This window comes from Thermodesulfovibrio sp. TK110 (assembly GCF_054658355.1).
On record NZ_BAAHNB010000001.1, the window covers coordinates 283,678 to 340,852 of the forward strand.

The window sequence follows — 57,175 nt, forward strand, 5'->3', positions numbered from 1 at the left end:
TAATAATAAAATCCGCAGTAGAGCATCAGGAAAGAGTAGCTGCCATGCAGGCAAAAGCCACATTAAATATTACAAATCTCATACTTCCCCATTTAAGGCAGGGACTTAATGAAAACTCAGCAGGTAAAATAGCTGAAATTATACTTGATACATTGCCAGTAGCAGCAGTGGCGATAACTGATAGGAAAAAAATTCTTGCTCATATTGGTACAGGAAGTGATCATCACCTTGCAGGTCATCCTTTACTTACAAAAGCAACTCTGAATGCAATTAAAACAGGAGAAATTCAGATTGCCAATAAAAAAGAGGAAATTGGTTGTAGCAATCCCAAATGCAGATTAAGCTCTGCTGTAATTGTTCCTTTGAAAAGAAGACAGGAGGTAATAGGCACTCTTAAACTTTATCATGAAAGAGAAAACAGCATTACTTCTGTTAATCTTGAAGTGGCAAGAGGACTTGCTCACATCTTTTCCACGCAACTTGAAATAGTGGAACTTGAAACACTTGCAAGACTTAAGACAGAGGCAGAATTAAAATCCCTTCAAGCACAAATTCATCCCCATTTTATATTTAATGCCCTGAACACGATAATATCTCTTATAAGAATTGAACCTGCAAAAGCAAAAGATCTGCTTCTCAGCTTGGCAACATTTTTAAGATACAGTCTGAAAAAAGAAAAAGAAATACCATTAAGAGAAGAACTTTCCTATGTGGAAGCTTACCTTTCAATAGAGCAGGCTCGCTACAAAGATAAGCTGACTGTCCATTACTACATAGAGCCAACAGTAGATCTTGACATACCTGTGCCTCCATTTACAATTCAACCACTGGTGGAAAATGCTGTAAAACATGGGTTAAAGCCAAAAATTGAAGGTGGTGAGATTTTAATAAGAATTTTTGACAGTGAGGATAGCATCGTAATTTCAGTTGAAGACAATGGCGTGGGAATAAGTAATTCTTTTCAGAGACTATCAGAAAAAGGCTCTGGACTGGGTTTATATCTTGTAAATGAAAGACTAAAAAGATTTTATGGAGAAGAAAGCATTCTTAACATACAAAGTTTTCCAGGCATTGGTACAGAGGTTACATTTAAAATCCCTAAAAAATATGCTTTAAAAGATGTTGTTTTCAGCTATAGTAGTTGATGACGAACCCTATGCAAGGGAAGAATTGCTTTACATTCTTTCCCAGTTTAATTCCTGTAAAATAGTAGGACAGGCGGGAAATGCAAAGGACTGTATATTCATTTATTCAAAATTCAGACCAGATGTAGTTTTTCTTGATATTGAAATGCCTGATATGTCAGGAATTGAAGTGGCAAGACAGCTTTCAAAGTTTAGTACTCCACCTCTTATTGTTTTTGCAACTGCTTATGATGACTACGCAATTGAAGCATTTGAGCTCGGAGCAGTTGATTATATTCTTAAACCTTTTGAAGAGAAAAGAATTGCTAAGACAATTATGAGAATAGAAAATCTTAAAAGCAATCAGGCTGAATGGAATGAGGCAATAGAAAGACTTTCTCAATTTCTTGACAAGAAAAAGATTTTTAAAAAACTTCCTGTCCAGCAAAAAGCAGGTGTTATCAGTTTTGTTCCATTTATGGATATCTTATACTGCGAGGCAAGTGAAGGAGGAGTAAAGGTTATTACAACAAAAGATGAATACTATTTTGATGGTACTCTTACAGAATTGGAGACAAGACTCAAGGAAGAGGGATTCATGAGGGTTCATAAAAGTTATATTGTAAATTTAAAAAGGATTGAAGCAGTCCTGCCATGGTTTAAAGGCACTTACTGGCTTGTTATTGAAGGGAGAAAAAATCAAATACCTGTAAGTAAATCAATTGTTAAGGAACTTAAAGAAGTTCTTGGAATAAAGTGTAGCAGTTAATTTCCTTTCAACTTCCATTTTTTTACATTCATACGAGAATTTTTTCCATTGAGGAATTTTTTATTGTTCAGAAATTCATTTCCTTATAGAATTATTTCATAAAAACAAAAAAAGGAGGTGTTTTTTATGCATGCACTGGTGCTGGTAATCATAGCAGCATGCGTTTTTGTGCTTGCCTACAGGTTCTACAGTGCCTTTATTGCTGCAAAAGTTCTTGCTCTTGATCCAAATCGTCAGACTCCTGCTGTAAGGCTTAATGATGGAAGAGACTATGTCCCAACGAATAAATGGCTTATTTTCGGACATCATTTTGCAGCAATAGCTGGTGCTGGTCCTTTAATTGGACCTGTTCTGGCAGCACAGTTTGGTTATCTACCAGGATTCTTATGGATTTTGATTGGAGGAGTTCTTGCAGGTGCTGTTCATGATATGGTTGTTCTGTTTGCCTCTGTAAGGCATAATGGAAAATCTCTTGCAGAAGTTGCTAAAGCCCAAATAGGACCTGTATCTTACTGGCTTGTTCTTGTGGCAACCCTGTTTTTATTAATTATTGTTCTTGCCGGTGCTTCAATTGCTGTTGTTAATGCACTTTTTAACAGTCCATGGGGTGCTTTTACTGTAGGAGTAACAATTCCAATTGCTCTTTTCATTGGAGCTTATCTTAAGTGGCTAAGACCAGGAAAGATTGTTGAAGGAAGTATTATTGGTGTAGCACTCATTATTCTTGCCGTTGTTCTTGGTCCTGTGATAAAGGAATCTGCTCTTGCACCTTATTTTACATTCAGTAAAAAGGAGCTTTCAGTATTGATTCCAGTTTATGGATTTTTTGCTGCTGTACTACCTGTTTGGTTGCTTCTTGTTCCAAGAGATTATCTAAGCTCATACATGAAGTTTGGAACTATGTTTTTGCTTGCTATTGGCGTAATTCTTGTTAATCCATTAATTCAAATGCCTGCTGCAACGCAGTTTATTTCTGGTGGGGGACCTGTTATACCAGGTAAGGTCTGGCCCTTTATGTTCATTACAATTGCCTGTGGCGCAATTTCAGGTTTTCACTCCCTTGTATCATCTGGAACAACACCCAAGATGGTGGCAAATGAAAAGGATATAAGAGTGATTGGTTATGGTGCAATGCTCACAGAGAGCTTTGTTGCTTTAATGGCATTAATAGCAGCAACAGTGCTTCCTACAGCAGACTACTTTGCTATAAACAGTCCACCAGCAGTATTTCAGAAACTTGGCATGCAGGTTCAGGATCTTCCATTTCTCTCTGCTTTGGTAGGTGAAGAACTTGCAGGCCGTCCAGGTGGAGCAGTATCCTTAGCAGTTGGAATGGCTGATATTTTCTCAAGAATTGGTGGATTAAGACATTTAATGAGCTACTGGTATCATTTTGCAATCATGTTTGAGGCTCTGTTTATTCTTACTTTAATTGATGCTGGTACAAGAGTTGGAAGATATCTTATGCAGGAAATAGGTGGAGCAGTTTATCCAAAACTCAGGGATTATAAGTGGTGGCCCGGTGTAATTGGAACAAGTGCAATATTCACATTTTGCTGGGGATATCTTCTTTACACAGGAACAATCTCAACAATATGGCCTCTCTTTGGTGTGAATAATCAGCTTCTTGGTGGAATGGCACTGGCAATAGTGACAACTTTACTTTTAAGAATGGGTAAGGCAAAATACATATGGGTAACAATGGTTCCAATGGCATTTTTGCTTGTTACCACTATTGTTGCTGGCTATCAAAACATTGTGAATAATTATTTGCCAAAGAATAATTACTTACTTGCTGTGCTTTCTGCAGTGATGATTGTAATGGTTATACTGATTGTGGCAGACTCAGTAAGAGTATGGATAAGTATATTAAGAGGCAGGACACCGCTTATTAAAGAAACAGAAGAAACTCTTCTGAAAGAAGCACCCACAAGATTTTTATCTGAATAAAATTAAAAGATTGGGTGGTGAATGAAAAGCCACCCAATCTCAATTATTTTTATTGAAAAAAATTAGAACAATAGGTAAAATATTTAAACTATAATGAAAAAAGGGGCATAATGGAAGAATTTCTTGAGATTGTTGATAAGGACGGTAGAGTTATCTCAATAGCTCCAAGAAGTATTATTCATGGCAATCCATCAATGCTTCATAAGGTTGTTCATGTACTGGTTTTTAATTCAAAAGGCGAGTTACTCCTTCAAAAAAGAGCCTCTCATAAAGATGTGGCACCCGGTAAATGGGATACTTCTGTTGGTGGTCATATAAAGCCTGGAGAAAATATTTTAATTGCAGCAAAAAGAGAAATGCTTGAAGAACTTGGTGTTGTTTCCGAAAATCTTAAGTTTCTTTATACATATATTCATTCAAATGAGTATGAAAGTGAGCTTGTTTATACTTACTGGACACTTCATGAAGGACCTTTTGATTTCAATAAAAATGAAATTGAAGAAGTTGCCTTCTGGAATATTAATGAAATCCATAAATTTCTAAAATCTGAGTTTTTCAGCGATAATTTTAAACATGAATTCCTCAGATATGCTTCAACCTGTAGTTTTTTGCCTTTCTGGTTTAATAGTTCTTTGCGGGAGTTAACAGGGTCTCCCTATTTATCAGGAGACCCGAATTTATTAAAGAATTTCTAAAGTTGAAAAGAAATAAGGAATTTCATAAGCTGCTGACTGAGGTGAATCAGAACCATGCACAGCATTTCTTTCAATGTTTTCAGCAAACTCTCTTCTAATTGTTCCTTCCTCTGCCTGAGCCGGATTTGTTGCTCCCATAATTTTTCTTACCTTTGCTATTGCATCCTCACCTTCTAACACCATTACAACAATTGGACCTTCAGACATGAAGTCAGTGAGGGAATCATAAAATGGTCTGTCTTTGTGCACAATATAAAAACCTTTTGCCTGTTCTTTTGTCATCTTGATTTTTTTCAGCGCAGCAACCCTTAATCCCTGTTTTTCAAATCTTGAAATTATCTCTCCAATAAGATTTTTTTTGACAGCATCAGGTTTAATTATAACCAGAGTTTTCTCCATTATATTTTGCCCTCCTCTTTGAGAATTTTTATCATGCCTTTTACTTCTTCTGTAGAATTAACAAAAGCTACTTTTTCTTCCTCTGTAAGTTCAAGCTCAATTATTTTTTCAACTCCCTGTTTACCAAGTACGACTGGGACTCCATTAAATACATCCTTAGCACCATATTCTCCATCAAGATAAACTGAGCATGGTAGCAGTCTTTTTTCATCAAGAATTATTGCCTTGACCATCTCAAAGGTTGATTGAGCAGGAGCATAATAGGCAGAGCCTGTTTTAAGAAGAGATACAATTTCAGCACCACCTTCACGGGTTCTCTGCACAAGAGCTTCAATTCTGTCTTGCGTGAGCCATTTTGAAAGAGGAATACCCTTTACAGTGGTAAATCTTACAAGCGGAACCATGTAAAGACCGTGTCCACCAAGAACAAGGGTTTCTATATCCTGAGGTGAAACTCCGAGCTCCATGGAAATGAATGTTTTAAACCTTGATGAATCAAGAATCCCTCCCATGCCAAGAACCCTCTGTCTTTGTACACCTGAGACTATAAGGGTTAAATAAGCCATTACATCCATAGGATTTGTAACAACTATATAAATTGCCTCAGGGCAAATTGGTGCAAGTTTATTTACAATTCCTCCAACAATTTCAGCGTTTGCCATGAGAAGGTCTTTTCTTCTCATACCTGGTTTTCTTGCCAGTCCTGCAGTTATTACAACTATATCAGAGCCTGCAAGGTCATCAAGATTGTTTGTTCCTGTAATGGATGCCTTTATGCCTAATACAGCGGTATTCTGGAGAATATCAAGAGCTTTGCCCTGAGGCATTCCTTCAACAATATCATAAAGTACTACATCACACAAGCCACTGTTTACAGCAAATAAAGCAACAGTTGCACCCACATTTCCTGCTCCAACGATTCCAAGTTTCTTCCTCATTTTAAATCCTCCTTTTTAATACTGTTTAAATCATTCAAGTTTTCTATGTTGTAAGTTTTAACTGCAGGATCAATTCTCCTTATGAGTCCTGAAAGAACTTTTCCAGGACCAATTTCTATAAATTTATCAACTCCCCTTGAAATCATATATTTTACACAATCCTGCCATCTTACAGGACTGTACAGCTGTTTTATTAAAGCATCCTGAATAGCCTCAGCATCCTGAATAGCCTCAGCATTCACATTGCTTACTATTGGAAATTTTGAATTTTTAAAATTGAAATTTTGCAAATATTTTTCAAACTCCTGAGCCGCATCTCTCATAAGCATGCAATGGGATGGAATACTTACCTGAAGAGGAACAACCTTTTTTGCTCCCTTTTGTTTTGCAAGCTCTGAAGCTTTTTTAACTCCCTCAGCTTCTCCAGATATTACAATCTGTCCAGGACAGTTTAAATTTGCCAGATCAACATAGAAATTTTTGATACTCTCACAGATTTGTTTAAGAGTCTCTTCATCAAGCCCTAAGACAGCAGCCATTGCACCTTTGCCTTCTGGCTGAGCTTTCTGCATAAGCTCACCTCTTTTTCTTGTGATTTTCACAGCATCCTCAAAAGAGAAAACTTCTCCACAAACTGCTGCAGTGTATTCTCCAAGTGAATGTCCAGCCACATAAGCAGGTGATATTCCTGAAGCTAAAACTTCTCTCACTAAAGCATAAGATACAGTAAGTAAGGCTGGCTGGGTATTTTTCGTTTTATTTAACTCTGATTCAGGTCCTTCAATGCACAGCTTTGCAAGATCAAAACCAAGAATATCTCTGGCTATTTCAAATAAATCCTTTGAGGTTTTATATAAATCTTTACCCATTCCCACATATTGAGAACCCTGTCCGGGAAAAACAAAGGCTATCATTCAAAGACTCCTTCCTTGAGTTTTTTTATCATCAAAGGCACTATTTCTTTTAAATCACCAACAATTCCATAGGTTGCTACATTAAATATGGGTGCATTGGGATCTTTGTTAATTGCAACAATTATATCGCTTGATTGCATTCCCACAAGATGTTGAACAGCACCTGAAATTCCGCAGGCTATATAAAGCTTTGGGCATACTGTTTTACCTGTCTGTCCTACCTGATGAGCATAGGGAATCCATCCTTCATCAACTGCTGCACGGGAAGCTCCGACTGTTCCACCAAGAAGATTTGCAAGTTCCCAGAGCATCTTAAATCCTTCAGGACCACCAATCCCTCTACCACCAGAAACAATTACCTTTGCATCCTGAAGATTTACTTTGCAAAATGATGTATCTTCAAGTCTTTCAAGAACTTTAATCCTTCCTGTTGGCTCAAGAGGTTCAATTTTTATTATTTCACCTTTTTTATTGTAGTTATACTCACCCCTTTTCATTACTCTGGGTCTTACTGTTGCAATCTGTGGTCTGCTCGTTGGAGAAACAATTGTTGCCATAATATTTCCTCCAAAGGCAGGACGAATCTGAAGAAGATTTCCTGTTTCTTTATCAATTTCAAGTCCTGTGCAGTCTGCTGTAAGTCCTACTCTCAATTTTGCTGCCACTCTTGGAATAAAAGAACGACCTATAGCAGTGGCACCGGCAAGAAGTATTTCAGGTTTGTGCTGATTAATTAGTTTCACAAGAGTTTTAGCATACAATTCATCATCTAAGAAAGAATACTGAGGAGCATCAGCATAATACACCTTGTCAGCTCCCCAGCGAATAAGCTCCTCAATTTCTGCAGCCTCTCCAAAGAGGACTGCAGAAAGCTCTGTTTGGAGCTCATCGGCAAGTTTTCTTCCAATTCCGAGTAGTTCATAGGCAACAGAGGCAATCCTGCCCTGTGATTGCTCAGCAAATATCCATACTCCTTTAAAGTTTTCTGATTTTTCCGCCTCTTTTCCTCTTTCATCTACAATTGCTCCTTCCGGGCATGACTCAACACAGGCACCGCAAAGTGTGCAGGCTTCTGTTATAAAGGCTTTATCTTCTTTGATTATTATTGCTCCAAAGGGACACACATTGACACAGGTTGCACAGCCTGTGCATTTTTCTATGTTAATTCTTATAAGCATCCTAACCTCCTCAGTTCTTTAAGAAGTGTGGTAACCTGCTCATCAGGTGTGCCTTCAAGAATTCTTCTTTCGCCTCTTGGTGAAGGTGCAAATATGTTTTTAACCATTGTGGGAGAACCTTTAAGTCCGATTCTGTCTTCTTCTGCCTCAATGTCATCGGCATTCCATCTTGGAATCACTGCTTTTTTTGCTGCCATTTTGCCTCTTATTGAAGGTGGACGGGGATTGTTTAATTCTTTTACTACTGTTATCAATGCTGGTAGCTTTATCCATATTTTTTCATAACAGTCATCCATAAGCCTTTCAACAATCATTTCAGAAGAATCTATTTTATCAATTCTTCTTACATATGCAACATGAGGAATATCAAGAAACTCAGCCATTTCAGGTCCTACCTGAGCAGTATCACCATCAATTGCCTGTTTTCCACAGATTATTAAATCAAAGCCAATTTTTCTTGCAGCCCTGGAAAGAGTATAGGCAGTTGCCCATGTGTCTGAACCTGCAAATCGCCTGTCTGTAAGTAAAATTGCATCATCCACACCCATTGAAATAGCCTCCCTTAAGACATCTTCAGCCTGAGGTGGTCCCATTGTAATGACTGTAACTTTACCTGAAGTAGTTTCTTTAATTTGAAGTGCTGCTTCAATGGCATGCAAATCATAGGGATTCATTATGCTTGGAACACCTTCTCTTATAAGAGTGTTTGTTTTTGGATCAATTTTTACTTCTGTAACATCTGGAACCTGTTTAATACAAACAACAACTCTCATCAGCCCCTCCAGCAAATTTTGGTAGATACAACTCTGCACAGCAGATTAAATTAAAATTATACTTTACAATTGAAATCTCTTTCAAATTTATACAGTGTTTTTTCCTTCATAATTCTCTGGAAGACTGAAAAAAGCTATTGCAAGCAGTATCCATCCTACAAAAATCGCAATAGCACCCAGTCCAAAGACTATAACTCCAACAGCACCCCAGAACATGAAAGCGCCTGCAAGTTTGAAAAGATTTATTTTAGTATAGTTATGGATAATATCAAAGCATTGGCGATAAAAATACATACCGAATATGTTTAAAGCATAAACAACAAGGAATATAAAAATAAATCCAACACCGGAAGGCATTGCAGTCATACCATGACGAGAACCTTCCATCATTAGTGGTATCATGGAAAACATACCAAAAATAATACCTAACAGTATTCCTCCTATGCTAATCAAAAAGCCAGTTAAAAATTTGTTAAAGATATTCTTATCTGAAAAAATTTGAGCCAGTTTATTGATGGCAATAAATAGCAAAACAATTCCTGCAATACCCAGTATCCAGCCTATCCATGGTATAAAACCCAAAACAATAAAAATACAGCCAAGACCTCCTAAAATTTTTTCGTTACCTGCCTGAGCCATGTTTTTCCCTCCTTGATAAATTTTTTATACATTATACACAATTTTTTCATGTCACATCTGAAAAAAGTAAAAGGAGAAATTGCGACTTTGTAGTAGTTAAAATGGCAATCAATGCAATGCTTTATTATCTTTATCAAGGAGTCTCAATCCCTTTCTAAAAATTTTTATTTTTTGGTATAATGTTTAACTATGTTTATAGGAACGCCGCTTATTTCAGAAGAGCAAATTCAAAAAAAAGTTAAAGAACTTGCCTATAAAATATCCTCAGACTATGCCAATAAAGACTTAGTTGTCATAGGTATTTTAAAAGGTTCATTTATGTTTTTCTCCGACCTCATAAGATATATTCAAACTCCTTTAAAGGTAGATTTCATTGTTGCATCAAGTTACATAAAAGACAAATCATCCGGTGAAGTAAAGATTTATTATTTTCCAAGAGAGGAGATTCAGGGTAAAGATATACTTCTTGTTGATGATATTATTGATACAGGAATTTCTTTAAAAATTATAAGAGAAAAGATTCTTTCAATGAATCCTTCATCTCTAAAAATATGTGTTTTACTGGATAAAACAGAAAGAAGAGTTGTTGATGTTCCTGTGGATTATATTGGTTTTAAAATTCCTAATAAATTTGTTGTAGGCTATGGGCTTGATTATCAAGAGATGTTCAGAAACCTTCCCTACATAACAGTATTTAAGAAAGAAGTTAAATAATGTATAAATTAAAAATTATCACAGGATTTGATGCTGCTCATCAGTTAAGAGGCTATAAAGGAAAATGTGAGAATATTCACGGGCATAACTGGAAGGTTGAAGTAGAGGTAACTGCTGAAAATCTTAATGAAATAGGTATTGCCATTGATTTTAAGGAATTAAAAAGAATCACTGAAGAGGTAGTCTCCCAGCTTGACCATACTTTTATAAATCAGATTCCTCCATTTACCCAGATAAATCCCTCAAGTGAAAATATAGCAAAATGGATATACATCTCTTTGAAAGACAGATTAAGCAGCTTTCCTGTAAAACTTTACAGTGTTACTGTATGGGAGTCAGATTATGCCTCAGCAACATATATTGAATGAAATTTTAAATAAAATTCCTGATATTCATGCTGATTGGGAAATTTATTTTTTAAAAAGGAAGATTTATTCCGTAGAAGGCAAGGATTTAGATGTTGATAAAAAAAAGGATGCCATAAAGGAAATTTTCTCAATAAGGGTAATAAAAGATAAAAAAGCAGGAATCTCAAGTTGCACCAACATGGATAAAATTCCAGAGGCAGTTCAACAAGCAATTGAAATTGCCAGAATATCTGAACCAGACGAATTTTTAAATCTTCCAACTCCGCAACAAATAAAGAAAGTAGAAGTTTTTGACGAGGAATTAATAAAAATAAAAGGAAAACTGCCTCAGATGCTGATAGACATGCAAAAATCTGCTTTTTTTGATAAGAGAATAAAAAAACTCAGAAATGCAGAAATAAATATTACAATTGAGGAAAAGGGTATTATAAACTCAAATGGAGTGTCTGTTCATGAGCCTTTTACTGCTGTTACAGCACATATAATTGCCGTTGCTGAGGAATCTGACTCGCAGATGGGATGGGCTTACAGGGCAGAAAGATTCTTAAAAAACATTAACTTTGAAGAAGTTGCAGAGGAAGCAGGGAAAAAAGCTTTGATGCTTCTTAATCCTAAAAAAATTAAATCTTTTAAAGGCTTTGCAGTTTTACATCCCTTTGTTGCTTGTGAATTTCTTAGCCTCATAACTGAAGCTGTCTCTGCAGAAAACTATCAGATTGGTAAATCTCTATTTACAGAAAAACTCGGACAGATGGTTATAAATGAAAAACTGAACATAGTTGACAATGGATTGCTCCCTGAAAGATTTGGTTCATCACCCTTTGATGCTGAAGGAGTTCCTGCAACAGAAAAATTTCTGGTAAAAAATGGTTTTTTAGTATCACTTTTGCACAATACATATACAGCACAGCGTGCAGGAACCTCATCTACTGGAAATGCTGTGAGAACAGAAAGAGGAGTATCAGTAGGACCTACAAATCTCTATATTGAAACAGCAGGAACTACTGTAGAGAATATAATAAAACAGATTGACAGAGGAATCTATATTGTAGAAGTTATGGGCATGCATACAGCAAATCCTGTTAGTGGAGATTTTTCAGTTGGCATTTCTGGAATTTACATAGAAAATGGAGAATTAAAACATCCTGTAAAAGAGGCAGTATATTCGGGTAATGTTCAGGAGCTTTTTAAAAACATTAAAGCAGCAGGAGATGATTTGAAGTTCTTTGGTAGCATTGGTTCTCCAACCCTCCTTGTTGAGGGTGCAGATATATCCGGTTAAAGGAGGTCAGAGGTGGATTATTTTTTAACTGAAGAGCAAAAAATGATAAAAGACCTGGCAAGGCAGATTGCAGAGGAGCATGTTAAACCTGTAAGAGCAGAGCTTGATGAAACAGGTGAATTTCCATGGGAGATTATGAAAATTTTAGCTCAGGCTGATATGTTCAGAGTATTTATTCCAGCTGAATATGGAGGATTGGGGACAGGAACTCTTGAACTCTGCCTTGTAGTTGAGGAACTATCCAGGGTCTGTCTTGGAGTATCAACTACCTATGCTGCAAATGCTTTGGGAACTTATCCAATTCTTCTTTTTGGAACTGAAGAACAAAAGAAAAAATACTTACCAGACATAGCAGATGGTAAACGCCTTGTTGCTTTTGCACTGACAGAACCAAATGCTGGAAGCGATGCTGGAGGAATTCAGACAACTGCTACAAGGGATGGAGATTACTACATTCTCAATGGGAGAAAACAATGGATAACAAACGGAGGAGAGGCAGAAATTTATACAGTTATTGCTCTAACAGATAAAGCTAAAGGACCAAGAGGTGCATCAGCATTTATTGTTGAGAAAGGAACTTCTGGTTTCAGTTTCGGAAAAAAAGAAAATAAAATGGGAATAAGAGCATCAGCAACAAGAGAGTTGATATTTGAAGATTGCAGGGTCCCGAAAGAAAATATGCTCGGTAGAGAAGGTATGGGATTTATTGTTGCAATGAAAACACTTGATCAGAGCCGGGTTGGTGTGGGAGCACAGGGAGTTGGCGTTGCGCAAGGAGCTTTTGAAGAAGCTGCAAGATTTGCTAAACAGAGAATACAGTTCGGTCAGCCTGTGATAAGTTTTCAAGCAGTTCAACATATGCTTGCAGACATGGCAATTCAGATTGAAGCTGCAAGAGCTCTTGTTTATTCTGTAGCAAGATACATTGACAGCGGAGCAAAGGATATTACAAAAGCCTCTGCAATGGCAAAGACCTTTGCAACTGATGTGGCTATGAAAGTAACAGTTGATGCTGTTCAGGTTATGGGTGGTTCAGGATATATGAAGGATTATCCTGTTGAAAAGATGATGCGAGATGCAAAAATTCTTCAGATATATGAAGGAACAAATCAGATTCAAAGAAATGTCATAGGACAGGCAATTATAAAAGAGTTAACGAAAATGGGAATCTAAATTTTTTGATAAAATCATTACTTTGTGTGACTCCCCCATTCCCTGGGGGAGCACAAGTCTTTTAAAAGACTGTATTAGATTTCTTTGGTAAATTTCCTTTAAAACAGTTTCATTACAAAGGGAAATGAGATATTCACTCTGAGAGAAATATCCTTCACACTTAAATCCTGATTCTTCTGCCCATTTTTTTAATGCAGTAAAGTTTACATGAGCTGTTATGTCTTGCTTGCCGATGTTTATATAGGGATTTTCATTAATTGTGTGCTTATGATAGCATAGTAATGTTCCTTTTGTTCTGTCTGGATGATAGTATTCCTGAGAGTTATATCCATAATCAAATATCAAAACATAGCCATTTTCCAATTTTTTACTCATAGTTTCAATCAAGAATTTCATTTTTAAATTTACTTCTGAGCGATACCCTTTTATTTTCAAAACCCATGGAGCAAACTCTTTAATATACTGCAGTGTATCTGTTCTACAGGGCAAAAAGATTTCAATTAATTCATCATTTTTAAAATCTACATAAATCTCCATAACTTCTTTTGAATCATATATTTCAAAAACTCTTACAGGTAAGGCATCAAAAACTTCGTTACATATAAAGACTCCTCTGAAAGGCGATAATTCTTCAATTGAATTATACCATTGAGTTTTATCAAGATAAGGATTAAGATGTTGCCTTTGTATTTTTCTCATTGAAGGATTTATTTCTACAAGATTGTATCTGAGATTGATGGAGCTCTCATCAAGAAGATCTTTTGCAAGATATCCCATGCCAGGACCTATTTCAGTTACAGTAAAATTCTGAGGGCAGTTAAGTTTTTTATAAAGGTTTTTTATCTCTTTACTCAATAAAAATCCAAAAACTGAACCAAGATGGGATGCTGTGAAGAAATCTCCCTGTTTTCCAATTTTTATATCATTTTTTGAGTAGTAGCCAAGCTCTGGAAAATAAAGAGCCATTTCCATGAATTCATCAAAGGGGATAGGCCCATGTTTTTTTATTTTCTCAATGATTATTTCTTTAAGCATCAAGACATAAGAGTGAACATTCTCTGAACAGCTTCATAGGCTTTTATTCTTATATCTTCAGGAACTTTAATTATATATTTATCTTCTTTTAATGCTACAAGAACGCTTTCAAGAGTTGTGATTTTCATATTTGGACATATCATTGTACTCTTAAGAGGATAAAATTTTTTATCTGGATTTTCTTTTTTCAGTCTGTAAAGAAGTCCAATTTCTGTGCCAATTATAAATTCTTTAGCCTGAGATGCCTTAGCAAACCTTACCATTCCACTTGTAGAGGCAACATGATCCGCAAGTTCAATAACTTCAGGACGACACTCAGGATGAACAACAACCAGAGCATCTTGATGAGCCTTTTTAGCACGAATTACATCTTCTTTTTTTATCATATGATGAGTTGGACAGAATCCATTCCAGGGAATAATCTCCTTGTATGGAACCTGTTTTTTTACCCAGTCTGCCAAATTTTTATCAGGAACAAAAATAATTGAGTCAAAGGGCACAGCTTTCACAATCTGAGGAGCATTAGCAGATGTGCAGCATGTGTAACTTAATGCTTTGACCTCTGCAGTGGTGTTAACATAGGAAACAACAGGAAAAGACGGATATTTTTTTATCCATTCTTTAAGTTCTTTGATATTTACTGTATCTGCCATTGGACAGCCAGCCTCAATTTCAGGAAGCAGAACAGTTTTATCAGGATTAAGTATTGCAGCAGTTTCAGCCATAAAATGAACTCCGCAGAAAACAATAACATCACATTGAAGTTGAGCTGCCTGTCTGCTTAATTCAAGAGAATCCCCTACAAAATCAGCAATATCCTGTATTTCCTCACGTTGATAATTATGAGCAAGAATTATGGCATTTCTCTGTTTTTTTAGCTTTTTTATTTCTTCTACTATTTTGTTGTCCATATGTACATGTCCTCCCTGTTTGTGTATATAACAGTTCCGTCGGAAAGTATAACAGCTTTAATTGGTCTTTTAATTTTGTACTGAGAAGCACTTCCAGAGTATCTTAAAGATATTTTTCTTACATAGTTCTGCGTTTCTGAAATATTGGGAATTCTTCCAAGAGTTTCAACAAGACCTGGACCAGCATTATAGGCAGCAAGGGCAAGTTGAAAATTTCCATTAAATTTTTCAAGAAGATATTTCATGTATCTTATTCCACCATCTATGTTTTGAACAGGATCAAAGGGATTTTTTACGCCCATAAGAATTGCAGTGCCTGGCATAAGCTGCATTACTCCCATAGCACCCTTTGGTGAAACTGCATTGGGATTCCAGCCGCTTTCTTCCCTTATCATCTCTTTTATTAACTTAGGGTCTATGCCGTAAAATCCAGATTTTTCCTCAACAATCTTTTCAAGCTCCTGCCTTGATATTGATGAAGCTGTGTTTGATGAAGAGAATTTTTGAGGTTTATGTGTTTTTTTTAAAGATATTTTCCTTACTTTTTCTTCACAGAGATTTGTATAAACCCTTTCACCATCAATTATCTGAACACAAATTCTGTCAGCAAAGGCATTACCAGTTAAAAATATTAAAAATGCTACTATTCGTAAAAATATAAACATGTTAAATTATATCAAATCTTTAAGAGCAAAACAACCACTGTGATTACAATTTTCCAGATCTTATTATTGATATAATCAACCATAAACCAAGAAAAAAGGCAAATACACCTGTAATAAGCCCGAAAAGAGAGATTCCATATATTAAAGGTTTTACCTCAGTTGCATGCATTATTGCTGAACTAAGGATCATGGCGCTTACAATAAGAGCAAAGGCAATTTTATTGCTTGCTTTATCAATATCTTTTATAAATTCAGGAAGATTAACATGATACATGCGGACAGTTATCTCATCTTTCACAGCCTTCCTGAGAAGTGTTTTAAGCTGAAAGGGAATATTCAGAGCAGCTTCTTTAAATTCATTCAGTGCTTTAAGAGTTTTGTTCAGATAAAAATCAAGATGCAGTCTCTTTGATATAATTTTTTTTGCATAGGGCTTCAGTAATTCAATAATTGATATTTTCGGACAAAGCTGTCTTGTCAATCCTTCAAGCATTATTAAAACCTTGTCAATCAATAAAAGTTCAGGAAGAAATCTTAATCTATGCTTTAATGCTACTTTCATAATTGATTCAATGAGTTCTGATATTTTAATCTCCTCAATTCTGTAAGTATAAATTGGAAAAAGAAGCTCTTCAATATCTTCTTTTAGTTCTTTTTTAAGTTTTTCTTTATCAATCTCCTCAGGAATAATGCCAAGCTTGAGATACTCTGTTATTAATTTCTCAGTATTCTGATTTATTATAGCCAGTGCTACATTTGCATAAGCTTCTTTAAATTCCTCATCAATTCTTTGAACTATACCAAAGTCAACCAGCGCTATGCAGGAGTTATCCATTATAAGAATATTGCCAGGATGGGGATCACCATGGAAAAAGCCGTAGTCAAAAATCTGCTTAAAATACATATCAATTAAACTATTTAAAAGTGTTTCAATATCAAAGCCTTTTGCTTTAAGTGATTCTACATCATCTATTCTGATTCCTTTAACTTTTTCCATAACGAGAATTTTTTCAGTAGTAAACTCTCTAAAAACATAGGGAATATAAACTTTTGGATCATTTTTAAAATTTTCCCTGAAAACTACTGCATTGGATGCTTCTCTTCTGAAATCAAGCTCTTTTGTAATAGATCGCGAAAACTGCTCAACAATTCCTACAGGATCAAAAATTTTACTTTCAGGAACATATTTTTCAATAAGTTTAGCAAGACTATGAAGTATTGTAAGGTCAAGCATAATCTGTTGTTTTATACCAGGCCGTCGCACCTTTACAATCACTTCTTTACCATCTTTTAATACTGCTTCATGAACCTGTGCAATTGAGGCAGAACCAAGAGGCTCAGGATTAATGCTTTCAAAAATTTTTTCAATGCTTACTCCCAGCTCTTTTTCAATGATTTCATAAACTTTTTTGGTTTCAAATGGAGGAACCCTATCCTGAAGTTTTTTAAATTCCTTTGCATAGGCAATGCTTACAAGGTCCGGCCGTGATGAAAGAAGTTGTCCAAGTTTTATAAAAGTTGGACCTAACTCCTCAAAGGCAATTCTAAGTCTTTCAGCAGCAGTAGGAGCTTTATAGTAGGGCCATCTTCCAAAACTTTTTATTCTTTTCTTTAAAGCTATGAATCTTCCAAGATGAATTTGGTCAATTATCTGGCCAAATCCGTGTTTTATGAAAACATTGATTATTTCCTGAAGCCTTTTTGCTGAATAATAGGTCTTTTTAATTCTAAAGAAATCCATTTATTGAAACTATTATAACATGGAATGACTTTTTTCTCATTCCGAGCCATTCAATGATTTTTCTATTGTGATTCTGAGCATCTTCAATGATAATCTTAGGATTGAAAGTATTTTAAAGAAATACAGCAAAAACTAATAAAAAATGAAAATATCACATCAAAATAGTTAAAATCTGGCAATAAATTGTTTTATTTAGCCTTGATTGGAAATCTAAATTCAGGTTATATTAGCACTCGGTAAGATTAGTTGCTAATAATTCATTAAATAAAATAAAAAGGAGGGAGGATATGAAGATTAAGCCACTTAAAGACAGGGTAGTTGTAAAGTTTTCATCTGAAGAGCTTGAGAAGACTCCAGGAGGAATCTATGTACCTGATGTGGCAAAGGAAAAACCTCAGAAGGGTACAGTTATTGAGGTTGGCTCTGAGGTGAAAGAAGTAAAGGTAGGTGACACTGTTCTTTTTGACAAATATGCTGGTTCAAAAATTAAAATTGATGATGTAGAGTATTTAATTATTAAAGAAGAAGAAATTCTCGGAATAGTAGAAAAATAATAAAAAGGAGGGGATGATATGGCAGCAAAGCAGTTAATATTTGGTGATGCAGCAAGACAGTCAATTCTTAAAGGTGTTACAATTCTTACTGATGCTGTAAAAGCAACCTTGGGACCAAGAGGAAGAAATGTTGTAATTGAGAGGAAATTCGGTTCTCCCAATGTAACAAAAGATGGTGTTACAGTTGCTAAGGAAATAGATCTGAAAGATCCTTTTGAAAACATGGGTGCACAGCTTGTAAGGGAAGTTGCATCAAAAACCTCTGATGTAGCTGGTGATGGAACTACCACTGCCACTGTATTGGCTTATGCCATTTACAAAGAAGGTCTTAAGTATGTTTCAGCAGGTGCTAATTCAATGGATCTTAAGAGAGGAATTGACAAGGCTGTTGAAGCAGTTGTTGAAGAGCTTAAGAAGATTTCAAAGCCTGTTGCAGATAAAAAAGAGATTGCACAGGTAGGAACAATTTCTGCTAATAATGATGCTTCAATAGGAGAACTTATCGCTGAGGCAATGGATAAAGTGGGGAAAGATGGCGTTATTACTGTTGAAGAAGCAAAAGGAATGGCAACAACTCTTGATATAGTTGAGGGAATGCAGTTTGACCGTGGATATATCTCACCATATTTTATAACTGATCCTGAGCGTCTTGAATGTGTTCTTGAAGATGCCTTAATTTTAATCCATGATAAGAAAATTTCCAGTATGAAGGACCTTCTTCCAATTCTTGAGCAGATTGCACGAATGGGCAAACCACTTCTTATTATTGCAGAAGATGTGGAGGGTGAAGCCCTTGCAACACTGGTTGTAAACAAACTAAGAGGAGTGCTTCAGGTTTGTGCAGTAAAAGCTCCTGGATTTGGAGAAAGAAGAAAGGCAATGCTTGAGGATATTGCTATTCTTACAGGTGGAACAGTAATTTCAGAGGATCTTGGAGTTAAACTTGAAAATGTAAAGATTGATGATCTTGGAAGAGCAAAGAAGATCATTGTTGACAAAGACAATACCACAATTGTTGAAGGAGCAGGAGATCCTCAGAAAATTCAGGGAAGAATTAAACAGATAAAAGTTCAAATTGAAGAAACAACCTCTGATTATGACCGTGAAAAACTTCAGGAAAGACTTGCAAAACTTGCAGGTGGAGTTGCAAGAATCAATGTGGGTGCAGCAACTGAGGCTGAGATGAAGGAAAAGAAAGCAAGGGTAGAGGATGCTTTGAATGCAACAAGAGCTGCTGTGGAGGAAGGAATTGTTCCTGGTGGTGGAGTAGCTCTTTTAAGATGTCAAAGGGCTCTGGAGAATTTGAAGGCTGAAAATCATGATCAGCAGCTTGGTATTGAGATTGTTAAGAAAGCTCTGGAAGAGCCTATAAAACAGATTATTGCCAATGCCGGTGTTGAAGCCACATTGATTGTTGAAAAGGTGAAAGAAAACAGCAACATTAATTTTGGATACGATGCATATCAGGAAAAATTTGTAGACATGATGGAAGCAGGCATTATTGATCCAACAAAAGTTACAAGAACAGCTCTTCAGAATGCTGCTTCTGTAGCAGGATTGATGCTTACAACAGAAGTTTTAGTATCTGAAATTCCAGAAGAAGAAAAGAAACCACCAATGCCTTCACCTGATATGTACTAAATTTCATAAAGGAGCAGACATTAAGTCTGCTCCTTGCCTTCTTGAAAAACCTCATGAGTTAATGTAATATTCAATTGATGAAAATTCTTCTCATTGAAGATGATAAAGCTCTTGGTGAAAGCCTACAGGAGTATTTCAAACTCAATGATATTGAAACAGTATGGATTCATGATGAAAGAAAGCTTCCAAAGCTTCTTAAAGTTTATGAATTTGATGTGATTGTTCTTGATCTTATGTTAAATTTTTCTCGTGGAGAAGATTTAATAACATTTCTTAGAGAAAATAAAATAAATACGCCTATTTTAATTCTTACAGCCAAAACCGAGCTTTCCAGTAAAGAAGAATGTTTCCTTAGAGGAGCGGATGACTATCTTACCAAGCCTTTTGAACCAAAAGAATTACTACTCAGAGTTAGGGCATTAAGTAAAAGAATTCAAATAGAAACTGTTTTAAGGATTGGAGATGTTACAATTAATATTGATGCAAAAACAATCTGGAAAAATAACAGAGAAATAAAAGTTTCAAAAACAGCATGGGATTTACTAACTTTATTGATAAAAAGAAAGGGAGAGATAGTTAGCTCTGAAACAATTCTGAACTATGTGTGGGGCGGAAAGGCAGTGGGTGATGAAGTTGTAAGAACCTATATTAAAGAGCTGAGAAAAATTCTGCCACATGACAGTATTAAAACTTACAAAGGAAGAGGATACAGATTAGACAATACTGAGGAGAACTAAATATTGAATTTTCAGCTAAAAATATTTATTACATTTGCAATTTCAGTGGTGCTTATTTTTTCTATTATAAACTTTATAACAATAAATTTTTTCAAAGAACAACAACATAAATACGAAGAAGAAACTATTGCTTTATACAAGGAAATCTTAAAACAAAATAAAACCTATCAACTTCCCAACTACATAAAAGCATATGAGAATGAACTATTTTTTGAAGAAAGTTATATCAATGATAGATTTCAAAGATTTTCTAAGACCATACTGATATGGGAAGTTTTACTTATTCTGGTTTTAAGCTATCTTTTTTATAAAATTTTGAATATAATAAGCAAAAAAGAAAAGGAAGAAGAAGAGTTTCTTAAATTTCTTTTTTTTGTTCTTTCACACAAAATCGGTAATTTTCTTTCAACGATGAATACAAACATAGAAATATTGAGATTAAAGCCAGAAAGCAGAATTCTTGAGAGAATGCAAACGAACTGTAATATTATTGGTGCTGAATTGCAAAAAACAATGGAGACAATCAAAAAACTTCCAAAAACTTCCAGAACAAGGCAAAAAATTAATCTGAGAGAATTAATTAAAAGTATAATATCAAAATCTGCAGCTGATAAAAAATTTCTTTTCAGTGAGAAAGAAGTTTTTATTTATAATAACTTAGAAGTGATTGAAACCATAATCTTTTTACTACTTGACAATGCCTTTAGATATGCCTACAGCAAAATTCACATAAAAATTTTCAGGAATGCCGTTGCTATAAGAAATGATTTTACTGAGATTGTCAAAGGCTCTGGATTGGGTTTGCAGATTGCAGAATATCTTTGCAGAAACAACAAGCTTCAACTAAGATACAGGGCAAAGGATGAGCATTTTATAGCGGTATTGATTTTCAATTGACAAACAACATAGTTTAGATTTACATTAGACTATGGCTGAGGCAGTCTTAGAAAAGAAAAAATACAACTATCAGGACTACCTTAATCTTTCCGATGAGGTAAGATATGAGCTCATTGAAGGAGAGTTAATCATGACACCGTCACCAAATATTAAACATCAAAGAATTTCTGGAAATCTTGAATTTTACTTAAGAAAATATGTTACTGAAAATTCTCTTGGAGAGATTTTTGATGCTCCATGTGATGTATATTTTGATGATGAAAATGTTGTCTAGCCTGATATATTTTTTATATCAAAAGAAAGAGCCCATATCATTGGAGAAAAAAACATTAAGGGAGCACCAGACCTCATAATTGAGATAATTTTAGAGACTTCCACATACAGGGATTCAGTTCAGAAAAAGAAACTTTATGCAAAACATGGAGTAAAAGAATACTGGATTGTAGCACCAGATGATAAAATGATAGAAATTTATATTTTAAGAGAACCTGGGCAGTATGAACTAAGACGCACCTATTACGAAGACGATGTGGTGGAATCAGAGATTATAAAGGGATTTAAACTTGCCCTGAAAGATATTTTTGGATAAAGTTTTAGTTAGAGCTTTGCAATTCTTTAAATTCTATTTCTTCAGGATAACCATAAACTTCTATACCATAAGATAAAGCAAACTCTCTTGCTCCGCTCTCTATCATAGGTGAGATTATAATTTTCCTGTGTACTTTTTTACCCTCATTTTTTTCATAGAAATCTATTTTTCTTAAAAAAGTAGCCACATCACCTTTGCTGAATGAGGATTTAATTTCAGCAACAATTACTTCACCATCTCTTATTATAAGATCAAGCTCTACTTGATCAGGTCTTCCAAAAACTGAGCCTTTCTTGTCTTTTTCGCAGTATTTTATGACCTTGATTGGGAAGCTTTCTTCAAGTATTCCTTTTATAGCTTCTCTGAAGGATGACTCAGCTCTCAGTCCCCACCTGGCTCCAAGAGCACCAATGGTTGTATCATGTTTTCTATGAAGAAGCTTTATTTCTTCCAGTATAGAATTAATAACCATTTGATTTTCTTCCCATCTTTTTTGATTTTCCTCCCACTTTTTCTGATTTTCTTCCCATTTTTTGTTCCATTCAGCTTGGGTTTTCTCCCATTTTTTGTTCCATTCAGCTTGGGTTTTCTCCCATTTTTTGTTCCATTCAGCCTGCGTTTCTTCCCACTTTTTATTCCATTCAGCCTGCGTTTGCTGCCATCTTTTCTGATTTTCCTCCCATCTTTTTTGATTTTCTTCCCATTTTTTGTTCCATTCAGCCTGCGTTTCTTCCCACTTTTTATTCCATTCAGCCTGCGTTTGCTGCCATCTTTTCTGATTTTCCTCCCATCTTTTTTGATTTTCTTCCCATTTTTTGTTCCATTCAGCCTGCGTTTCTTCCCACTTTTTATTCCATTCAGCCTGCGTTTGCTGCCATCTTTTCTGATTTTCCTCCCATCTTTTTTGATTTTCTTCCCATTTTTTGTTCCATTCAGCCTGCGTTTCTTCCCACTTTTTATTCCATTCAGCCCATTTTCTTTCACTTTCCTCTCTCTGAAACTGTATTTCTTTTAAAATCTTTTCAAAGCGATCCTCTGTCTGTTTTTTATCCGCAAACCGCTCCTGCAAAAGACGATATATTGTTTCTCGCATCTTTCTATCTTTTTTTATAAGCCCTGGAAGCTCAGTGAGAATTATCTGCTTTATTTCTTCTTTTGTAATTTGCTTTTCTGATTTTCTCATAATTAAATTTTCACAGTATTAGGCTAAAAATGTCAAATTGAAATATGCTTTTCTTTTATAACTCCGCTCATACGCTACTGTTGCTCAAGAAAGATTAATCATCATATCAATTTTGTGGTATAATTGTCTATGCCTGTGATAGAAATAGAAGTTTACGAAGCACTTAAAGACAAAATTGGAGAGGGTTCTGCAAAAACTCTTCTTGAATTCATTGATTTAAGAGTAGAAAAAGAATTTGAAAGAAAAAAGGACATTCTTGCCACCAAACAGGACATAGCTGAATTGAGAAGTGCCACCAAACAAGACATAGCTGAATTAAGAAGCGCAACCAAGCAAGATATAGCTGAATTAAGAGCTATTACAGAACAAAAAATTGCTGAAGTTGAAGTTAAAATTGAAAAAATAAAAACAGAACTTGTTAGATGGATGTTTATGTTCTGGGCAGGTCAGATTGGAGTTATTGTTGCAATTCTGGCTTTATTTTTCAAAATTATGAAGTAAACTCTTTTATAGCAATTTGGTAGTTTTTCTCTCACATAACTTTCACGATTTTTATTTATTCATCTGCTACAATATAGTTAAGAAAAACCGGAGGTTAAAAGTGAGAGGCTTTTTCAGTGCTTTTTTAATAATTTTTTCAATAATTCTAATTCCAGTTACTGCCTCATGTGTTGATGAACTTTTTCTTACAGGAAAAGTTATTCAATATGAACCAGATACAGGCAAGATAAAAATAGAAGTTTTGAGTTCTTCCTGTAAAGGTTTGAGGGAATTTTTAACTGAAAAAGGACTCCCGAAGGAATTACTTATCCACAGAGTAATTGATTTTGGAATTGATTCAGACCATTGTGATAAGCACAAAACTTATAGAATAACAACTCCACTTTTAAGGTGAGGTTAATATGAAAAAGCTTTTTTTCTTCGTTTTTTTATTTTTTGTTTGTTTTCTGATTAAGGATAATCCTTCTGTTGAGTCAATTGATATGGCGAATTACTGTTATATGCCTCCATCAATAGGACAGACGTTTCCTCCGAATGTTCTATTTGTGATAGATGTAAGCGGTTCAATGTCATGGTGTGCCTATAATCCAACATCTTCAAAACAAAGTTGCTGTAATAACTCATCAGGTTGTGGGTGGATATATCATGGAGATGAGGAGGGATACTTTATACCTGATAAAGTTTATGAAAGACAGTATATATCAATTCCAAATGGAGGTAATGATTACGTCTGGGTAGAGACTACAGGAACTGCTTCTACATGCCCTAAAACAGCTAATGATATAAATACCTCTAAAAAATATAAGGGTGCGTGTCTTAATTTTATATATATGAGAAGGGTTGCCCTTGTTAGATGGGCATTGACAGGTGGTAAGCTTGCTTCATGCAGTTCCAATGACCCGAAAAGATGCGATCCTGAACTCTATGGACAGCCTTCTGCTAATCTCAGTTGTGACAGCTATGGATGTGTTCTTGAATCAGAAGCAGGGATAAAGGTAAGGGTCCCATGGGCAAGAATATATGATAGTTTAACTTTTCAATTCAGAAATTTGAGTTTACAGCCAAGACTGGGAGCGATGTTTTTCAGCGGAAATGGAGTAAGAAGTAATAAAGTCTATATTGGTGACTTTACTTCAAGTGCTAATTTTGATGCAACTAATCCTTATAAAAATTTAATTGCTGCAATAAATTATGAACCCCCATCAGGTGCAACTCCTACAGCACTTGCACTATGGGATGCTTATAATTATTTTGCTCAGAATCCTCCTCAGTATGGAGGGTTTACTCCTCAGCAAGGATCTGGAGATAAGTGGCGTAATCCGATGTATCAGTGCTCTGATGAAAACAACAATGGAGTATGTGAGGGAAGTGAGTTAAAGCTTGTTTGGTGTGTAAAGAATTTTGTAATACTTCTTACTGATGGACAGTGGAATATGGGTGCATCAGGTGGCACCTGTTCTATAGATAATGGCTATGAATCCGCATCTGCAGACCCTGTTGTGCCAGCATACTGGCTTCATAAAAGGGGATTCACCAATGCACCCACAGGAATTTCTTCTCATGTTGAGGCAATATACGGAATAGGTCTGTGGCTTGGAGGCACAGGAGAAAAATCACTGAAACAAGTTGCCATGTATGGCTCCTTTGACAGAAATAAAACATGGCCTGACAATCTTACTGGATATCCAACTGCCTCCTGCGGACCTATCGATGATTGCTGTTCAGGAGCAAACTGTGGTAAGGGAAGTTCCTGCACTCCTCTTCCTTCTTCCTCATCTGATTGGGATAAAGATGGAGATGGAAAACCTGATACTTTTTATTCTGCTTCTAATGCAACTGAAATAAAGGAAGCAGTGAAGACTGCCATATTTGACATCTTAAGAAGAGCATCTTCTGGTTCTACTGTTGCAACACTTGCTTCAAGAACAGGTATATCAAGCCTTGTTATTCAACCATATTTTTATCCAAAGTATCAAAGAGAAGATGGAACAGAGCTTAGCTGGCTTGGATTCTTGCGAAGTTTCTGGGTTGACCTTAAACAGAATTTAAGAGAAGATACCATAGTCAATAAAGTTCTTGATATGGCACAGAATGCTTGGGATAAGATTATTCAGTTTGTAAGAACAGAGGATGAAACAAAAATAGCAGTTCTTGCTGGAGATACTGACAGTGGAAGCAATGCATGTCAGCTTGAAACTATAAAAGATTTGAATCAGGTGAAACCAGTCTTTGATAGTGGCTGCTGGCTTGCTCAAAATTCAGCATCAGCAAGAAATATAAAGTTCAACAAAGATGGAACACTAACAGATTTTACCACTAATGAAGCATCATATTTTGCAAGTATCTGGCAGACAGTTGATTCCACCATTGATTCAACAAAGGCAAGCTGCATTATAAGATACTTAAGAGGTGAAAATTTATCATCAGATTCAACGTGCAATACTCTTACCTATGTTCAGAGGACAAGAGAACTAAATATAAATTCTTTTTGCAATACAAACCTGACAGCAACATGGAAGCTTGGAGATATAATAAATTCAACACCTTCTGTTGTTTCTGATCAGCCAGTAAACATTTATCATATAAAATATGGTGATACTTCATATGTTGCATTTATTAGAGGTGATGACTATAAAAATAGGCCAACGATTGCATTTGTTGGAGCAAATGATGGAATGCTTCATGCATTCAGAGTTGGAACAGTGGTAAATCAAGCAGATCCATTTCATCCATCAAAGCTTCAGAATGCACCGAATGATGCAGGCAATAACTTGATTGGAAGGGAAGAATGGGCATTTATCCCGAAGAATGCTATTCCTTATTTAATCTGGTGTGGTAAATCTGATTACTGCCATGTTCCTACTGTTGATTACAGAACTTTTGTCGTGGATGCAAAGATTAATGGAACATGGAAAACTCTTCTTATTGGAGCAATGGGATTTGGAGGAAAAGCCTTAGGTAGTTACTCCTCAAGTATTTTTGTTATTGACATAACAGATCCTATAAATCCCTCTCTTTTATGGGAAAAGAGTCTTCCTGATCAAACCCTTACTCTTTCTTTTCCTGCTGTGCTGAAAGCTGATGATTGGTATGTGATAATTGGCTCTGGTCCAAAAGATCCTCAGGGAACAAGCTTTTCCACTGCAAAGATATACTTTTTTAGACTCGCGGATGGATACCTCACAAAAACTTTAACAGTAGGAGTAACAGCTGCAGTTGGAGATATTATGCCAGTTGATTTTGATAATGATTATTTTGATGATGTGATTTACTTTGGAACATATACAACAAACTCTGGAGATTTTTACAGGATTTATTTAAAAGGCAAGTCTGTATCTGCTTTGTCAGATAATGATATTAAGAAAGCTGTTTCAGTTTCAAGACCTGTATTTGCTGCGCCAAACTTTACTGTTGATGAATTGGGCAAACTTTGGGTATTTTTTGGAACTGGAAGATATCTTGGAGACTCTGACAAAACAATTTCATATACAAACTACTTTGTAGGATTTAAGGATGAATGCATGGTAAGTGGCTGTAATTATGTATTGGGAAGTTCAGGAACGACAAACACAACAACTACTCAAGTTTATGCAACAGTAACAGAGGTAAAAAAGATTTGCTCCTGTGATTCTTCAGGATGTAGCCAGGTTGATGTTGTTTATGATACAACACCCGTGAGCACACAAGTTGAGCCTCAGCATGGCTGGTATTATGAACTTAATCAAGAGGCAGTGATATCTCAGCCTACTGTGTTTGGTGGAAATGTTGATGTGCTTGTTTTTGCTCCGCCGCAGGATATTTGTGCTTATGGAGGAAATACTGAACTGATGGCGCTATACTATAAAACAGGAACTCCAAATCCAAGACCTGCTGTGTTTTCAAGCCTTGCAACAAGTGGAACTCAGGGAACTGTAACTGTTTATGCTAAAATTCCTCTTGGAAGCGGTGCTCCTCCCTTTGGGAATCCATTTCAGATTACTCAGGGAACAAGCTCAAGAGAATATACAAAGTTTGTGCAGGTATCAACAGGAGCTGTGTTAAGATTACAACAACAGGTCTCTCCAGGATATGAAAGCAGGTTTATCTCATGGATAGAAAAGTAGCTGGTTTCAGCCTTTTAGAACTTTTGGTAATTATTGCTATTCTTTCAATCCTTATGTATGCTGGCATTTCTCAATATACAAAATATAAAGCAGACAGGGAACTTACAAGGCAGGCAAATCAGATTGCAGATGATTTAAGCTGGATAAAATCTCAGTCAATTTCTAAGGAACCCCACGGAATAGTAATAACTTTAAACAACTACACTCTGTTTAAAGACCTTGATGGAAGCTGTGGCTTCAGTGCAGGAGATGAGATAATCAGTGTGGTAAATTTTATAAAAGGGATAACACAGCAAAATTCTTCTCAGACAATTGTTTTTGATAGAAAAGGTTATCCCAGAGACAATAACTGTGCACTTGGATTAAGTAGTATTACCTTACTTAACTACTACAATAATCAAAAAATAATAAACATAAGCAGATATGGAAGAATTCAAATTCAATAACAAAGGGTCCCCAAAAAGTCAAGGACTTTTTGGGGTGCCTAAAGGTTTCACGCTCATAGAACTTTTAATTGCAATGCTTATTGTGCTTGTTGTTATGATGGGACTTCTTAAAGGGATTCTTGAATACAACAAGTTTTCTATAAGAGCAAAAATGAAAGACAGAGGAACAGAAATAGCAAGACAGTTTACAGCTTATATTGAAACTCTTCCATATGCAACTGGTGATAGCGGAACACAGTCAATACTTTATGCCAATAATCCTTCCTGGACGAGTGTTCAATGTAGTGCCACATCTTGCAGTTTTTTTGAAACAGAAACCGAGTTTTATAACATAGGTTCTCCAACACTGTCAAATCCTATTGGCAATCTCTCTAATTTAAGGCTTTATCCATCAGCAAATACTCCTCAGGCACAGTGTAGTTGTAGAGGAAACAGTTGTCCTGCCACTCTTCCAGCTTGTACCTATGAAGGATTTTCTGGTAGAAGGATATATGCAGGGGTAAATGTGGCAAAAATAGTTGATGATTATGGAAGAGAAACAGGTAAAGCAGCGTCAGTGATGGTTTGGTATTTTGAGCCTTTTACAAATGAACTTAAAAAAATAACAACTCTGGTAATCAAGGAGAAGAGATGAAAAAGGGTTACTCAGTTGTTGAAATCCTCATCGTTATTGCAATAATGGGAATTCTGGCTGGTGGTATTCTCAGTGCTTATCGTTTTATAGCAAAAGAAAATGTAACAAGGCATCTTATAGCAAAACAGGAGCAGGATGTGGCAGTGCTTATAAATCAACTTTTAAAAGATGTTGAATCTGCTGGATTCGGTGTAGATATAAATACTCTATCTGATACTGATAATAATACAGTCATATCCTCAGGCAGTTTAAAGTTTCCTTCCCTGTCTTCAAGAGAAGAAAAATGGTCAGGATGCTGGGCAGTATTAAACAGTGGCAATCTTACAATACAGAGTAAGAATTTTTTAGGGCAGGACTGTCAATTCCCCAATGCATGGTATGTTGTTATTGATCCTGTGACTAAAAAGAACTTATGCCCGGCAAATCTTAACTATTTGTGTAATGACCTAAGAGGTATGAGTGGTTTAGCTTTTTACGCTACACAAAATGATGATTACAAATATCCTCAATCTTTTATGGTTACCTATACTCTTACACAGACAAACTTACCAAAGGAATGTGCCCAAGGAACATACAATCTTATAAAAACAATTGGAACCCCTGGGCAGCCAGGCTATCAGGCAAATCAGCCAGTTATTTCCTGCGTTTTTCCAAATGGCTTTAAAGTTAGAGCAGGTATACAAAGCGGAGGCTCAGTTATTTATCAGGATTCTCTTTCTTCTTCGGATATTCAGAATCATAATCTTAAGTTATTTCGTATATGCCTTATTCTTCAGGTTGGTGCATCTCAGGATACTCCATCAGTCCAACCACAGTTTAGTTCAGACTGCGGAGGAGGACCAAGCATAGACATTACATGGTGGAACAATACTGGGAGGTGGTATAGATGGAAAGTTGTAGAACAGAATATTCCATTAAGAAACTATCAATGAACAATAAAGGAATGGCTCTTTTTTCTGCAATACTTATAGCTCTTTTTGCATTGCTGGCACTTGCAGGACTTTACTTTGCCCTTACAAAGCTTCTTGGCTCATCTCAAACAATAAAAACCTATGCTTCAGTAAGGGATGCCGCAGCAGGAGGAGTTCATCAAGCTGTAATAATGATACAGTCTGGTTCATTTAATGATTTTGCTTTAGGAGAGTGCACATCCCAGCCAATTGAGATTAAATTTAAGCTTTATGGAAGTGATAAACTTTTTACAAATAAAATCACCGTGTGTCTTAGTGCATACAAAACTCTACCGGGATATGAAATAACAGGGGTAGCATATTCAAAGATGGGCGCAGGATACAAAGGCTTCATTTATACCATAATTTCCGAAGCTGAAGGACCAGAGGCAACTGGTGAGAAAACCCACTCTCGTATTGAGGCAGTTTATGCAAGGTAGTTTTACAATAAATTTACACTTTACGCAGAAAATCCCTGAACCGCTCTATATCCCTGTTGAAATGCTCAAAAGATTCAACTGCCTTCTTAGCAAGCTCAATAATTCTGTGAGGTGAAATCATATAAAGATAAATATGTCTGAATTTATGTCTGTAAGTTCTCAATTCATCAAGGAGCATAAAGGTCTCTTTAGTGATAATTGCGGGTCTTACAGAAGGAATATCTGTAATTGCTCTTCTTAATAGTTTTAAATGATAATCCCTGCCTAAGGGAGCTTCACCATCCACCGCTTTAATTATTCTTTCAATTATAGTTTCGTAGCCTGTATAAATTGAGTGTAAAGAACCTGCCACTGCTTTTATGTGAGAATCAATATTTTCAGGGTCTTTTTCAGTTTTAAGTCTTTCAAGTTTTCTTTTTATGCTTTCAATCTCCTTTCTGATAAATTCTAAATCGGAATTAATATCTACTATAAGCGCTTCCATATGACGCCTTGTTTTTCAATTTTTTCTCTGATTTCAGGTCTTATTTCTTCATCAAGAAATAGCAAATCAAAAGGAATTTCTTTAAAAATTTCTTCAACTTCTCTATAAGCAGTGGATTTTTTATCTTCAGCTATTCCTTTAACTGCAATGTCAACATCAGAGTTTTCATCAAAAAGTTCTGGTTTAAGGACAGAACCAAAGACATAGACCTTCTCAGCACCCAGACTGTAAAGGGTTTTTGCAGCAATATTAAGCCTTTTCACTGCCTTCTGCCTGAATTTTTCCCTTAAAAATCTTCTTCTTTTTTGCAAAACAGTCTCTTTCATAGATAGATATTACCAGAAATCATTTTGTTTTTCAAAATAAATTCATAACTCTGTCACTGCAAGGTAGTTTTTAGAATTAGATTTTGCTCAAAATTTTCAAATAATCCTCTTTTTTCGGTAAAGGTGGTTCAACAGCTTCAAGTTGATTTAGATCAAGTCTTGATACATAGTCTCTCACAACCTCTCTACAGAATTGGGCAATTTTCCTAAAATTCCATCCCTCAAAATGACTTACTATATAGTCAACATCAGAATCATTCAGATGCCTTGCGTAATATTTGAATACAGCTTTAAGTTGTTCAAAAGTGGGCATTTTAAACTCAATTTTTACATCAAAACGGTCTAATACTGCTTTGTCTACCAGACTTAAGTCATTCACAGAACCAATAATCAAAATATCGCCTTTTGTAGTAAGCCCATCCATCTCTGTAAGTAAAATTGATACTAATCTTGCTGTGGTCTCATGTGATTCACCTCTATGCCTGGCAAGAGCATCTAACTCATCTATCATAAGTACCATTTTTCCAGCATTTTTGCACCTATCAAGTATTTCTCTCAGAATATTTTCACTTTCACCATACCATTTAGTAAGAACTGAACTGAAAGGAAGTATTACAACTGGAATTTTTACCTCACTGGTTATTATTTTCATACTCCAAGTTTTACCACATCCTGGAGGACCATAAAATAGAATCCCCTTTGGAAGCAAAGAATAAAAGATGGTAAAACCTTTGAAGCTATTTTTAGATAAAGAGCCTCCCTTTTTAGAGGTTCAATTTATAATTTTGTCCTTCACTTCTTCAAGTCCTGGCATGTCATTCCAGCTAAATTCACTTTCTTTTACTACAATGCATCCATTTTTTTGGAAAAATCTGAATGTTTAAGATACCAATTATTTAGCTCAGGTGTTTCTTTTTTTTCAGTCTGGTATTTTTAATCTTTTTTCTCTTTAACTTCAACTTTGGGATAAATGAGAGATGCTATTTCACTGACAAAGGTTTCAAAATGATCGTCAAAAAATTCAAGGGATGTTTTTATGTTGACAGTGTAATGACCTGTATAGCTATTTTTTAGTTCAATTGACACATCCTCATCAATTATGTATTCAAAGTAAGAATTTTCTTTTTTCTTAGCTCTTGCCAGAAATATATTATCGCCATAAGTTTTTAAAAATATTGGTTCAGAGATTTGGCAGTATTTTTTCTTAAATTTTTCGGCAACTTTTGCAACCAAATCGAATGAAAAACTCTCTAAGGTATAAAATTTAAGCTCCACTTCGTTTTTTGTAAGGTCTATCTCTACTCGTTCTTTTTTATCAAAAATTGAAAATAGGCTTTCTTTAGATTCTTCCTTAGGTCTGTATTGTAGCAGATTCTCAACTAATCTAATTATTCTTTCCTTAAAAGTTATGAAATCAAGCCTTCATCCACTACTTTTGTAAAATCCTTCATCCTTTGCTATCAAACTTTTATCTTTCATTTAAACCTTCAATTAAATCACACCTAAAGCTTTACCTACTTTTTTGAATGCATCAAGAACTCTGTCAAGATGTTCATCTGTATGAGTTGCCATGTAGCTTGTTCTTATAAGTGCTTTTCCTGGTGGAACAGCAGGAGAGACTGCCACATTGGCAAAAATTCCCTCTTGCTGAAGCATCATCACGAATTTAAATGCAAGCTCATCATCTCCTACAATTACAGGAATTATCGGTGTTTCTGCTACTCCAATGTCAAATCCCAGTTCTTTGAATCCTTTTAACATCTTGTTTGTGTTTTTCCAGAGCTGATGTCTTCTTTCTGGTTCAGACTCAATTATATCAATTGCTGCTGAAACTGCAGCTACTGATGCAGGTGGTGGACTTGCACTGAAAATGAATGCTCTTGCAAAATGCTTGATATAGTTTATAACATCTTTATCTCCTGCAATAAAACCACCTATTGATGCAAGAGACTTACTGTATGTTCCCATTATAAGATCCACATCTTTTTCAACTCCAAAGTGCTCAGCAGTTCCACGACCTGTCTGCCCGAGCACTCCTATTCCATGAGCATCATCCACCATAATTCTTGCTCCATATTTTTTGCATAAAGCTAAAACTTCAGGAAGCTTGACTATATCACCTTCCATACTAAAGACTCCATCAACAACCACAAGTTTTGGCTTTCCTTCAGTTTCTTTAAGAACTCTTTCAAGGTCTTCCATATCATTGTGCTTATATCTTTTTACTTCACCAAAGGAGAGACGACATCCATCAACAATACTTGCATGATCCATTTTATCAATTATTACTACATCATCCTTTCCAATTAATGAGGAAATTACTCCAAGATTTACCTGAAATCCTGTTGTAAAGACCAAAGCAGCTTCTTTTCTTGTAAATCTTGCCAGTTTTTCTTCAAGCTCTACATGAATGTCAAGAGTTCCATTCAAAAATCTTGAACCAGCGCATCCTGTTCCATATTTTTTAATTGCATTAATAGCAGCTTCTTTAACTTTTGGATGATTTGTAAGTCCAAGATAGTTGTTTGAGCCAATCATGATCATTTTTTTTCCATTCATTATCACTTCAGGTCCCTGAGCAGACTCAATCATTCTGAAGTAAGGATAAATACCCATTGATTGGATTTTTATCAATTGTTCTCTAAATTTAAAACACTTTTCAAAAGGATCAGTTTTTCTTATATCCATTGATTCATTTTGTACCACTTTGCTGTCCATTCCATCCCTTCCTTTAGCTTAGTTTTTGTTTTGAAGCCGAGCAAAGACTCGGCTTTTTTTGTAGAGCAAACCCAGCATGGCTGGATAAGCTCCTTAAGTTTATCGCTATTTATTATACTTTTTTTGTCAAATTTTTGAAAGACTCTTATGAAAAACATGCCAATTGATTGAGGAATTTTTATTTTAACAGCTCTCTTACCTATTGCCTCTGATATAGCTTCCACTATCTCATGAGTATTGTATGGTTGAGCATCTGCGATGAAAAAAGTCTCTCCAGTTGCTTTATCTACTTTTGTTGCAGTAATTATCCCTCTTACAAGGTCATCTACATATATCATTGAATAGATTCCTTCTGTTAGATATAAAACAATTCCTGTCTTGATCATTTTAAAAAATGTAAGAAAGTCACGGTCTCTTGGACCATAGACAGCAGGAGGTCTTATTATTGTTATGGGAATTTTATCTTTGAAAAATTTAACAGCTTTCTCTCCAAGAAGTTTACTCTTTCCATACTCAGATACAGGAGATGGTTCTGTGTCTTCTGTTACAGGATTACTATTCACGCATGGTCCTGTAGCTGCAAGACTACTTACATGGACAAATCTTTTAAGAGAGGAGTTTCTCTCAGCCACTACCTGAGCAAGATTTTTTGTGCCAATGTAGTTTGACTGAAAAAACTCTTCCGGATGACTTGCCTTTGTTATTCCTGAAAGATTGAAGACATAATCAAACTGCCATTCAATCTTTTTTAAGCTTTCTTTATCTGAAAGATCAGCCTGAATTATCTTTACATCAAGCCCTTTAAGAAAACGAAGTTTTGAAGGATTTCTTACTATGCAGTAAACCTCATAATTTTCTCTTAAAAGAGCCTCTACAAGATGACTTCCTATAAAACCTGTTCCACCTGTAACAAGAGCTTTCAAGAGGCTTTCCTCACTTTTAAAGTAAGTCCCTGAACTTCTTCAACTATGACTTCTTCATCCTTTTTTATTTCTTCAAGAGACCGAGCCTGCCAGAGTTCTCCATGAACCATAACCAGTCCTCTGTGGCTGTTAATATCAGTTTTTGCCACTCCCCTTAGCCCGATAAGCTCTTCAACTCCTGTAACAGGCTTTCTTTTATGAGCTTTGTAAGCAAGCCTGAGAAGCACACCAAAAAACAACGCTGTTACCAATGTTACAGGAATAATAACTGAAAGAGATAGCTTGAATAAAGGATTTGCAGTATCAAAAAGCATTATTGAACCAAGTATAAAACATATTACTCCGCCAAGTGTTAGCAATCCATGGGAGGCTATTTTAAGCTCAAGAATAAATAAAATTACACCAAGAAGAATTAATCCTGCAGCAGCATAGTTTATGGGAAGTGTTTGAAGACTGTAAAAGGCAAGGATTAAAGAAATTGCACCAATTACACCTGGTAGAATGCTTCCTGGATTGCTTAGTTCAAATATGATTCCATATATGCCGATCATTAAAAGAATATAAGCAATGTTTGGATCACTTATGAAATTAAGAAGCCTTTCTCTGAAGTTCATCTCCATTCTATTTACTCTTGCTGATTTTGTATTTAAGACTACTTCTCCACGAGCTGTTTTTACTTTCATTCCGTTTATATCTTTAATAAGACTGTCAAGATCATCGGCAATTAAATCAATGACTTTAAGTTTTAATGCCTCTGTTTCAGTGGATGAGATACTTTTTCTTACAGCCTGTTCAGCCCATTCAATGTTTCTTCCTCTCTGTTTTGCAATTGATTTAATGTAGGCAACAGCATCATTCGTTATTTTTTCTGCCATTGTTTTATCCATTTTTTCACCTATTGCAACAGGATGGGCAGCACCTATGTTTGTTCCTGGAGCCATTGCAGCAATGTGAGAAGCCAGAGTTATAAATGCACCTGCACTCGCTGCACGGGCTCCTTTTGGTGAAACATACACTACAATGGGTATTTGAGAGTTAAGCATTTCTTTAACTATGCTTCTCATTGATGTGTCAAGACCTCCTGGTGTGTCAAGCTGAATTATGACTGCCTCTGCATTTTTTTCATGAGCCATTTTAATTCCCTTTATCGCATATTCTGCATGAGGTGGATTTATAACTCCATTTACTGTAAGAACAATTATCTGTTTTGCATGGGCTGAGTTGCAAAATAAAAGCATTATTAAAGAAAAAATGAAGTATTTGATTTTATCTCTCATGAAAAATTATAACAAACTTTTGATATTTTCTTTTAGTAACGCAATTGCTTTGTCTACAAAATCTTTATTTATCAATCCTAAGCTTGAGGGAGTTTCAAAAACTCTTTTTGGCAGTGTTAAATTTTCCATATCAAAGCCTGCTTTGACTTTAAAGCGATATTTATTTGCATAAATTTCACTGCCTGTTTTTAAAAGCTCTTCTTCATTGAAATTAAATCCAGCAAGTTTTAGACATTTAATGACAATCTCTGGAGTATAAATCTCTCTTCCAAAAAAACATATTACAAGGCTTGAAAGAATCTGTCTCCACTGTTCTTCATTGAGAATTTTTTTAACTAATTGTTCTGGAGACAGTGGTTTTGTCATTGCCTCTTTGTCAATGGCATATCCAGCAGAATCAAGATGACTGTGTCTTGCTCCAAAGAGATATCCAAGATGAGCTCCAGCTCCTGTGTGATAACCTGGCATTTCGTTTTTCCCATATGTTAAAGCAAAATCCTTTCCACCGTATTTTGAAGAGGCATAATCAATTCCTCTGGCAACATCTCTGTAAAATTCTGTTTCACTATAAACAATTTTTCTTACCAGTTCAACATAAACGTCCACTTTACCCCATTCCGGAGTAATCCCTTCGGTTTGGTTTTGATTTATGATTCCCTTTTTAAAAGCCTCTGTGATCCATGCAAGAACAACACCTGTTGATATGGCATCAATTCCCATATCTTCCACAACCTCTATTAGTTTTAAAACATCTTCAGGCTCTGTAATCCCTAACATTGAGCCAAGAGCATATATAAGCTCATAATCATAGGAAAGGTAAACAGTTCTGTAAAAATAAGGCTCATCCTCATAGGCTTTTCTTAATGCAGCAAGATGAATACAGGCAACAGGACAGTGAGCACAGGCAACTCTTCTTGCAAGATGTTTCTGAGCAAAGTTTTCACCTGAGATGTTTTCAATGCCTTTTAATTCATTTTCTAATAAATTTTTTATGGGAATTCCCTTTGAAAAGCTTAGGGGCAGGACATTGGCAGGTGTACCAAGTTCATGATATTTTTTCATTTTTTCAGATTCTGAAAGTTGATTTAAAAGTTCAGAATAAAGATTTCTGTATTCTTTAAAATCTGTAACTGTAAGGTCTTTTTTCCCTGAAATAAGCACGGCTTTAAGATTTTTACTTCCAAATACTGCTCCAAGCCCAAGTCTTCCAAAATGTCTGTAAGTTTCAAGAGTTACACAGGCAAAACTTATGAGGCGTTCGCCTGCAGGTCCAATTCTCATTATAGTTCTTAATCCAGCACCACCTTCACGGTTTCTGATTATTCTTCCTGCTGATTCTTCTAATCCCCAGAGTGTGGTTGCATCTCTGAAAAATAGTTTATCGCCATGAATTGCTATATAGCAGGGTCTTTCACTTTTCCCTTTTATAACAATTGCACCATATCCTGCCATTCTAATGGCAATTGCACTTCTACCTCCTGCATGAGACTCACCAAGATTTCCCGTATGAGGTGATTTAAACATTGCAACAGTTTTAGATGCTATAGGGAAAAGTCCATTTAAAGGTCCTACTGCAAAAATAATTGGATTATCAGGAGAAAATGCGTCAAGATCATGGGCATAGTTTTCTTCAAGAAGTTTTACTGCAACTCCTGCACCACCAATATATTTTGAAAAAAGTTCAGGTCTTTCCTCAATCCAGAATTTTTTCTTTGTAAGGTCAATGTATAAAACTCTTTTTAAACTGTCTTCCTTAATCATTTTCTTACAAACTCCATAACTTTGTATGGACAGCTTTTGGCACAAGCTCCACATTGGATGCATATAACAGGTTTGTTTTTTCTATTATTCCATCCTATTGCGTCAAGTATGCAGGCTTTTACACAGTATCCACATCCTGTGCATTTTTCTTCTTTAAGTAAAACACCCCCACCTTTTCTTACAATCAATGCATCTTCAGGACATGCTCTTGCACATTGAGGGTCTTCACAGCCACGACATACCCAGACTGAAAATCCTCTTGATATACCGCCTTGGGACCGCACCTTTATGCAGGAGGATTCAAGCCCTGAAGCTTGATGTGCCTGAGCACAGGTAAACATACAGATTAGGCACCCAACACATTTATCACTATCTTTTACGAAAACAGGCATAATGAAATTATAACATGTTATAATTTCAAACTGGATATGGAAAAAGAAATATTTTTATTTTTTCATAAAACTCTTTCAAACAGTTTTTTAGACAGCATAATGCTTTTTCTTACTCAAGTAGGCTGGATAGTTTGGTTACCATTATTTCTTTACATGATATTTAAATACTTCAAAGCAAAGAATTACATGGGAGTTGTCTATTTAATTGCAGCCATCACATTGGGTGTTTTTATTTCTGACTGGTTTTCTCTTGAGATAAAAAATCTCATTCAGAGAGTTCGTCCCTGCCATACAGAGTATTTTAGAGGAGTTGTTGGATGCACAGCTTCTTACAGTTTTCCATCAAATCATGCAACAAACTCCTTAGCAGTGGCAACTATTTTAATTCTTTCTGGAAAAAGATTATGGAACTCTAAGCTGATTTCAATCTATATTATTTCAGTAGCTTTGCTAATATGTTTGTCAAGGCTTTATCTTGGTGTGCACTGGTTTACGGATGTAGTGGGTGGTGCTATAGTTGGTCTAATTATTGGTTATGGTGTTTTTAAAGCCACTTTATCAGTGAACAATCTGAAAAGATTTTTTTATTTCTTCCTTTTAATTTTCAGTCTTTTCAGGATTTACTTTATTCTTCATGGACCCTTGGACATCAGCCCTGATGAAGCTCATTATTGGGAATGGAGTAGAAGGCTTGATTTAAGCTATTACTCAAAGGGTCCAATGATTGCCTATTTAATTGCTTTTTCCACATGGCTTTTCGGTGATAATCCCTTTGGAGTGAGAATCTTTGCAGTTATCTGCTCCTTTCTAAGCAGTTTTTTTGTTTATAAAATTGGCAAAAAGCTTTTTGATGAAAAAACTGGATACATAAGCGGAGTTTTGTTTCAGCTGATTCCTCTTTTTTCAACCTTTGGAGTTCTTTTTACAATTGACAGCCCCTTTATTTTGTTCTGGATTGTTTCAATGTATCTTTTCATTCTTGCAACAGAAAAAAGAGGTTACTTTCTGGTTTTAGGATTATTTATAGGTCTTGGACTTCTTACGAAGTATACAATGGCTTTTTTCTATTTTTGTATGATTATTTATTTGATGAAAAAGGGATTATGGAAAAGTTTAAAAAATCCATGGCTTTATGCATGTTTAATTATTTCTCTGCTTGTATTCTCTCCTGTAATAATCTGGAATGCCCAGCATGACTGGGTTACACTTAAACACACAGCAGGGCAGGCACATGTTTATGATGGATTAAAAATTTCATTGAAATATTTTTTTGAATTTATCGGTAGCCAGTTGATTGTTGTAACACCTCTTGTTTTTATTTTTGGATTTTATTTCCTCCTTCAGGGGTCCCCAAAAACTCTACGAGTTTTTGGGGTGCCCCTTAAGCCTTCAGCCTTCAGCCTTAAGCCTGATAATAGATGGTTTCTTATATCTTTTTCAATGCCTGTTTTTGTTTTCTTTTTGCTTAAAAGTATTCAGGGAAAAGTTCAGGCAAACTGGGCAATGCCAGCGTATATTCCCTTTTTAATTGTTATTGCTTATGTTTTCGTCTGCAGGCTTTATAGAAAACTTGTTTTATCTGCAGTTTTGATAGCAATTGTTTTTACTGTTTTTAATCATACTCTGCCATATCTAAATCTTTCTGAGAAATTTGATCCTTCTCAAAGGCTTAAGGGATGGAAAGAACTTGGCTTAAAAGTATCAGAGATAAAAGGAGAGCTTGAAAAGACAGGGAAAGTTGTGATCTTCTCTGATAGATATCAGATTTCAAGCGAGCTTGCCTTTTACACAAAAGGTAATCCCTCTGTTTACTGCATAAATCTTGGAAGAAGAATGAATCAGTATGACCTGTGGCAGTCAATAAACAGTGAACTTAATGGCACAGTTCATGGAGTTTATGTTGTTTATGGAGTAAGAAGCACGCCAGAGCTTGATGTTTCCTCTGCTTTTGAACGCTGTGATTCAGAGCATTTCACTGTTTATAAAAAAAGAGTTAAAATTAGAGATTATACAATTTTTAGATGCTACAATTTTAAAGGTATGAAAATAAACTTACCAGAAACCTACTGAAGGAGGTAAAAATGGATTTATCAGTGGTTATACCACTTTACAATGAAGAGGAAAACATAAATGAACTTCATAAAAAACTAAATGAGACTTTAAGCATACTACCACTTTCTTATGAAATCATCTATATTGACGATGGAAGCAGTGATAATACCCTCAAAATTCTTGAAGAGATTCAGAAACAGGACCCCCATGTGGTTGTCTTAAGCTTCAGAAGAAATTTTGGACAGACCGCAGCCTTTGCAGCAGGATTTGACTTTGCAAGAGGAGATGTGGTTATCACAATGGATGGTGATCTTCAGAATGATCCTGCAGATATACCAAAGTTTCTTGAAGCCATAAATGATGCAGATCTTGTTAGTGGCTGGAGAAAAAAAAGAAAAGATCCATTTCTGTCAAGAAGACTTCCTTCCATAGTTGCAAACTGGCTTATTGGAAAGGTTACTGGCGTAAGGATTCATGACTATGGATGCTCTCTGAAAGCTTATCGTAGAGAAGTTGTTAAAAATCTCAAGCTTTATGGTGAGATGCACAGATTCATTCCAGCCCTTGCAAGCTGGTATGGAGTAAAGATAAAAGAAATTGAAGTTCAACATCATCCAAGATACAGAGGAAAATCAAAATACGGAATAGGAAGAACAATCAAGGTTCTTTTAGACCTTGTCACTGTAAAGTTTTTACATAGCTTTTCAACAAAGCCAATTCAATTTTTTGGTCCAATTGGAGTTTTATTTATGATTCTTGGTGCTGCAATTGTTGGATACCTTGTTTTACTTAAAATTCTCTATGGAATATCCATTGGTGGAAGGCCCCTTTTACTTGGTGGATTTTTTTCTGTTTTGATTGGACTTAATTTTGTTGGCATGGGACTTCTTGGTGAGATGATAGTAAGGGTTTATCATGAAACTCAGAAAAAACCCATTTACATTCTAAAAAAAATCTTAGGACCTGGAGATTGAAGAAACATATAAAGATTTTCATTCGTCTTGCAGTAACTTTTTTATTGATTTTATATCTTTTTAAAAAAATTGAGATTAACCATGTTTTAAATGCCCTTTTTCTAATAAATCCTTTAATTTTTTTATCTGCCTCATTTTTATACATCCTTTCTTCATACATATCCACGCTGAGATGGAAAATTTTTCTTCCTCAGAAAGATTTAAAAGTTTCAAAGCTTTTTTCTCTTTATCTTATTGGCTCATTTTTTAATAATGTTCTGCCCGGAATAGTTGGAGGAGATGTAATAAAAATTTTCATGATCAAAGAAAAAGCAGGGCTTAAAAAGGCTTTGGCATCAGTTTTTATGGAAAGATACACAGGGCTTTTTGCTTTATTATTAATAGGTTTTATATTTTTTTGTTTGTTTTATACAGATCTTCCAGAGCACAGGCTTGTATGGAGTGTGCCTTTAAGTTTTTTATTATTTATCTTAGGGAGTATTTTTCTGTTATTGCTTGGAAAAATTAAATTTTTTAAAGAAATGCATGATTATGTTTTGAGTTTCAATAGAAAACAGATTTTGCAGGCGATTTTTTACTCTTTCCTTGTTCAGTTTATTGTAATTGTCTCAGTTTATTTGATTTTTGTTGGAGTTTATATTTCAGTGTCTTTTTTTGAAGTATGCATTTTTTTGCCAGTTATTATACTGATTTCCATGCTTCCAGTATCAGTATCAGGTATTGGAGTGAGAGAGTGGTGCTTTATTTTATTTTTCGGAAAATCATTTGGTGATGCTCAGGTTGTGGCAGTCTCCTTTTTATGGTTTCTTTCTCAGTTTTTTGCTTCTTTCGTTGGTGGGATTGAGTATTTAAGATTTAAGAAGTTTCTGGATATAGATTAAAAATAGAAATCTTTTCAAATCCCTAAGATTGTTCGGGAATGGGTCAGTTTTAAGTTTTTCTATAATCTCTGGCTGTGTGAGTTTATCTTCAATATTGAGATTATATTTTTTTACAATCTCTCCTGCTATATAAAAAACATCTTCTCTTCTTTCTCTTAATGGAGGGATTTTAAAGAAAAAAGGATTAAGAAGCTTAATAAGAGAGCTTGAAAACTCTCCCTGTGCTGCTTTTATTCTTATATCATCTTTACCAACAAGAATAAATTTTACATCTGGAAAATCAAATGGATTTATATCTCCCACTCTATAAACCTTGCCTGTTTTAATAGCTTTTTCAAGCTTGTCCTGAAAACTTCCTGGCATGCTGTCAAACTCTTTTATAACAAGAGTTCCTCCCTCTGCATTTTTTAATACCCCTCTTTTACCTTTTTTACCAAGATATCCTTCTTTAATTCCGAAAAATTCCTCCTCAAGTGTGTCTTCTTCAATATCGCAAAAAATCATTACAAAAGGTTTTTCTCTGCGGGGATTATTATCGTCTGTATAAAGAGCTGCTGCAAGGAGTCTTTTACCAACAGCTCTTTCACCGTAAATATAAATATTTCTGTCTCTGGCATTTTCTTCAAATAGATTTTTCACCATATTTGCAAAAACAGGATTTTTTGTTTCAAACTTGAATTTTTTAAGTTGATAAAATGTCTCTGTAGAGAATTGAATTTCTTCAATGACATTAAACTCCTGGGCGATTGAAAGAAATCTATCCATAGCACTCTGAAGAATTTCAAGAGAATCTGACTCTTTTATGCGAAAGTATCTTTTTGCAAGCTCAAGAAACAATTCACGATTATCAATAACTGAAGGAAACATCAAAGCCTGAGCACCATAAGCCGAGAGGTCTGAGAGTAATGCTAAGTCAAAATAACTTTGCAATGTAGAGCCTCTCGGAGGAACAGCAGTTTTTATATCCTTTGTACCATCCTCTGGAAACATTTTATTTAAGATATTTACAACATCTTTAAAAGGAGGACAGAGTATATTTCTTTTGAGAGTCTCAATGTGATTTGTTCCAAAGGCTTTTGCTTCAATAAAAACTCTGTCTTCCAGTGGAAGCTTTACGAGAAAATGTATTATGCTTCTGTATTTGGGAAACTCATTTATCATAAAAAGCAATCCAAGAGAAGGCAAAACTCCTGCAAAAAATGCTTCATCTCTATGGATATGAGAAAATTTTTCTGATATTAAAGCTGAAATTTCAGCACTCAGGATTCCATAGACCCATATGTATAAATCTTCACTTTCAAGAAAGAGGTCTCTCTGAATGATGATCTCTTCAATTTTCTTTGTTCCAAGATAGTTTACCATTTGGGAAAAATTTGTTATTTCTATTTTTCCGCAAGGCTTGTTAACTTCCTGAAATATAAGATAGGCAATTACAGGGTCGTATTTTATTAATTGAGAAACTTTCTGACCATCTTCTTTTAAAAGCTCTCTAAATCTGGAAATTGTATGTCTGAATACAGGAAAACTCATTACATTTATTATAATAAAAAAGAAGGAAAAAATGTATAAAGAAAAAGATTTTGACATAATTGTTGTTGGAGCAGGACACGCAGGCTGTGAAGCAGCACATGCCTGTGCAAAGATGGGCTTAAGCACAGCTCTTTTTACAATATATCTTGACACAATCGCACAACTAAGCTGTAATCCTGCCATTGGTGGACTTGCAAAGGGCCATCTTGTAAGGGAAATTGATGCTCTGGGTGGTATAATGGCAAAGGTAACGGATATGTCAGGCATTCAATTTAGAATGCTTAATCGCTCAAAAGGTCCAGCTGTCTGGTCCCTCAGAGCTCAGGCTGATAGAATCCTTTACAATGTAAACATGAGAAAACTTCTTGAGGCAACGGAAAATCTTGCAATAAAACAGGCAATGGTAGAGGAGATTGTTGTTGAAAATGGTAGAGTTAAAGGAATTATAACTTCTCTCGGTGTTTTTTACGGAGCAAAGGCTGTCATAATAACCCCAGGAACATTTTTAAATGGATTGATTCATATCGGACTTGATTCTTTTGAAGCAGGTCGTGCTGGAGAGTTTCCTTCAAAAAGACTTTCAGAGTCAATAAAGAAAATAGGGCTTAAAATGGGAAGGCTTAAAACAGGTACTCCACCAAGAATTGATGCTAAAACAATAGATTTTTCAAAGACAGAGGAGCAATGGGGAGATTTTCCTCCTCCAGCATTTTCCTATTCCACAGAAGAAATTACCAATCCACAGGTACCCTGTTACATAACCTACACAAATGAAAAAACACATGAAATAATACTTAACAATCTTGACCGTTCACCCCTTTACAGCGGAAAAATAAAGGGAATAGGTCCTCGTTACTGTCCTTCCATTGAAGACAAAGTTGTAAAATTCAGAGAAAAGCCAAGACATCAGATATTTCTTGAACCTGAAGGGCTTAGCAGAAAGGAGTACTATGCTAATGGAATCCCTACATCCTTACCTTATGATGTTCAGGTTGCCTTTGTAAGAACTATTCCCGGACTTGAAGATGCAGAAATCATGAGACCTGGATATGCCATTGAGTATGACTTTGTTTATCCCACTCAGATAAAACACACTCTTGAAGTAAAGGGAATTGAAGGAGTTTATCTTGCAGGACAGATAAATGGAACAAGTGGCTATGAAGAGGCTGCTGCACAGGGATTAATGGCAGGCATAAATGCTGCATTAAAGATAAAAGGAAAACCACCTCTTATTCTTGGCAGGGATGAGGCTTATATTGGAGTTTTAATTGATGACCTTGTTACAAAGGGCACACAGGAGCCTTATAGAATGTTTACCTCTCGTGCAGAGTTCAGACTTCTTCTCAGACATGACAATGCTGATATCAGGCTAAGAGAATATGGATACAGAGTAGGACTGGTTGATGAGGAAACATATGAAAAGTTTTTAAAGAAAAAAGAAGCAGTTGAAAAGGAGATCAGAAGATTGAAAACTACAATTATAAAACCTTCAGAGCAACTTAATAAAGCTCTGATTGATGCTCAGACAACTCCCATAGAAGAAGCTACATCCCTTGAAAAGATTCTTAAAAGACCAGAGATTAACTATGAATTTATTAAAAAGTTTGCACCTTCTCAGGAACATCTTACAAAAGAAATTGAGGAACTTGTTGAAATTCACATTAAATACGAAGGTTACATTGCAAAACAGATGGAACAGGTTGAAAGAATGAAACAGTTTGAAGAAAAAATTATTCCACCAGATTTTGATTTTAATCTTCCAGGGCTTTCCAGAGAAGTTGTACAAAAACTAAATGAGGTAAGACCAAGAACAATAGGTCAGGCAATGAGAATTCCTGGTGTTACACCAGCAGCAATATCAATACTTATGGTAGCAGTTCAAAAAGACACAGGCAGTAAAAAATAATATTATGGAAAATTTAGAAACCTTTATAAAACAATGTTTAAATCTCAATGATGAAGCAGTAGTTGATAAGTTTTTACTTTATATCGCAGAGCTTAAAAAATGGAACAAAGCCTATAATCTCACTTCTATTGAAGATGAAAGAGAAATAGTGGTGAAACATTTTTTAGACTCTCTTTTGTATCTGTATTTTATTCCCAAAGAACCATTGAGTATTGCAGATGTTGGAAGTGGGGCTGGTTTTCCATGTGTACCGATTGCAATTGTGAGAGCTGATTTAAAAATAGCATTGATTGAACCTTCATGGAAAAAATGTGCTTTTTTGAAAAATTTAAAGAGAAAGCTTGAACTTACCAACATTGAAGTTTATCAAGCAAAAGCTCAGGAAATTAATGAAAAGTTTGATATTGTTGTGTCAAGAGCAGTATGGAGCATAAAAGAGTTTGTAGAAAAATGTGAACATTTACTTAAAAAGGGCGGATGTTTTTTAATAAGTAAATCATTGAAACTGCAGGAGGAAATCAAAGATTTGCCCGAGCGATACAGGATACAAACAAAAGAGTTTGACCTTCCCTGGGTAGATGGTAAAAGATATATTGTTAAAATTGAAAGATGCGGCTCTTAGGAATTGATACCTCAACAAAATATGCTGGTGTAGCGGTTATAGAGGATGGCAGACTCATTGCTCAGTCTATTATGGAGTTTAAGGCTGCCCATTCTGAGAAACTTCTTCCAGAGATTGCTCATGTTATTGAAACTATGAAAATTCCAATTGAAACAATTGATTACTACTCTGTAACTGTTGGACCTGGTTCTTTTACAGGACTAAGAGTTGCAGTGAGCACATTGAAAGGATTAAGCTTTGTAACTCAAAAAAAGGTGATTCCTGTGTCCACACTTGAAGGCATTGCATGGGGAGTTCCTTACTGTAAATATCAAATATGCCCGATTCTTGATGCAAGAAAAAAAGAAGTGTTTGCTGCGCTATTCCGATGGAATGATAATGAAATTCAACGAATTAAAGAAGATTCGGTAATTAATATAGAAGCTTTAGCTGAATGGATTAAAGAAGACACATTATTTGTTGGAAGTGGTGTAGAACTTTATAAAGAAAAACTGATTGAAAAATTTGGTGGCAAAGCCTTATTTTTAAATTCCATATATTCAGTACCAAATCCAGCAATTGTAGCCTTTATAGCATCAAAGAGAATAGAAAAAGCAATTCATGCAAAGGATTTGAAACCCGTTTATCTCAGGAAATCAGAAGCAGAGATAAAATTTGGATGAATTTAATAATAAGAGAGCTTAAAGAAAAAGACTTTCCAGCAGTTCTGGAGATCTCAAAGCAGAGTTTTTCTGTGCCATGGTCTTTAAAATCTTTTATGAGTGAGTTTCTAAATCCTCAATCCATTCTTAAAGTTGCTGAATTTAATGGAGAAATTGCAGGTTATATAGTTTTGCGAATAATACTTGATGAAGCAGAACTGCTTTCAATTGCTGTAAAACCTAAACTAAGAAGAAAAGGCATTGCAACAGAACTTATGAGGAATGTTCTTGATGAGATAAAAAATTTTGTAAAATCCTGTTTTCTTGAAGTAAGGGTATCAAATACACAGGCAATCAGTTTTTACGAAAAGATGGGATTTAAAAAGGTGGGAGTAAGGAAAAAATATTATGTTTTGCCTGAAGAAGATGCCATTATTATGAAACTTGATTTAAATTAATAAAACTCTGGCTTTAAGGTTCTATTCATTAGGTCCCATGCTGCCTGTTCAGGTGATTTGCCTTCATAAATAACCTGATAAACTTCAGAAGTAATTGGCATCTCCACATCAAGTTTTTTTGAAAGTTGCATTACAGAAAGGCTTGTATCAACACCTTCTGCAACTCCTCGCATGCTTTTTGAGATCTCTTCTAATGGTTCGCCTCTGCCAAGCCTGTATCCAACAGTGAAGTTTCTTGATAGCTTTGATGTGCATGTGAGAAAAAGGTCTCCAAGTCCGCTTAATCCAGAAAAGGTTATTTCTTTTGCTCCCATTTTTTTGCCAAGCCTTATGATTTCGTGTAATCCCCTTGTAATGAGCGCAGCTCTTGCATTGTTACCAAGCTCCAAAGCATCACAGATACCAGAAGCAATTGCAATAACATTTTTTACAGCTCCTCCAATTTCTGCTCCAAGAGGATCATCGTGTTCATATACGCGAAAGTAAGCAGTACTGAAGATTTCCTGTAAAAGCAGTCTCACTGTTTTCTCAATGCCAGAAATTGTTACAGCTGTAGGTTTTTCTTGAGCAACTTCAATTGCAAAGGAAGGGCCTGAAAGCACATAAATCTTCTTATTCAGGATTTCTTCAAGAATCATTGAAGGTGTTTTTAATGTTTCTTTTTCTATACCCTTTGAGGCACTTATAATTATATTTTCATCGTTTAATTTACCCTTTAAAGAAACAAAAACAGATCTTATATGCTGAGTTGGAACAACATTTACGATAAATCTGGCTTTTTTAACTGCTTCAAATATGTCATCAGTAGCAATTAAACTCTCTGGCAGTTTAATCTCAGGTAGATATAAAGGATTCTCTTTTTTATAATTAACAGAATCAGCAATCTCTTTTTTTCTTGCCCAGATTATTACATCAAATCCTTTTTTACAAAGGAGACAAGCAAGGGTTGTTCCCCAGCTTCCTGCTCCTATGACTGCTATATATGACATAATTTATTTTAATTTGCCAAACTCTTTTAGTTTGAGCTCCTTTCTTTTTATTTTACCACTTATTGTTTTTGGAAGTTCATCTACAAACTCTATTTTTCTCGGATACTTGTATGGTGCTGTCTCCTTTTTTACAAAATCCTGAATTTCTTTAACAAGGGCTTCAGAAGGTTCATAATCCTGAGTAAGAACAATAAACGCTTTAACTACTTCTCCTCTGACTTCATCAGGACTTGCCACAACAGCAGCTTCCTTAACAGCAGGATGTTTAATAAGAGCGCTTTCCACTTCAAAGGGACCAATACGATATCCTGCACTTATAATAACATCATCTTCTCTTCCAACAAACCAGAAATATCCATCCTTGTCTTTATAACCACGGTCTCTTGTATAATACCATTCACCTCTGAATGCAGCAGCCATTTCTAATTTGTCACCAATATATTCCTGAAAAAGTCCAACAGGTCTTTGAGGATTTATCTTAATTGCAATATTTCCTTCTGTATCAGGAGGAAGAGGCTTGCCGTTGTCATCAACTATATCCATTTCAAATCCAGGTGTTGGAAGTCCTGTTGCTCCTGGTTTCATTGGAATAAATCTGAACATGGCAAGAGTATTTACTGTTTCTGTTTGTCCATAACCATTATAAATATACTCTCCTGTCGCTTCTTTCCATAAGTTAATTACTTCAGGATTTAAAGGCTCACCTGCTGCAACAAAGTGTCTTACTGTCTTGAAATTCAATTCATTTAAAGGAATTTCTTTAACAATCATTCTATAAGCAGTAGGAGGTCCGCAAAGAGTGTTTATCTCGTATTTTTTTAATGTTTCCACAATCAGTGAGGGTGAAAATTTACCTCTTCTGTAATAGCTAAAAACTGTGGCTCCCATGTTCCATGGTCCAAAAAAGCTTGACCATGCTGCTTTTGCCCAGCCTGTGTCAGAGATATTCCAGTGAATGTCACCTGGTTTTAAATCAAGCCAGAACTTTCCAGTTGTTGTATGGGCAAGGGGATAACTGACCTGAGTATGAAGAACCATTTTAGGCAATCCAGTTGTACCTGATGTGAAAAATATAAATGCAGGATCACTGGAGAATGTTCTTTCACCAATAAAGGTTTCACTTTTTAAAAGCTCTTCATATTTATGCCATCCTGACTGATTTTCCAAATTTATTAAAATTACATCTTTTCCAAATTTATTGACAGCTTCTTCAATCTTTGATGCATTCTCACTATCTGATATAACAGCTTTGATCTGAGCTGCGCTGAGTCTGTATTCAATATCTTTTGCAGTTAGAAGTGTTGTTCCAGGAATTGCAACAGCATTAATTCTCATAACTGCAAGAACAATTATCCACCATTCAGGTATATTTGGAAGCAGGATTAAAATTTTATCTCCTTTATTGAGCCCAAGCTTTTTAAATCCACCTGCAAGTTTGCTTGAAAGCCGGGTTAAGTCATTAAAACTGAATGTTTTCAGCTCATTGCCATCTGTCCATAATAGAGCTTTTTTATCACCCCATCTGTCAAATACATCAAGAGGAAATGAAAATTTCTCTGGAACATGGAGTTTAAAGTTTTTGACTTCTTCATAGTAGTTTTTCATAGCTTCTTGCATGGAACCCTCCTTTGGTAGTTTGCATAATCTAAAATCATAAAATAAAATGGATAAAAGTTTCAAATATTTTTATTGACAATAAAAGAGACTGCAATTTACACTGTAATTATATCCTTTGCAGGATTATTAAATGGTTTAAAAATTTTTTTGGATAAAGAAGCTTTGGAAATAAAAGAAGTTATAAATAAAAAACAGCTTAAGGATTTTGTTACTCTGCCATTAAAACTTTATAAAAACGATTCCTTTTACGCTTCTCCATTAATTAAGGATATGATGGAGCATCTTAGTGAGAAAAATCCCTTTTTTAAAAGAGCAAAGGTTAAATTTTATATTGCTTACAAAGGAGAAAAACCTGTTGGAAGAATTGCTGCCCTGGTTAACTATGCTCATCTTGAGTATCACCAGGACAATGCTGGTTTTTTTGGAGTTTTTGAGTGCGTAAATGACCAGACTGTTGCTAATGCTTTATTTGATAAAGCAAAGGAGTTTCTTAAAGAAAATAATCTTTCCATAATGCGTGGTCCAATGAATCTTTCAACAAATGAAGAATGTGGGTTTCTTTATGAAGGATTTGATACTCCTTCAATGATAATGATCCCGTATAATCCGCCATATTATAACAAGCTTGCTGAAGCATATGGAATGAAAAAAGCAAAGGACCTTTATTGTTTTTTAGCAGATATTCCTGATAAACTTCCTTCAAAAATTGAAAGAATTGCCCATTTTGCGGAAAAACAGGGAATCAGAGCAAGAACAGTGAAATTGAAAAATTTAACCGAAGAGCTTTACGCATTCATGGAGGTTTATAATGAAGCATGGGCTTCAAATTGGGGATTTATTCCGATAACAAAGGAAGAAATTGACTACATGGCTATGAAGCTTAAGCCAGTAGCATTACCAGAATTGGTTATAGTTGCTGAAAAAGATGGTAAACCAGTTGGTTTCTTTGGTGCTATTCCTGATTTTAATGAAGTATTAAGAAGAATCAAAGGAAAACTAACGCCATTGACAATAATTAAAGCTTTGTATTACAGAAGAAAAATTCAATCAATAAGGCTTCTTCTTTTTGGGGTAAAGAAAGAGATGAGACACAAAGGTGTAGAATCAATAATGCTTAGAGAAGCTTTCAAAGGTGCAAAAAAGTATGGATTTAAAAAGGTTGAATTTTCGTGGATTCTTGAAGACAACTATGATACAATTAACCTGACCCAGATAATTAATGCCAGAAGATATAAAATTTTGCGAATTTACGAGACTAATATTATGATATAATCAAAATATGAAAACTATTAAACAGTTCATTTTTGTTTTGTCCATTTTATTTATCCTATCCAGTGCATTTGCTGCTGAAAAAAGATACAGTTTGCCCCAGGAAGAATCCCCTTATATTGGATATGATAATGCACCTGTTACCATTGTTGAATTTATTGACTATCAATGACCGCATTGTATTGAGGTCGGTCCGACCATTGAGAGATTGGTTAAAGAGTTTAAAGGAAAGGTAAAAGTTGTGATTAAGTTTTTCCCATATCGCTATAGAGACTATTCAAGAATCGCAGCAGAGGCAGCAGTTGAGGCATGGAAGCAGGGCAAATTTGCTGAAATGCATGAGTTATTGATAAAAAGGTCACCAAAGCTTGATAGGGAATCTTTGATAACCTATGCAAAAGAACTCAATCTTGATATTGAAAGATTTACAAAAGCAATAGACACCCAGGAAGGTGCTTCAATAATTGAAAGAGATTTGAAACTCGCAAAGGACATGGAACTTTATGTAACGCCTGCTTTTTATATAAATGGACTGAAAATTCTTGGAGTAAGAGACTATGACTACTTCAAAGAGATTATTTTACTGGAACTTCAAAATGCTAATAAAAAATAGCATTATTTTCTTTTTCTGTGCTATTTTTGTTTTTTTTATCTCTGTCAATATTGAAGGTTTTGCTTTTGATAAAAAGAAAAAACAACTTGAACCTCTACCTCCTCCGCCTATTCCGAAAGACAATCCTATGAGTTCAGAGAAAATTGAACTGGGGAAAAAGCTTTTCTTTGACCGAAGACTCTCAGGGGATGGAACTACAAGCTGTGCCAATTGTCATGATCCTGAAAAAGCCTTTACAGATGGCTCTGAAATATCTCTTAGTTATCCAACAACAAGAAACTTCAGAAACGCTCCAACTTTGATGAATGTCGCCTATGCAAAATATTTTTTCTGGGATGGAAGGGCAAAAACTCTTGAAGAACAGGCAGAATTTCCAATAATGTCTGCATTTGAAATGAATCAAAATCTTGATTTTCTTGAAGAAGAAATAAGAATTGTTCCGGAATACAGAGAAGCCTTTATGAGAATTTTTGGCAAGGATGTAAATATAAAACTTATTGCTAAAGCAATTGCAGCCTTTGAAAGAACACTTATATCCAAAAATGCACCCATTGACCGCTATCTCAGAGGAGATGAAAAGGCATTGAGTCCAGAAGCTAAAAAAGGACTTGAAATCTTTACAGGAAAAGGAAAATGTATAGAATGTCATTATGGAGCCTATCTTAGTGATCAGGAATTTCATGCACTGGAGGTTCCAGAAAATCCAAAATATGTTAACGAGCCAAAGTTCATAACTACAAGGCGATATGTAGCTAAAATTAATAAATATCCAGACTACATGAATGTGAAAGAAGACCTTGGAAGATATTTTAAAACAAAGAAAAAAAAGGATTACAAAGCTTTTAAAACTCCTACTTTAAGAGAAGTTGCAAAAACTGCACCTTACATGCATAATGGTATATTTAAGAGCATTGATGAGGTAATTGACTTTTTTAATAAAGGTGGAGGTAAGGGGAATAAGGTGTTGAAACCTCTTAACTTAACTGATGATGAGAAGAAAGCACTGAAAACCTTTCTTGTAGAAGCTTTATCTGGTGATGATTTAAACATAAAACTACCAGAAATTCCATAAACTGGAGGATATATGAAAATTGAAGAAGTAATAAAAGAAAAGCCACATCTGCAAAGCCCTCTTGAATTTTATCAAAAGATAAAAAATTTAACCGAGCAATGCAAAAAGGACAAAGAAAGAGTAAAGCTTGACACCGAGACTGTATTGGTTGATATAGTTCTTAAAAATTTTTCATTGCTTTTTGAGATTCCCTATGAATCTATTTCATTTTTGAAAGATGAAATTTTAAAAAGCGGGAAAAATCCTGTAAAAGAACCTGCAAGTCTTTGGTCTCTTCAGCTTCAAAGTGAAGAGCTTTCAAAGGAAGAGATTAAAAGAATGCTTTTTATACTAAGTAAACCCTTTTTTGTTTTTTTAAGAAAAGAAGGCAAGCAGGCATCTTTTATGGATACAGGAAAATGCCCAATCTGTGGAACAGATTCATCACTTGCAATGATTACAGAGAATAATGAGAAGATAATGATTTGCCCTTTATGTGAACATGGAGGAAGCTTTTTTAGAATTGGATGTCCTTATTGTTTTAACAAAGATTCAAGCAGAATAGAAATTCTTCTTGATGATGAGGAAATAAGAGCTGAACTCTGTCTTGAATGTAATAGTTACATAAAAAGCTTTAAAGAAAATCACTACATAAAATACAGAGACCCCTTTTTGATTGATATAGTCAGTTTGCCTCTTGACATAGTTGTACAGAAGCGGGGCTATATAAGGCGTTCTCCAAATTTTATTGGATTGAGAATAATTGAGTAATGGGGAAAAAGGTTTTTCACGAACTTTTATCACTTGATGAAGCAAGGGAAAGACTTTTTAATGTTTTTAAAGAAAGGGTCTGTCTTCCCATTGATGCAGAAATAGTGTCTGTTAAATCTGCCTTAGGAAGAGTCACAGCAGAGCCAGTTTTTGCCAGATTTTCCTCTCCCTATTTTCATTCTGCTGCAATGGATGGATATGCTGTTAGAGCTCGTGACACCTTCACTGCAACTGAGAGAGAGCCAGTAAAACTCAAAATTGGTGTTGATGCTTACTGGATTGAGACAGGAGACCCACTTCCAGATGATTTTGATGCTGTAATACCAGTGGAAGATGTCAATATAAAGGATGGATGTATAGAAATTTATGCCTCTGTGCCTCCTTACAATGATGTAAGACCAATTGGAGAGGATATTGTTGCCACAGAGCTTATAATTCCTGAAAGTCATCTGGTGCGTGCTGCTGACATTGGAGCAATGCTTGCAAGCGGAATAACAGAGATAAAAGTACGCATGAGGCCTGTTATTGGAATTATTCCAACAGGTTCAGAACTCATTGAGGCTGAAACAATTAAAGAAAGAATGCCAAATCCTCCTGAGCTTATAGAGTATAATTCAGCAGTTCTTGGCAGTCTCATAAATGATGCTGGAGCTGAAGCTAAAATTTATCCAATAGTTCCAGATGAGGAAGGTAAAATAAAGAATGCAGTTCTGAATGCTTTAAATGAGTGTCATATTGTTTTATTGAATGCTGGTTCTGGATACGGAAAAGAGGATTTTACATATAAAGTTATTAATGAACTCGGTGAGGTTATCATAAATGGTGTTGCCATAAAACCTGGTAAACCCTTTATTGCAGGATTTATAAAAGAAAAGGCTGTCTTAGGAATACCTGGGTTTCCTGTATCAGCTTTTTTATGTTTTGACCTTTTTGTTAAACCTTTGATAGAGCTTTATCTTGGTGTATCAACAAAAAAAGAAGAAAAACTTAAGGCAATACTTTCAAGACAGATATCATCAAACATAGGAATTGATGAGTTTGTAAGAGTTAAGGTGGGTAGAGTAGGAGAGAAATACGTTGTAACTCCCATGGGAAGAGGTGCTGGACTTTTAATGAGCGTTGTGAGAGCCGATGGATACATTGTTATTCCAAGAGGTTCAGAGGGATTTTCTCAAGGCTCTGAAATTCCAGTGTATTTATGGCGTAGCAAAGAGGAGATTGACAATACTGTAGTCTGCATTGGCAGTCATGATAACACTCTTGATGTTTTGTATAACTTTTTAAGAAAAAGATATCCCCATGTAACTCTTTCCTCTGCCCATGTTGGATCAATGAGTGGTCTTATTGCTATTAAAAAAGGTGAAGCTCATATTGCAGGGACTCATCTTCTTGATGAAGCAACTGGAGAGTATAATGTGCCTTTTATAAAAAAGCTTTTGCCAGAGAAAAAAGTTGTTCTCATCAATCTTGTTTATAGAATTCAGGGTTTTATTGTTAAAAAAGGCAATCCTAAAAATATTAAAGGATTTGAAGATCTTAGTCGTCAAGATATAGTTTTCATAAACAGACAGCCTGGCTCAGGTACAAGACTGCTTCTTGATAAACATTTAAAGGAGCTCGGAATTTCTCCTGATACTATTAAAGGTTATGATAGAGATGAATACACTCACATGGCAGTAGCTTCAGCAGTGCTTACAGGAAGAGCTGATGTGGGATTAGGGATTCTCTCTGCTGCGCAGGCACTGGGACTTGATTTTATTCCTGTTACTGAAGAAAGATATGATATTTTGATTCCTCAGGATTTTCTTGAATTACCGATAATTCAGGCAGTTTTAAAACTCATAAGAGAAGATGGAGAGTTTAAAAAAGCAGTGAGCCTGCTTGGTGGATATGATATTCGTGATATGGGGAAAATAATGTATTCTAATTAATTTTCCTGCTTTTTAATGTCTTCAATAGCCCTTTCAATAGATTCTTTATCAATTCCAAGAATTCGTTTTGCACCGATAAATCTACTCAGATAATAGGGAGCTTCTAAACTGTCAATTGTTACTTTTTTTGATCTTGTTGATGCATGGATGAATAAGTTGTCTCCCAGATAAATTCCCACATGAGATGGAAATTTTGCATAGGTTCTGAAAAATACAAGATCTCCAGGTTGAAGTTCATCTTTTTTTACAGGAACTCCCACTGTGAACTGCTCTCTTGCACTTCTTGGTAGTTCAATTCCAACCATTGAATAAACTTTTTTAACAAAAAAGGAGCAGTCAAGTCCGCTAAAGCTATTTCCACCAAATCTGTATGGCAGATGAAGCATCTTTTTGGCAAAAAGAAGCAATCTCTCTGCAATGCTCATTTGAGAAAGCTCTTCTGATGCCTTAATTTCCTCTATTTCTTCTACCTTTTTATTTATGTCTGTTTTAGCAGAGGCTAAAACAGGAACTTTTTCATCCTCTCTTATTGAAATATTTTCTTTTGGTTTTTCTGGAGCTTTTACAATAAGTTTCTGTCCTCTACTTAGTTTATTACTATTTAATCCATTAAGTCTTTTAAGTTCTTCCACTGATGTGTTGTATTTTTTTGCAATTCTGAAAAGTGTTTCACCTTTTTTTACAATATGATATTCTGTATCCTGTGATTTTTTTGTGATCTTATTTTTTTTATCTGGTATTTGCAGTTGCATCCCTATCTGCAATTTATTGCTTTTTAAATTATTTGCCTTTTTTATTTCGTCAACGGAAATATTAAATCTCTTTGCAATTCTATAAATGCTATCCCCTTTTTTTACTGTATAAGTTTCAGCAAATACAAGACATGGCAAAAGAATAATCCCTATTAAGAAGACAAGTATTTTACTCATAAATCACCTCCTATGCAGCGTTAACTTTATTAAAATCAACAACTGCTGGCAGTTCATTTAAACTTGAAATACCAAAAGTTTTTAAAAATTCCTTTGTTGTTCCATAAAGAAAGGGTCTGCCAGGCACTTCTTTTTTTCCTACAATTTTTATAAGTTTTTTTTCAATCAGAGTTTTTATTGCATAATCAGAATTTACACCTCTTATTTTTTCTATTTCAGCTTTGGTAATTGGCTGTTTATAAGCTATGATAGCAAGTGTTTCAAGTGCCTGTTCAGAGAGTTTATTATTCGTATGCTGTTTAAATATCTTTACCCATTCAGCATACTGAGGATTTGTAACCATCTGATAGGAATCTTCAATTTTGATAATCATAATTCCTGAATTTCTGGTTCTATATTCTTCAGCAAGTTCATTAATTATTCCCTTAAGATAAGTTTCAGGAATGTTTAATAGGGTATGGAGAATTTTAATTGAAAGTGGTTTTTCTGCAATAAACAGTAAGGATTCTACAATTCCCTTTATCTGTTCTTTTTGAGTGAATAAATTCATGGTTTCCGTATTATACAGAATCAGTTTTAAAAAAATCAATTTCAAGGACAACCTAAGATTGCCGAAATATTAACACAACTCTCAGTTATCCTATGAATTTTTGAATTATCTTGTCTTCGTATTCAGGAAAGTCTTCAAGATAAAGGGGACGTTTTCTTTCAATATTGAATTTAAGAAGTTTAAAATTGAGTTCTCTGATTTTTTTTATTCTCTCTTCATCATCATCTATTGTTTTGAGAAGTTCTTTAAGATCTATTATCTCTTTCCTTATTTCTATCTCTGGAGGAATGCATCCTGCATTTTTAAGAATTTTATAGGCAAGTCTTAAGTCTTCAGGAACCCAGCTAAGGTCTTCCAGCTTTAAAGGTTTTCCCTTGTTGGGAAGATCATCAAAAATTCCTTGTTCCATTGCTTCACGGATTTTTTCCTCAGCGATTTTTTCAAAAATATCCATTAATTTATGATGCCAGAAAAAGTTCCAGAAATGTCAATTTTATGTTAAAATTTGTGCCATTGCTCAGTAAATTAGATAATATCTGGTTTGCAAATATTTGATTAAATTTGCTA

Annotated in this window: 57 protein-coding genes and 1 pseudogene (1 of these 58 cut by a window edge); 32 read left to right on the plus strand and 26 right to left on the minus strand. The window is 35.2% G+C overall.

The window, feature by feature from the left end; genetic code table 11:
* From ACYQ3X_RS01530 to ACYQ3X_RS01545, 4 genes are all read left to right on the plus strand, one after another.
* Positions 1–1,145, plus strand: partial view of a LytS/YhcK type 5TM receptor domain-containing protein gene (locus ACYQ3X_RS01530; RefSeq protein ID WP_460180081.1) — the 3' portion only. The gene continues 559 nt to the left of window position 1, outside the view; 1,145 of the gene's 1,704 nt are visible here — the last part of the coding sequence; the start codon falls outside the window, past its left edge; the stop codon is at positions 1,143–1,145.
* Positions 1,120–1,893 (plus strand): LytR/AlgR family response regulator transcription factor, encoded by a 774-nt coding sequence (locus tag ACYQ3X_RS01535; protein WP_460180082.1) that lies wholly within the window; start codon positions 1,120–1,122, stop codon positions 1,891–1,893. The genes ACYQ3X_RS01530 and ACYQ3X_RS01535 overlap by 26 nt, the downstream gene beginning before the upstream one ends.
* 126 nt (positions 1,894–2,019) lie before the next feature.
* Positions 2,020–3,843 (plus strand): carbon starvation CstA family protein, encoded by a 1,824-nt coding sequence (locus ACYQ3X_RS01540; protein ID WP_460180083.1) that lies wholly within the window; start codon positions 2,020–2,022, stop codon positions 3,841–3,843.
* A gap of 110 nt (positions 3,844–3,953) precedes the next feature.
* Positions 3,954–4,538, plus strand: coding sequence for an NUDIX hydrolase (locus ACYQ3X_RS01545; protein ID WP_460180084.1), 585 nt, complete (start codon positions 3,954–3,956; stop codon positions 4,536–4,538).
* On the opposite strand, the gene ndk is transcribed toward ACYQ3X_RS01545, so the two are convergent.
* From ndk to ACYQ3X_RS01575, 6 genes are all read right to left on the minus strand, one after another.
* Entirely contained in the window at positions 4,524–4,937 is a 414-nt protein-coding gene (gene ndk, locus ACYQ3X_RS01550; protein WP_460180085.1) for a nucleoside-diphosphate kinase, read from the minus strand. The genes ACYQ3X_RS01545 and ndk overlap by 15 nt on opposite strands.
* On the minus strand, positions 4,937–5,875 hold the full coding sequence (gene mdh / locus ACYQ3X_RS01555; RefSeq protein WP_460180086.1) for a malate dehydrogenase: 939 nt from the start codon (positions 5,873–5,875) through the stop codon (positions 4,937–4,939). The genes ndk and mdh overlap by 1 nt, the downstream gene beginning before the upstream one ends.
* Entirely contained in the window at positions 5,872–6,789 is a 918-nt protein-coding gene (fabD, locus tag ACYQ3X_RS01560) for an ACP S-malonyltransferase (RefSeq protein WP_460180087.1), read from the minus strand. The genes mdh and fabD overlap by 4 nt, the downstream gene beginning before the upstream one ends.
* Positions 6,786–7,967 carry an FAD-binding protein gene (locus tag ACYQ3X_RS01565; RefSeq protein WP_460180088.1) on the minus strand — a complete coding sequence of 394 codons (1,182 nt, stop codon included), beginning with the start codon at positions 7,965–7,967 and terminating at the stop codon, positions 6,786–6,788. Before ACYQ3X_RS01565 ends, fabD begins: the two co-directional genes overlap by 4 nt.
* The gene (locus tag ACYQ3X_RS01570; protein ID WP_460180089.1) at positions 7,958–8,740 is read right to left on the minus strand and encodes an electron transfer flavoprotein subunit beta/FixA family protein; all 783 of its coding nucleotides are present in this window, start codon (positions 8,738–8,740) and stop codon (positions 7,958–7,960) included. Before ACYQ3X_RS01570 ends, ACYQ3X_RS01565 begins: the two co-directional genes overlap by 10 nt.
* Before the next feature lie 87 nt (positions 8,741–8,827).
* A complete protein-coding gene (locus ACYQ3X_RS01575; RefSeq protein ID WP_460180090.1) occupies positions 8,828–9,379 on the minus strand; it encodes a DUF996 domain-containing protein in 552 nt (183 codons plus the stop codon).
* Between the two features lie 189 nt (positions 9,380–9,568).
* On the opposite strand from ACYQ3X_RS01575, the gene hpt reads away from it, so the two are divergent.
* From hpt to ACYQ3X_RS01595, 4 genes are read left to right on the plus strand one after another with little or no spacing between them, the layout of a single operon-like run.
* Positions 9,569–10,093 carry a hypoxanthine phosphoribosyltransferase gene (gene hpt / locus ACYQ3X_RS01580; protein WP_460180091.1) on the plus strand — a complete coding sequence of 175 codons (525 nt, stop codon included), beginning with the start codon at positions 9,569–9,571 and terminating at the stop codon, positions 10,091–10,093.
* Entirely contained in the window at positions 10,093–10,461 is a 369-nt protein-coding gene (gene queD, locus ACYQ3X_RS01585; protein WP_460180092.1) for a 6-carboxytetrahydropterin synthase QueD, read from the plus strand. The genes hpt and queD overlap by 1 nt, the downstream gene beginning before the upstream one ends.
* Positions 10,436–11,743: a TldD/PmbA family protein gene (locus ACYQ3X_RS01590; protein ID WP_460180093.1), complete on the plus strand. Its 1,308-nt coding sequence runs from the start codon at positions 10,436–10,438 to the stop codon at positions 11,741–11,743. The genes queD and ACYQ3X_RS01590 overlap by 26 nt, the downstream gene beginning before the upstream one ends.
* Before the next feature lie 12 nt (positions 11,744–11,755).
* Positions 11,756–12,916: an acyl-CoA dehydrogenase family protein gene (locus ACYQ3X_RS01595; RefSeq protein ID WP_460180094.1), complete on the plus strand. Its 1,161-nt coding sequence runs from the start codon at positions 11,756–11,758 to the stop codon at positions 12,914–12,916.
* Here the strand turns inward: ACYQ3X_RS01595 and ACYQ3X_RS01600 are convergent.
* From ACYQ3X_RS01600 to ACYQ3X_RS01615, 4 genes are read right to left on the minus strand one after another with little or no spacing between them, the layout of a single operon-like run.
* On the minus strand, positions 12,896–13,951 hold the full coding sequence (locus ACYQ3X_RS01600; protein WP_460180095.1) for a class I SAM-dependent methyltransferase: 1,056 nt from the start codon (positions 13,949–13,951) through the stop codon (positions 12,896–12,898). The two genes, ACYQ3X_RS01595 and ACYQ3X_RS01600, sit on opposite strands and share 21 nt — an antisense overlap.
* Entirely contained in the window at positions 13,951–14,862 is a 912-nt protein-coding gene (gene nadA, locus ACYQ3X_RS01605; RefSeq protein ID WP_460180096.1) for a quinolinate synthase NadA, read from the minus strand. The genes ACYQ3X_RS01600 and nadA overlap by 1 nt, the downstream gene beginning before the upstream one ends.
* On the minus strand, positions 14,847–15,527 hold the full coding sequence (locus tag ACYQ3X_RS01610) for a lytic transglycosylase domain-containing protein (protein ID WP_460180097.1): 681 nt from the start codon (positions 15,525–15,527) through the stop codon (positions 14,847–14,849). Before ACYQ3X_RS01610 ends, nadA begins: the two co-directional genes overlap by 16 nt.
* A gap of 43 nt (positions 15,528–15,570) precedes the next feature.
* On the minus strand, positions 15,571–17,268 hold the full coding sequence (locus ACYQ3X_RS01615) for an ABC1 kinase family protein (RefSeq protein ID WP_460180098.1): 1,698 nt from the start codon (positions 17,266–17,268) through the stop codon (positions 15,571–15,573).
* Between the two features lie 287 nt (positions 17,269–17,555).
* On the opposite strand from ACYQ3X_RS01615, the gene ACYQ3X_RS01620 reads away from it, so the two are divergent.
* The 5 genes and pseudogenes from ACYQ3X_RS01620 to ACYQ3X_RS01640 all read left to right on the plus strand — a co-directional run bounded on the left by ACYQ3X_RS01620 (position 17,556) and on the right by ACYQ3X_RS01640 (position 21,686).
* Entirely contained in the window at positions 17,556–17,822 is a 267-nt protein-coding gene (locus ACYQ3X_RS01620) for a co-chaperone GroES (RefSeq protein WP_353684277.1), read from the plus strand.
* An 18-nt stretch (positions 17,823–17,840) separates the two neighbouring features.
* Positions 17,841–19,463, plus strand: a complete 1,623-nt coding sequence (gene groL, locus ACYQ3X_RS01625) for a chaperonin GroEL (protein WP_460180099.1) — start codon at positions 17,841–17,843, stop codon at positions 19,461–19,463.
* Positions 19,464–19,540: 77 nt separating this feature from the next.
* Positions 19,541–20,200 carry a response regulator transcription factor gene (locus ACYQ3X_RS01630; protein WP_460180100.1) on the plus strand — a complete coding sequence of 220 codons (660 nt, stop codon included), beginning with the start codon at positions 19,541–19,543 and terminating at the stop codon, positions 20,198–20,200.
* A 3-nt stretch (positions 20,201–20,203) separates the two neighbouring features.
* Positions 20,204–21,097 (plus strand): histidine kinase, encoded by an 894-nt coding sequence (locus tag ACYQ3X_RS01635; RefSeq protein ID WP_460180101.1) that lies wholly within the window; start codon positions 20,204–20,206, stop codon positions 21,095–21,097.
* A gap of 31 nt (positions 21,098–21,128) precedes the next feature.
* Positions 21,129–21,686 (plus strand): annotated as a pseudogene (locus tag ACYQ3X_RS01640) (Uma2 family endonuclease).
* Between the two features lie 4 nt (positions 21,687–21,690).
* Here ACYQ3X_RS01640 and ACYQ3X_RS01645 read toward each other — a convergent pair.
* Positions 21,691–22,869, minus strand: a complete 1,179-nt coding sequence (locus tag ACYQ3X_RS01645; RefSeq protein WP_460180102.1) for a PD-(D/E)XK nuclease family protein — start codon at positions 22,867–22,869, stop codon at positions 21,691–21,693.
* A gap of 129 nt (positions 22,870–22,998) precedes the next feature.
* Between ACYQ3X_RS01645 and ACYQ3X_RS01650 the strand changes: the two genes are divergently transcribed.
* From ACYQ3X_RS01650 to ACYQ3X_RS01680, 7 genes are all read left to right on the plus strand, one after another.
* On the plus strand, positions 22,999–23,370 hold the full coding sequence (locus tag ACYQ3X_RS01650) for a hypothetical protein (protein ID WP_460180103.1): 372 nt from the start codon (positions 22,999–23,001) through the stop codon (positions 23,368–23,370).
* A 100-nt stretch (positions 23,371–23,470) separates the two neighbouring features.
* On the plus strand, positions 23,471–23,764 hold the full coding sequence (locus tag ACYQ3X_RS01655; protein WP_460180104.1) for a hypothetical protein: 294 nt from the start codon (positions 23,471–23,473) through the stop codon (positions 23,762–23,764).
* Positions 23,765–23,771: 7 nt separating this feature from the next.
* Complete coding sequence (locus ACYQ3X_RS01660) at positions 23,772–27,473, plus strand: pilus assembly protein (protein ID WP_460180105.1); 3,702 nt, start codon at positions 23,772–23,774, stop codon at positions 27,471–27,473.
* Positions 27,458–27,919, plus strand: coding sequence for a pilus assembly FimT family protein (locus tag ACYQ3X_RS01665; protein WP_460180106.1), 462 nt, complete (start codon positions 27,458–27,460; stop codon positions 27,917–27,919). Before ACYQ3X_RS01660 ends, ACYQ3X_RS01665 begins: the two co-directional genes overlap by 16 nt.
* A 34-nt stretch (positions 27,920–27,953) precedes the next feature.
* Positions 27,954–28,553 carry a type IV pilus modification PilV family protein gene (locus tag ACYQ3X_RS01670; RefSeq protein WP_460180107.1) on the plus strand — a complete coding sequence of 200 codons (600 nt, stop codon included), beginning with the start codon at positions 27,954–27,956 and terminating at the stop codon, positions 28,551–28,553.
* Entirely contained in the window at positions 28,550–29,485 is a 936-nt protein-coding gene (locus tag ACYQ3X_RS01675) for a type II secretion system protein (RefSeq protein WP_460180108.1), read from the plus strand. Before ACYQ3X_RS01670 ends, ACYQ3X_RS01675 begins: the two co-directional genes overlap by 4 nt.
* Positions 29,440–29,943 carry a hypothetical protein gene (locus tag ACYQ3X_RS01680; protein WP_460180109.1) on the plus strand — a complete coding sequence of 168 codons (504 nt, stop codon included), beginning with the start codon at positions 29,440–29,442 and terminating at the stop codon, positions 29,941–29,943. Before ACYQ3X_RS01675 ends, ACYQ3X_RS01680 begins: the two co-directional genes overlap by 46 nt.
* A 13-nt stretch (positions 29,944–29,956) precedes the next feature.
* On the opposite strand, the gene ACYQ3X_RS01685 is transcribed toward ACYQ3X_RS01680, so the two are convergent.
* The 9 genes from ACYQ3X_RS01685 to ACYQ3X_RS01725 form a co-directional block, all read right to left on the minus strand.
* Complete coding sequence (locus ACYQ3X_RS01685; RefSeq protein WP_460180110.1) at positions 29,957–30,427, minus strand: ribonuclease toxin HepT-like protein; 471 nt, start codon at positions 30,425–30,427, stop codon at positions 29,957–29,959.
* Complete coding sequence (locus tag ACYQ3X_RS01690; RefSeq protein ID WP_460180111.1) at positions 30,412–30,753, minus strand: nucleotidyltransferase family protein; 342 nt, start codon at positions 30,751–30,753, stop codon at positions 30,412–30,414. Before ACYQ3X_RS01690 ends, ACYQ3X_RS01685 begins: the two co-directional genes overlap by 16 nt.
* A gap of 76 nt (positions 30,754–30,829) precedes the next feature.
* Entirely contained in the window at positions 30,830–31,462 is a 633-nt protein-coding gene (locus ACYQ3X_RS01695; RefSeq protein WP_460180112.1) for an AAA family ATPase, read from the minus strand.
* Between the two features lie 224 nt (positions 31,463–31,686).
* Positions 31,687–31,986: a hypothetical protein gene (locus tag ACYQ3X_RS01700; protein WP_460180113.1), complete on the minus strand. Its 300-nt coding sequence runs from the start codon at positions 31,984–31,986 to the stop codon at positions 31,687–31,689.
* A 258-nt stretch (positions 31,987–32,244) separates the two neighbouring features.
* The gene (locus ACYQ3X_RS01705; protein WP_460181677.1) at positions 32,245–33,441 is read right to left on the minus strand and encodes an aminotransferase class I/II-fold pyridoxal phosphate-dependent enzyme; all 1,197 of its coding nucleotides are present in this window, start codon (positions 33,439–33,441) and stop codon (positions 32,245–32,247) included.
* Complete coding sequence (locus ACYQ3X_RS01710) at positions 33,432–34,394, minus strand: NAD-dependent epimerase/dehydratase family protein (RefSeq protein ID WP_460180114.1); 963 nt, start codon at positions 34,392–34,394, stop codon at positions 33,432–33,434. The genes ACYQ3X_RS01705 and ACYQ3X_RS01710 overlap by 10 nt, the downstream gene beginning before the upstream one ends.
* A complete protein-coding gene (locus ACYQ3X_RS01715) occupies positions 34,391–35,671 on the minus strand; it encodes an NfeD family protein (protein ID WP_460180115.1) in 1,281 nt (426 codons plus the stop codon). Before ACYQ3X_RS01715 ends, ACYQ3X_RS01710 begins: the two co-directional genes overlap by 4 nt.
* Before the next feature lie 6 nt (positions 35,672–35,677).
* Positions 35,678–37,432 carry an aldehyde ferredoxin oxidoreductase C-terminal domain-containing protein gene (locus tag ACYQ3X_RS01720; RefSeq protein ID WP_460180116.1) on the minus strand — a complete coding sequence of 585 codons (1,755 nt, stop codon included), beginning with the start codon at positions 37,430–37,432 and terminating at the stop codon, positions 35,678–35,680.
* The gene (locus ACYQ3X_RS01725; RefSeq protein ID WP_460180117.1) at positions 37,429–37,773 is read right to left on the minus strand and encodes a 4Fe-4S dicluster domain-containing protein; all 345 of its coding nucleotides are present in this window, start codon (positions 37,771–37,773) and stop codon (positions 37,429–37,431) included. The genes ACYQ3X_RS01720 and ACYQ3X_RS01725 overlap by 4 nt, the downstream gene beginning before the upstream one ends.
* Before the next feature lie 87 nt (positions 37,774–37,860).
* On the opposite strand from ACYQ3X_RS01725, the gene ACYQ3X_RS01730 reads away from it, so the two are divergent.
* From ACYQ3X_RS01730 to ACYQ3X_RS01740, 3 genes are read left to right on the plus strand one after another with little or no spacing between them, the layout of a single operon-like run.
* Entirely contained in the window at positions 37,861–39,894 is a 2,034-nt protein-coding gene (locus ACYQ3X_RS01730; RefSeq protein WP_460180118.1) for a glycosyltransferase family 39 protein, read from the plus strand.
* Between the two features lie 11 nt (positions 39,895–39,905).
* Positions 39,906–40,850 carry a glycosyltransferase family 2 protein gene (locus tag ACYQ3X_RS01735; protein WP_460180119.1) on the plus strand — a complete coding sequence of 315 codons (945 nt, stop codon included), beginning with the start codon at positions 39,906–39,908 and terminating at the stop codon, positions 40,848–40,850.
* A complete protein-coding gene (locus ACYQ3X_RS01740; protein WP_460180120.1) occupies positions 40,847–41,731 on the plus strand; it encodes a lysylphosphatidylglycerol synthase transmembrane domain-containing protein in 885 nt (294 codons plus the stop codon). Before ACYQ3X_RS01735 ends, ACYQ3X_RS01740 begins: the two co-directional genes overlap by 4 nt.
* Here the strand turns inward: ACYQ3X_RS01740 and ACYQ3X_RS01745 are convergent.
* Positions 41,699–43,261 (minus strand): sigma 54-interacting transcriptional regulator, encoded by a 1,563-nt coding sequence (locus ACYQ3X_RS01745; protein WP_460180121.1) that lies wholly within the window; start codon positions 43,259–43,261, stop codon positions 41,699–41,701. The two genes, ACYQ3X_RS01740 and ACYQ3X_RS01745, sit on opposite strands and share 33 nt — an antisense overlap.
* Positions 43,262–43,292: 31 nt before the next feature.
* On the opposite strand from ACYQ3X_RS01745, the gene mnmG reads away from it, so the two are divergent.
* From mnmG to rimI, 4 genes are read left to right on the plus strand one after another with little or no spacing between them, the layout of a single operon-like run.
* Positions 43,293–45,167 carry a tRNA uridine-5-carboxymethylaminomethyl(34) synthesis enzyme MnmG gene (gene mnmG / locus ACYQ3X_RS01750; protein WP_460180122.1) on the plus strand — a complete coding sequence of 625 codons (1,875 nt, stop codon included), beginning with the start codon at positions 43,293–43,295 and terminating at the stop codon, positions 45,165–45,167.
* A 4-nt stretch (positions 45,168–45,171) separates the two neighbouring features.
* On the plus strand, positions 45,172–45,789 hold the full coding sequence (gene rsmG / locus ACYQ3X_RS01755; RefSeq protein WP_460180123.1) for a 16S rRNA (guanine(527)-N(7))-methyltransferase RsmG: 618 nt from the start codon (positions 45,172–45,174) through the stop codon (positions 45,787–45,789).
* Positions 45,777–46,451 (plus strand): tRNA (adenosine(37)-N6)-threonylcarbamoyltransferase complex dimerization subunit type 1 TsaB, encoded by a 675-nt coding sequence (tsaB, locus tag ACYQ3X_RS01760; RefSeq protein WP_460180124.1) that lies wholly within the window; start codon positions 45,777–45,779, stop codon positions 46,449–46,451. The genes rsmG and tsaB overlap by 13 nt, the downstream gene beginning before the upstream one ends.
* Positions 46,448–46,888, plus strand: coding sequence for a ribosomal protein S18-alanine N-acetyltransferase (rimI, locus tag ACYQ3X_RS01765; RefSeq protein WP_460180125.1), 441 nt, complete (start codon positions 46,448–46,450; stop codon positions 46,886–46,888). The genes tsaB and rimI overlap by 4 nt, the downstream gene beginning before the upstream one ends.
* Here rimI and ACYQ3X_RS01770 read toward each other — a convergent pair.
* Positions 46,885–47,877, minus strand: coding sequence for an NAD(P)H-dependent glycerol-3-phosphate dehydrogenase (locus tag ACYQ3X_RS01770; protein ID WP_460180126.1), 993 nt, complete (start codon positions 47,875–47,877; stop codon positions 46,885–46,887). The two genes, rimI and ACYQ3X_RS01770, sit on opposite strands and share 4 nt — an antisense overlap.
* Positions 47,878–47,880: 3 nt before the next feature.
* Positions 47,881–49,494 (minus strand): acyl--CoA ligase, encoded by a 1,614-nt coding sequence (locus ACYQ3X_RS01775; RefSeq protein WP_460180127.1) that lies wholly within the window; start codon positions 49,492–49,494, stop codon positions 47,881–47,883.
* A gap of 72 nt (positions 49,495–49,566) precedes the next feature.
* Between ACYQ3X_RS01775 and ACYQ3X_RS01780 the strand changes: the two genes are divergently transcribed.
* From ACYQ3X_RS01780 to ACYQ3X_RS01800, 5 genes are all read left to right on the plus strand, one after another.
* Entirely contained in the window at positions 49,567–50,766 is a 1,200-nt protein-coding gene (locus ACYQ3X_RS01780) for a GNAT family N-acetyltransferase (protein ID WP_460180128.1), read from the plus strand.
* 178 nt (positions 50,767–50,944) lie between these two features.
* Entirely contained in the window at positions 50,945–51,376 is a 432-nt protein-coding gene (locus ACYQ3X_RS01785) for a DsbA family protein (protein WP_460181678.1), read from the plus strand.
* A complete protein-coding gene (locus tag ACYQ3X_RS01790) occupies positions 51,360–52,448 on the plus strand; it encodes a cytochrome-c peroxidase (protein ID WP_460180129.1) in 1,089 nt (362 codons plus the stop codon). The genes ACYQ3X_RS01785 and ACYQ3X_RS01790 overlap by 17 nt, the downstream gene beginning before the upstream one ends.
* 12 nt (positions 52,449–52,460) lie before the next feature.
* Complete coding sequence (locus ACYQ3X_RS01795) at positions 52,461–53,198, plus strand: formate dehydrogenase accessory protein FdhE (RefSeq protein WP_460180130.1); 738 nt, start codon at positions 52,461–52,463, stop codon at positions 53,196–53,198.
* Positions 53,198–55,129: a molybdopterin biosynthesis protein gene (locus ACYQ3X_RS01800; protein WP_460180131.1), complete on the plus strand. Its 1,932-nt coding sequence runs from the start codon at positions 53,198–53,200 to the stop codon at positions 55,127–55,129. The genes ACYQ3X_RS01795 and ACYQ3X_RS01800 overlap by 1 nt, the downstream gene beginning before the upstream one ends.
* Here the strand turns inward: ACYQ3X_RS01800 and ACYQ3X_RS01805 are convergent.
* The 3 genes from ACYQ3X_RS01805 to ACYQ3X_RS01815 form a co-directional block, all read right to left on the minus strand.
* The gene (locus ACYQ3X_RS01805; RefSeq protein WP_460180132.1) at positions 55,126–56,058 is read right to left on the minus strand and encodes a C40 family peptidase; all 933 of its coding nucleotides are present in this window, start codon (positions 56,056–56,058) and stop codon (positions 55,126–55,128) included. The genes ACYQ3X_RS01800 and ACYQ3X_RS01805 overlap by 4 nt on opposite strands.
* A gap of 10 nt (positions 56,059–56,068) precedes the next feature.
* Complete coding sequence (gene scpB / locus ACYQ3X_RS01810) at positions 56,069–56,608, minus strand: SMC-Scp complex subunit ScpB (RefSeq protein WP_460180133.1); 540 nt, start codon at positions 56,606–56,608, stop codon at positions 56,069–56,071.
* A gap of 85 nt (positions 56,609–56,693) precedes the next feature.
* Positions 56,694–57,062 carry a DnaJ family domain-containing protein gene (locus tag ACYQ3X_RS01815; RefSeq protein WP_460180134.1) on the minus strand — a complete coding sequence of 123 codons (369 nt, stop codon included), beginning with the start codon at positions 57,060–57,062 and terminating at the stop codon, positions 56,694–56,696.
* Positions 57,063–57,175 lie beyond the last annotated feature (113 nt).

What these genes read in the sequence shown, in the direction of transcription:
- hpt (WP_460180091.1), top strand. Translation starts at nt 9,569, where the DNA reads ATGTTTATAGGAACGCCGCTTATTTCAGAAGAGCAAATTCAAAAAAAA.
- ACYQ3X_RS01650 (WP_460180103.1), top strand. Translation starts at nt 22,999, where the DNA reads ATGCCTGTGATAGAAATAGAAGTTTACGAAGCACTTAAAGACAAAATT.
- ACYQ3X_RS01745 (WP_460180121.1), bottom strand. Translation starts at nt 43,261, where the DNA reads ATGAGTTTTCCTGTATTCAGACATACAATTTCCAGATTTAGAGAGCTT.
- ACYQ3X_RS01630 (WP_460180100.1), top strand. Translation starts at nt 19,541, where the DNA reads ATGAAAATTCTTCTCATTGAAGATGATAAAGCTCTTGGTGAAAGCCTA.
- ACYQ3X_RS01545 (WP_460180084.1), top strand. Translation starts at nt 3,954, where the DNA reads ATGGAAGAATTTCTTGAGATTGTTGATAAGGACGGTAGAGTTATCTCA.
- ACYQ3X_RS01725 (WP_460180117.1), bottom strand. Translation starts at nt 37,773, where the DNA reads ATGTTTACCTGTGCTCAGGCACATCAAGCTTCAGGGCTTGAATCCTCC.
- ACYQ3X_RS01685 (WP_460180110.1), bottom strand. Translation starts at nt 30,427, where the DNA reads ATGGAAGCGCTTATAGTAGATATTAATTCCGATTTAGAATTTATCAGA.
- ACYQ3X_RS01610 (WP_460180097.1), bottom strand. Translation starts at nt 15,527, where the DNA reads ATGTTTATATTTTTACGAATAGTAGCATTTTTAATATTTTTAACTGGT.
- ACYQ3X_RS01620 (WP_353684277.1), top strand. Translation starts at nt 17,556, where the DNA reads ATGAAGATTAAGCCACTTAAAGACAGGGTAGTTGTAAAGTTTTCATCT.
- ACYQ3X_RS01535 (WP_460180082.1), top strand. Translation starts at nt 1,120, where the DNA reads ATGTTGTTTTCAGCTATAGTAGTTGATGACGAACCCTATGCAAGGGAA.
- nadA (WP_460180096.1), bottom strand. Translation starts at nt 14,862, where the DNA reads ATGGACAACAAAATAGTAGAAGAAATAAAAAAGCTAAAAAAACAGAGA.
- queD (WP_460180092.1), top strand. Translation starts at nt 10,093, where the DNA reads ATGTATAAATTAAAAATTATCACAGGATTTGATGCTGCTCATCAGTTA.
- ACYQ3X_RS01720 (WP_460180116.1), bottom strand. Translation starts at nt 37,432, where the DNA reads ATGATTAAGGAAGACAGTTTAAAAAGAGTTTTATACATTGACCTTACA.
- ACYQ3X_RS01675 (WP_460180108.1), top strand. Translation starts at nt 28,550, where the DNA reads ATGAAAAAGGGTTACTCAGTTGTTGAAATCCTCATCGTTATTGCAATA.
- ACYQ3X_RS01570 (WP_460180089.1), bottom strand. Translation starts at nt 8,740, where the DNA reads ATGAGAGTTGTTGTTTGTATTAAACAGGTTCCAGATGTTACAGAAGTA.
- ACYQ3X_RS01730 (WP_460180118.1), top strand. Translation starts at nt 37,861, where the DNA reads ATGGAAAAAGAAATATTTTTATTTTTTCATAAAACTCTTTCAAACAGT.
- rimI (WP_460180125.1), top strand. Translation starts at nt 46,448, where the DNA reads ATGAATTTAATAATAAGAGAGCTTAAAGAAAAAGACTTTCCAGCAGTT.
- groL (WP_460180099.1), top strand. Translation starts at nt 17,841, where the DNA reads ATGGCAGCAAAGCAGTTAATATTTGGTGATGCAGCAAGACAGTCAATT.
- ACYQ3X_RS01615 (WP_460180098.1), bottom strand. Translation starts at nt 17,268, where the DNA reads ATGGATTTCTTTAGAATTAAAAAGACCTATTATTCAGCAAAAAGGCTT.
- ACYQ3X_RS01790 (WP_460180129.1), top strand. Translation starts at nt 51,360, where the DNA reads ATGCTAATAAAAAATAGCATTATTTTCTTTTTCTGTGCTATTTTTGTT.
- tsaB (WP_460180124.1), top strand. Translation starts at nt 45,777, where the DNA reads ATGCGGCTCTTAGGAATTGATACCTCAACAAAATATGCTGGTGTAGCG.
- ACYQ3X_RS01805 (WP_460180132.1), bottom strand. Translation starts at nt 56,058, where the DNA reads ATGAGTAAAATACTTGTCTTCTTAATAGGGATTATTCTTTTGCCATGT.
- mnmG (WP_460180122.1), top strand. Translation starts at nt 43,293, where the DNA reads ATGTATAAAGAAAAAGATTTTGACATAATTGTTGTTGGAGCAGGACAC.
- ACYQ3X_RS01705 (WP_460181677.1), bottom strand. Translation starts at nt 33,441, where the DNA reads ATGGATATAAGAAAAACTGATCCTTTTGAAAAGTGTTTTAAATTTAGA.
- ndk (WP_460180085.1), bottom strand. Translation starts at nt 4,937, where the DNA reads ATGGAGAAAACTCTGGTTATAATTAAACCTGATGCTGTCAAAAAAAAT.
- ACYQ3X_RS01800 (WP_460180131.1), top strand. Translation starts at nt 53,198, where the DNA reads ATGGGGAAAAAGGTTTTTCACGAACTTTTATCACTTGATGAAGCAAGG.
- ACYQ3X_RS01690 (WP_460180111.1), bottom strand. Translation starts at nt 30,753, where the DNA reads ATGAAAGAGACTGTTTTGCAAAAAAGAAGAAGATTTTTAAGGGAAAAA.
- ACYQ3X_RS01735 (WP_460180119.1), top strand. Translation starts at nt 39,906, where the DNA reads ATGGATTTATCAGTGGTTATACCACTTTACAATGAAGAGGAAAACATA.
- rsmG (WP_460180123.1), top strand. Translation starts at nt 45,172, where the DNA reads ATGGAAAATTTAGAAACCTTTATAAAACAATGTTTAAATCTCAATGAT.
- ACYQ3X_RS01600 (WP_460180095.1), bottom strand. Translation starts at nt 13,951, where the DNA reads ATGCTTAAAGAAATAATCATTGAGAAAATAAAAAAACATGGGCCTATC.
- ACYQ3X_RS01575 (WP_460180090.1), bottom strand. Translation starts at nt 9,379, where the DNA reads ATGGCTCAGGCAGGTAACGAAAAAATTTTAGGAGGTCTTGGCTGTATT.
- ACYQ3X_RS01540 (WP_460180083.1), top strand. Translation starts at nt 2,020, where the DNA reads ATGCATGCACTGGTGCTGGTAATCATAGCAGCATGCGTTTTTGTGCTT.
- scpB (WP_460180133.1), bottom strand. Translation starts at nt 56,608, where the DNA reads ATGAATTTATTCACTCAAAAAGAACAGATAAAGGGAATTGTAGAATCC.
- fabD (WP_460180087.1), bottom strand. Translation starts at nt 6,789, where the DNA reads ATGATAGCCTTTGTTTTTCCCGGACAGGGTTCTCAATATGTGGGAATG.
- mdh (WP_460180086.1), bottom strand. Translation starts at nt 5,875, where the DNA reads ATGAGGAAGAAACTTGGAATCGTTGGAGCAGGAAATGTGGGTGCAACT.
- ACYQ3X_RS01660 (WP_460180105.1), top strand. Translation starts at nt 23,772, where the DNA reads ATGAAAAAGCTTTTTTTCTTCGTTTTTTTATTTTTTGTTTGTTTTCTG.
- ACYQ3X_RS01770 (WP_460180126.1), bottom strand. Translation starts at nt 47,877, where the DNA reads ATGTCATATATAGCAGTCATAGGAGCAGGAAGCTGGGGAACAACCCTT.
- ACYQ3X_RS01815 (WP_460180134.1), bottom strand. Translation starts at nt 57,062, where the DNA reads ATGGATATTTTTGAAAAAATCGCTGAGGAAAAAATCCGTGAAGCAATG.
- ACYQ3X_RS01590 (WP_460180093.1), top strand. Translation starts at nt 10,436, where the DNA reads ATGCCTCAGCAACATATATTGAATGAAATTTTAAATAAAATTCCTGAT.
- ACYQ3X_RS01795 (WP_460180130.1), top strand. Translation starts at nt 52,461, where the DNA reads ATGAAAATTGAAGAAGTAATAAAAGAAAAGCCACATCTGCAAAGCCCT.
- ACYQ3X_RS01680 (WP_460180109.1), top strand. Translation starts at nt 29,440, where the DNA reads ATGGAAAGTTGTAGAACAGAATATTCCATTAAGAAACTATCAATGAAC.
- ACYQ3X_RS01565 (WP_460180088.1), bottom strand. Translation starts at nt 7,967, where the DNA reads ATGCTTATAAGAATTAACATAGAAAAATGCACAGGCTGTGCAACCTGT.
- ACYQ3X_RS01775 (WP_460180127.1), bottom strand. Translation starts at nt 49,494, where the DNA reads ATGCAAGAAGCTATGAAAAACTACTATGAAGAAGTCAAAAACTTTAAA.
- ACYQ3X_RS01645 (WP_460180102.1), bottom strand. Translation starts at nt 22,869, where the DNA reads ATGAGAAAATCAGAAAAGCAAATTACAAAAGAAGAAATAAAGCAGATA.
- ACYQ3X_RS01665 (WP_460180106.1), top strand. Translation starts at nt 27,458, where the DNA reads ATGGATAGAAAAGTAGCTGGTTTCAGCCTTTTAGAACTTTTGGTAATT.
- ACYQ3X_RS01715 (WP_460180115.1), bottom strand. Translation starts at nt 35,671, where the DNA reads ATGAGAGATAAAATCAAATACTTCATTTTTTCTTTAATAATGCTTTTA.